General features: G+C 68.6%; 51 protein-coding genes and 1 other RNA gene (2 of these 52 cut by a window edge). 19 read left to right on the top strand and 33 right to left on the bottom strand.

The features are described 5' to 3' along the window. From rfaE1 to gyrA, 9 genes are all read right to left on the bottom strand, one after another. A protein-coding gene (gene rfaE1, locus I5803_RS06420) for a D-glycero-beta-D-manno-heptose-7-phosphate kinase (protein ID WP_196985550.1) crosses the window boundary here: on the bottom strand, positions 1-798 show its 5' portion. Its footprint begins 132 nt before the window's first position; 798 of the gene's 930 nt are visible here — the first part of the coding sequence; the start codon lies at positions 796-798; the stop codon falls past the left edge of the window. After that, positions 795-1,928 (bottom strand): lipopolysaccharide assembly protein LapB, encoded by a 1,134-nt coding sequence (lapB, locus tag I5803_RS06415; protein ID WP_196985549.1) that lies wholly within the window; start codon positions 1,926-1,928, stop codon positions 795-797. Before lapB ends, rfaE1 begins: the two co-directional genes overlap by 4 nt. Next, positions 1,918-2,190: a LapA family protein gene (locus tag I5803_RS06410; protein WP_196985548.1), complete on the bottom strand. Its 273-nt coding sequence runs from the start codon at positions 2,188-2,190 to the stop codon at positions 1,918-1,920. Before I5803_RS06410 ends, lapB begins: the two co-directional genes overlap by 11 nt. Before the next feature lie 55 nt (positions 2,191-2,245). Further along, entirely contained in the window at positions 2,246-2,554 is a 309-nt protein-coding gene (locus I5803_RS06405; protein ID WP_196988481.1) for an integration host factor subunit beta, read from the bottom strand. A gap of 57 nt (positions 2,555-2,611) precedes the next feature. Continuing rightward, on the bottom strand, positions 2,612-4,306 hold the full coding sequence (gene rpsA / locus I5803_RS06400) for a 30S ribosomal protein S1 (protein WP_231402353.1): 1,695 nt from the start codon (positions 4,304-4,306) through the stop codon (positions 2,612-2,614). 170 nt (positions 4,307-4,476) lie between these two features. Further along, complete coding sequence (locus tag I5803_RS06395; protein WP_196985547.1) at positions 4,477-6,465, bottom strand: bifunctional 3-phosphoshikimate 1-carboxyvinyltransferase/cytidylate kinase; 1,989 nt, start codon at positions 6,463-6,465, stop codon at positions 4,477-4,479. Positions 6,466-6,493: 28 nt separating this feature from the next. After that, on the bottom strand, positions 6,494-7,369 hold the full coding sequence (locus I5803_RS06390) for a prephenate dehydrogenase (protein WP_196985546.1): 876 nt from the start codon (positions 7,367-7,369) through the stop codon (positions 6,494-6,496). Positions 7,370-7,391: 22 nt separating this feature from the next. After that, positions 7,392-8,474 carry a prephenate dehydratase gene (pheA, locus tag I5803_RS06385; RefSeq protein ID WP_196985545.1) on the bottom strand — a complete coding sequence of 361 codons (1,083 nt, stop codon included), beginning with the start codon at positions 8,472-8,474 and terminating at the stop codon, positions 7,392-7,394. Next, positions 8,474-11,122, bottom strand: a complete 2,649-nt coding sequence (gyrA, locus tag I5803_RS06380; RefSeq protein ID WP_196985544.1) for a DNA gyrase subunit A — start codon at positions 11,120-11,122, stop codon at positions 8,474-8,476. The genes pheA and gyrA overlap by 1 nt, the downstream gene beginning before the upstream one ends. A gap of 230 nt (positions 11,123-11,352) precedes the next feature. On the opposite strand from gyrA, the gene ompA reads away from it, so the two are divergent. The 4 genes from ompA to ssrA all read left to right on the top strand — a co-directional run bounded on the left by ompA (position 11,353) and on the right by ssrA (position 13,908). Beyond that, positions 11,353-12,042, top strand: coding sequence for an outer membrane protein OmpA (gene ompA / locus I5803_RS06375; RefSeq protein ID WP_196985543.1), 690 nt, complete (start codon positions 11,353-11,355; stop codon positions 12,040-12,042). An 88-nt stretch (positions 12,043-12,130) separates the two neighbouring features. Continuing rightward, the gene (ubiG, locus tag I5803_RS06370; RefSeq protein WP_196985542.1) at positions 12,131-12,844 is read left to right on the top strand and encodes a bifunctional 2-polyprenyl-6-hydroxyphenol methylase/3-demethylubiquinol 3-O-methyltransferase UbiG; all 714 of its coding nucleotides are present in this window, start codon (positions 12,131-12,133) and stop codon (positions 12,842-12,844) included. Next, positions 12,844-13,518, top strand: a complete 675-nt coding sequence (locus I5803_RS06365) for an HAD-IA family hydrolase (protein WP_196985541.1) — start codon at positions 12,844-12,846, stop codon at positions 13,516-13,518. Before ubiG ends, I5803_RS06365 begins: the two co-directional genes overlap by 1 nt. A gap of 14 nt (positions 13,519-13,532) precedes the next feature. Beyond that, positions 13,533-13,908, top strand: a transfer-messenger RNA (tmRNA) gene (ssrA, locus tag I5803_RS06360). Positions 13,909-14,041: 133 nt separating this feature from the next. Here ssrA and I5803_RS06355 read toward each other — a convergent pair. After that, positions 14,042-14,527, bottom strand: a complete 486-nt coding sequence (locus I5803_RS06355) for a hotdog domain-containing protein (protein WP_196985540.1) — start codon at positions 14,525-14,527, stop codon at positions 14,042-14,044. Positions 14,528-14,569: 42 nt separating this feature from the next. After that, positions 14,570-14,977, bottom strand: coding sequence for a tautomerase family protein (locus I5803_RS06350; protein WP_196985539.1), 408 nt, complete (start codon positions 14,975-14,977; stop codon positions 14,570-14,572). A gap of 98 nt (positions 14,978-15,075) precedes the next feature. Between I5803_RS06350 and I5803_RS06345 the strand changes: the two genes are divergently transcribed. Further along, entirely contained in the window at positions 15,076-15,993 is a 918-nt protein-coding gene (locus tag I5803_RS06345; protein WP_196985538.1) for a LysR family transcriptional regulator, read from the top strand. Between the two features lie 199 nt (positions 15,994-16,192). Further along, the gene (locus I5803_RS06340; RefSeq protein WP_196985537.1) at positions 16,193-17,581 is read left to right on the top strand and encodes an MFS transporter; all 1,389 of its coding nucleotides are present in this window, start codon (positions 16,193-16,195) and stop codon (positions 17,579-17,581) included. Between the two features lie 15 nt (positions 17,582-17,596). Here the strand turns inward: I5803_RS06340 and I5803_RS06335 are convergent, their stop codons facing one another. Both I5803_RS06335 and I5803_RS06330 read right to left on the bottom strand, forming a co-directional pair. Beyond that, a complete protein-coding gene (locus I5803_RS06335; RefSeq protein WP_231402352.1) occupies positions 17,597-18,166 on the bottom strand; it encodes a hypothetical protein in 570 nt (189 codons plus the stop codon). 9 nt (positions 18,167-18,175) lie between these two features. Further along, positions 18,176-19,330 (bottom strand): zinc-dependent alcohol dehydrogenase, encoded by a 1,155-nt coding sequence (locus tag I5803_RS06330; protein WP_196985536.1) that lies wholly within the window; start codon positions 19,328-19,330, stop codon positions 18,176-18,178. 145 nt (positions 19,331-19,475) lie between these two features. Here I5803_RS06330 and I5803_RS06325 point away from each other — a divergent pair, with 145 nt between their 5' ends. From I5803_RS06325 to I5803_RS06315, 3 genes are read left to right on the top strand one after another with little or no spacing between them, the layout of a single operon-like run. Further along, complete coding sequence (locus I5803_RS06325; protein WP_196985535.1) at positions 19,476-20,672, top strand: glycosyltransferase; 1,197 nt, start codon at positions 19,476-19,478, stop codon at positions 20,670-20,672. Between the two features lie 11 nt (positions 20,673-20,683). After that, complete coding sequence (gene glf, locus I5803_RS06320) at positions 20,684-21,886, top strand: UDP-galactopyranose mutase (protein ID WP_196985534.1); 1,203 nt, start codon at positions 20,684-20,686, stop codon at positions 21,884-21,886. Further along, on the top strand, positions 21,886-24,045 hold the full coding sequence (locus tag I5803_RS06315) for a family 1 glycosylhydrolase (RefSeq protein WP_196985533.1): 2,160 nt from the start codon (positions 21,886-21,888) through the stop codon (positions 24,043-24,045). The genes glf and I5803_RS06315 overlap by 1 nt, the downstream gene beginning before the upstream one ends. On the opposite strand, the gene galK is transcribed toward I5803_RS06315, so the two are convergent. The 3 genes from galK to I5803_RS06300 are packed head-to-tail and all read right to left on the bottom strand — an operon-like array spanning position 24,015 to position 27,984. Next, the gene (gene galK / locus I5803_RS06310; RefSeq protein ID WP_196985532.1) at positions 24,015-25,088 is read right to left on the bottom strand and encodes a galactokinase; all 1,074 of its coding nucleotides are present in this window, start codon (positions 25,086-25,088) and stop codon (positions 24,015-24,017) included. The genes I5803_RS06315 and galK overlap by 31 nt on opposite strands. Continuing rightward, on the bottom strand, positions 25,085-26,170 hold the full coding sequence (gene galT / locus I5803_RS06305; protein WP_196985531.1) for a galactose-1-phosphate uridylyltransferase: 1,086 nt from the start codon (positions 26,168-26,170) through the stop codon (positions 25,085-25,087). Before galT ends, galK begins: the two co-directional genes overlap by 4 nt. Then, entirely contained in the window at positions 26,170-27,984 is a 1,815-nt protein-coding gene (locus I5803_RS06300; protein WP_231402351.1) for a glycoside hydrolase family 2 protein, read from the bottom strand. Before I5803_RS06300 ends, galT begins: the two co-directional genes overlap by 1 nt. Positions 27,985-28,103: 119 nt before the next feature. Between I5803_RS06300 and I5803_RS06295 the strand changes: the two genes are divergently transcribed. Further along, positions 28,104-28,847: a YoaK family protein gene (locus I5803_RS06295; RefSeq protein WP_196985529.1), complete on the top strand. Its 744-nt coding sequence runs from the start codon at positions 28,104-28,106 to the stop codon at positions 28,845-28,847. On the opposite strand, the gene I5803_RS06290 is transcribed toward I5803_RS06295, so the two are convergent. Genes I5803_RS06290 through I5803_RS06245 form a run of 10 tightly spaced genes read right to left on the bottom strand, consistent with a single transcriptional unit; the run spans position 28,838 to position 38,476 of the window. Continuing rightward, entirely contained in the window at positions 28,838-30,070 is a 1,233-nt protein-coding gene (locus I5803_RS06290) for an Nramp family divalent metal transporter (RefSeq protein ID WP_196985528.1), read from the bottom strand. The genes I5803_RS06295 and I5803_RS06290 overlap by 10 nt on opposite strands. After that, entirely contained in the window at positions 30,067-30,483 is a 417-nt protein-coding gene (locus I5803_RS06285) for a hypothetical protein (RefSeq protein ID WP_196985527.1), read from the bottom strand. The genes I5803_RS06290 and I5803_RS06285 overlap by 4 nt, the downstream gene beginning before the upstream one ends. Continuing rightward, complete coding sequence (locus I5803_RS06280; protein ID WP_196985526.1) at positions 30,480-31,367, bottom strand: cytochrome c oxidase assembly protein; 888 nt, start codon at positions 31,365-31,367, stop codon at positions 30,480-30,482. Before I5803_RS06280 ends, I5803_RS06285 begins: the two co-directional genes overlap by 4 nt. Then, entirely contained in the window at positions 31,355-31,696 is a 342-nt protein-coding gene (locus I5803_RS06275; RefSeq protein ID WP_196985525.1) for a hypothetical protein, read from the bottom strand. Before I5803_RS06275 ends, I5803_RS06280 begins: the two co-directional genes overlap by 13 nt. Then, positions 31,693-32,325: a cytochrome c oxidase subunit 3 gene (locus tag I5803_RS06270; RefSeq protein ID WP_196985524.1), complete on the bottom strand. Its 633-nt coding sequence runs from the start codon at positions 32,323-32,325 to the stop codon at positions 31,693-31,695. Before I5803_RS06270 ends, I5803_RS06275 begins: the two co-directional genes overlap by 4 nt. Beyond that, positions 32,322-34,283, bottom strand: a complete 1,962-nt coding sequence (gene ctaD, locus I5803_RS06265) for a cytochrome c oxidase subunit I (RefSeq protein ID WP_435520845.1) — start codon at positions 34,281-34,283, stop codon at positions 32,322-32,324. The genes I5803_RS06270 and ctaD overlap by 4 nt, the downstream gene beginning before the upstream one ends. Then, positions 34,280-35,347, bottom strand: coding sequence for a cytochrome c oxidase subunit II (locus I5803_RS06260; protein ID WP_231402350.1), 1,068 nt, complete (start codon positions 35,345-35,347; stop codon positions 34,280-34,282). Before I5803_RS06260 ends, ctaD begins: the two co-directional genes overlap by 4 nt. Then, positions 35,344-35,916, bottom strand: coding sequence for a c-type cytochrome (locus I5803_RS06255; RefSeq protein WP_196985523.1), 573 nt, complete (start codon positions 35,914-35,916; stop codon positions 35,344-35,346). The genes I5803_RS06260 and I5803_RS06255 overlap by 4 nt, the downstream gene beginning before the upstream one ends. After that, the gene (locus tag I5803_RS06250) at positions 35,913-36,713 is read right to left on the bottom strand and encodes a quinoprotein dehydrogenase-associated putative ABC transporter substrate-binding protein (protein ID WP_231402349.1); all 801 of its coding nucleotides are present in this window, start codon (positions 36,711-36,713) and stop codon (positions 35,913-35,915) included. The genes I5803_RS06255 and I5803_RS06250 overlap by 4 nt, the downstream gene beginning before the upstream one ends. Then, positions 36,710-38,476 carry a methanol/ethanol family PQQ-dependent dehydrogenase gene (locus I5803_RS06245; RefSeq protein ID WP_196985522.1) on the bottom strand — a complete coding sequence of 589 codons (1,767 nt, stop codon included), beginning with the start codon at positions 38,474-38,476 and terminating at the stop codon, positions 36,710-36,712. Before I5803_RS06245 ends, I5803_RS06250 begins: the two co-directional genes overlap by 4 nt. 94 nt (positions 38,477-38,570) lie before the next feature. Between I5803_RS06245 and I5803_RS06240 the strand changes: the two genes are divergently transcribed. Further along, positions 38,571-39,155: a cytochrome b gene (locus I5803_RS06240; RefSeq protein WP_196985521.1), complete on the top strand. Its 585-nt coding sequence runs from the start codon at positions 38,571-38,573 to the stop codon at positions 39,153-39,155. Then, complete coding sequence (locus I5803_RS06235) at positions 39,152-40,096, top strand: YVTN family beta-propeller repeat protein (RefSeq protein WP_231402347.1); 945 nt, start codon at positions 39,152-39,154, stop codon at positions 40,094-40,096. The genes I5803_RS06240 and I5803_RS06235 overlap by 4 nt, the downstream gene beginning before the upstream one ends. A gap of 3 nt (positions 40,097-40,099) precedes the next feature. Here I5803_RS06235 and I5803_RS06230 read toward each other — a convergent pair whose 3' ends face one another. The 5 genes from I5803_RS06230 to I5803_RS06210 all read right to left on the bottom strand — a co-directional run bounded on the left by I5803_RS06230 (position 40,100) and on the right by I5803_RS06210 (position 46,897). Next, positions 40,100-40,741 carry a response regulator gene (locus I5803_RS06230; RefSeq protein WP_196985520.1) on the bottom strand — a complete coding sequence of 214 codons (642 nt, stop codon included), beginning with the start codon at positions 40,739-40,741 and terminating at the stop codon, positions 40,100-40,102. A 124-nt stretch (positions 40,742-40,865) separates the two neighbouring features. Beyond that, positions 40,866-41,987, bottom strand: a complete 1,122-nt coding sequence (locus I5803_RS06225; RefSeq protein WP_196985519.1) for a sensor histidine kinase — start codon at positions 41,985-41,987, stop codon at positions 40,866-40,868. Between the two features lies 1 nt (position 41,988). After that, a complete protein-coding gene (locus I5803_RS06220) occupies positions 41,989-43,944 on the bottom strand; it encodes a S9 family peptidase (protein WP_196985518.1) in 1,956 nt (651 codons plus the stop codon). 11 nt (positions 43,945-43,955) lie between these two features. Further along, on the bottom strand, positions 43,956-44,438 hold the full coding sequence (locus tag I5803_RS06215; protein WP_196985517.1) for a hemerythrin domain-containing protein: 483 nt from the start codon (positions 44,436-44,438) through the stop codon (positions 43,956-43,958). Positions 44,439-44,470: 32 nt separating this feature from the next. Then, entirely contained in the window at positions 44,471-46,897 is a 2,427-nt protein-coding gene (locus tag I5803_RS06210) for a catalase (RefSeq protein WP_196985516.1), read from the bottom strand. Between the two features lie 204 nt (positions 46,898-47,101). On the opposite strand from I5803_RS06210, the gene I5803_RS06205 reads away from it, so the two are divergent. Genes I5803_RS06205 through xerD form a run of 3 tightly spaced genes read left to right on the top strand, consistent with a single transcriptional unit; the run spans position 47,102 to position 49,110 of the window. Next, positions 47,102-47,632 (top strand): diguanylate cyclase, encoded by a 531-nt coding sequence (locus I5803_RS06205; RefSeq protein WP_196985515.1) that lies wholly within the window; start codon positions 47,102-47,104, stop codon positions 47,630-47,632. Then, the gene (locus tag I5803_RS06200) at positions 47,625-48,200 is read left to right on the top strand and encodes a cysteine hydrolase family protein (protein WP_354001628.1); all 576 of its coding nucleotides are present in this window, start codon (positions 47,625-47,627) and stop codon (positions 48,198-48,200) included. The genes I5803_RS06205 and I5803_RS06200 overlap by 8 nt, the downstream gene beginning before the upstream one ends. Before the next feature lie 19 nt (positions 48,201-48,219). Beyond that, entirely contained in the window at positions 48,220-49,110 is an 891-nt protein-coding gene (gene xerD, locus I5803_RS06195) for a site-specific tyrosine recombinase XerD (protein ID WP_196985513.1), read from the top strand. On the opposite strand, the gene I5803_RS06190 is transcribed toward xerD, so the two are convergent. Together I5803_RS06190 and I5803_RS06185 are read right to left on the bottom strand one after the other, a co-directional pair. After that, positions 49,095-51,086 carry an aconitase family protein gene (locus I5803_RS06190; protein ID WP_196985512.1) on the bottom strand — a complete coding sequence of 664 codons (1,992 nt, stop codon included), beginning with the start codon at positions 51,084-51,086 and terminating at the stop codon, positions 49,095-49,097. The genes xerD and I5803_RS06190 overlap by 16 nt on opposite strands. Beyond that, the gene (locus tag I5803_RS06185; RefSeq protein ID WP_196985511.1) at positions 51,083-51,985 is read right to left on the bottom strand and encodes a LysR family transcriptional regulator; all 903 of its coding nucleotides are present in this window, start codon (positions 51,983-51,985) and stop codon (positions 51,083-51,085) included. Before I5803_RS06185 ends, I5803_RS06190 begins: the two co-directional genes overlap by 4 nt. Before the next feature lie 75 nt (positions 51,986-52,060). Between I5803_RS06185 and I5803_RS06180 the strand changes: the two genes are divergently transcribed. From I5803_RS06180 to I5803_RS06165, 4 genes are all read left to right on the top strand, one after another. Continuing rightward, the gene (locus I5803_RS06180) at positions 52,061-53,011 is read left to right on the top strand and encodes a hydroxymethylglutaryl-CoA lyase (protein WP_196985510.1); all 951 of its coding nucleotides are present in this window, start codon (positions 52,061-52,063) and stop codon (positions 53,009-53,011) included. Next, positions 53,008-54,207 carry a CaiB/BaiF CoA transferase family protein gene (locus tag I5803_RS06175; RefSeq protein ID WP_196985509.1) on the top strand — a complete coding sequence of 400 codons (1,200 nt, stop codon included), beginning with the start codon at positions 53,008-53,010 and terminating at the stop codon, positions 54,205-54,207. Before I5803_RS06180 ends, I5803_RS06175 begins: the two co-directional genes overlap by 4 nt. Positions 54,208-54,244: 37 nt before the next feature. Then, positions 54,245-55,240 (top strand): Bug family tripartite tricarboxylate transporter substrate binding protein, encoded by a 996-nt coding sequence (locus I5803_RS06170; RefSeq protein ID WP_196985508.1) that lies wholly within the window; start codon positions 54,245-54,247, stop codon positions 55,238-55,240. Between the two features lie 106 nt (positions 55,241-55,346). Continuing rightward, positions 55,347-55,545: the 5' end (the start) of a Bug family tripartite tricarboxylate transporter substrate binding protein gene (locus tag I5803_RS06165; protein WP_231402346.1), read on the top strand. Its footprint extends 761 nt past the window's final position; only the first 199 of its 960 coding nucleotides appear in the window; its start codon is at positions 55,347-55,349; its stop codon lies beyond the right edge, outside the window.

Raw genomic sequence — 55,545 nt, 5'->3', positions numbered from 1 at the left:
GATCACGGTGTCGCCCGCGCCCGTCACGTCGAACACTTCGCGCGCCTGCGCCTGCACATGCGAGTCGCCGGTGGCGTCGAACAGGGTCATCCCGTCTTCGCCGAGCGTGACGAGCACGGCGTCCAGCCGCAGCGTGGCGCGCAGGGCCTGCGCCTTCTCGCGCAACTCGTCGTCGCTCCGCCACGAGCCGACGACCTGCTGCAGCTCCAGCCGGTTGGGCGTGATGAGCGAGGCGCCCGCGTAGCGCGAATAGTCGGAGCCCTTCGGGTCGACCAGCACGGACTTTCCCGCGGCGCGCGCGGCGGCGATCATCGAGGGGATGTGGGCGAGGCCGCCCTTGCCGTAGTCGGAGAAGAGCACGGCGTCGTGCACCGGCGCGAGCCGCGCGAACTCCTCCGTCTGCGAGGCGAGGGCTTCGTGGTCGGGTTCGTTCTCGAAGTCCATGCGCAGGAGCTGCTGGTGGCGGCCGATCACGCGAAGCTTCACCGTGGTGCGCAAGCCCGGGTCCCGTTTGAGGTGTGCGGCGATGCCGGTGTCGCGCAGCAGCTGCTCGAGCCGGTGGCCCGGTTCGTCGTCGCCGACCACGCCGAGGAAGCTCGCCTGCGCCCCCAGCGTCGCCACGTTGTACGCGACGTTCGCGGCGGCGCCGATGCGCTCCTCCTCGCGCGTCACCTTCACCACCGGCACGGGCGCCTCGGGCGAGATGCGGTCGACCGCGCCGTGCCAATAGCGGTCGAGCATGGCGTCGCCGACCACGAGCACGCGCGCCTTGGCGAGTTGCTGCTTGCTGGGATTCATAGTTCCTCGACCCGACGCGCGGGATAGCTGTCCCAGGCCTGGCAGCCCGGGCATTGCCAGAAATGTTGCTTCGCCTCGAAGCCGCACGCGGCGCAGCGGTAGCGGGTGAGCGGCTTGACCGCGTGGTCCAGCGCGCCCTGAACCAGCGGGTGGAACTGCTCGTGCTCCAGCTTTTCCTGCGCGAGCCACTTGCTGGCGGCCACGAGCGAAGGTTCGCGCTCCAGGTGCTTCACGTAGAGGGCGCGCGCCGCATCGGTGTCCGGCTCCAGCGCCACGATGGCCTCGAGGACGTCCAGCGAAGGAGAGGCACGGTAGTTCTTCTGCAGGAGCTCCAGGGCCTGCGCCTGGCTGCCGGAGGCGATGGCGGCGTCGGTGAGGGGCTTGGCGATCAGCGGCACGGCCGGCGGGGCTTCCTCGATCGCGCGGGTCAAGGTCTTGAAGGCCGCCTGTGCATCGCCCGCGCGACGCTGCAGGGCCGCGAGGTCGATGGCGGGACGCGGGGAGCCGGGTGCGGCCTGCATGGCCTCGCGCAGCAGCTGTTCGGCCCGTTCCGGCGGCGCGGCCGCAGCCTGCTCGCACAGGTAGTGGGCCTGGCGCCCGCTGAAATTGCCCTGCCCGGATGCGTCGAGCTTGTGGGCGATCTCGGAAGCCTGGGGCCAGTCGCGCGAGCGCTCGTAGATGGCCAGCAGGGCGAGCAGCGCCTGACCCTCGTACGCCGTGCCTTCGAGCTTGCGCAGCGCTTCCTCGGCGCGATCCAGCAGGCCGGCCTTGAGGAAGTCGAGCGCCAGCGCGTGCTGCGCCCGATGACGTTCGGCGCGGCTCAGGTCCGCGCGTGACAACAGGTGTTCGTGAACGCGCACCGCGCGCTCGTACTCGCCGCGCCGGCGAAACAGGTTGCCCAGGGCGAAGTGCAGTTCGGTGGTGTCCGGGTCCTTCTGGACGGCCTCGATGAACGCGTCGATCGCCTGGTCCTGCTGTTCGTTGAGCAGGAAGTTCAGGCCGCGGAAGTACGCCTTGGGCGCCTGGCGGTTCTCGATGCGCAGCTGGCGCAGGTCCAGGCGCGACGCCAGCCAGCCCAGCACGAAAGCGATGGGCAGGCCCCACAAGACCCAGCTCAGGTCAAAGTCCATGTTGCGTGGTGCTGGATTCGAGCATGGAAGGGGTGGCGAGTGCGCGACGCGCCGCGACACGATGCTTCCACCAGCGCGGCACCATGCCCAGGGCGCCGATGGCCAGGCCCAGGGCGAAGGACGCCAGCACCACGAGCACCAGCGGCGCGCGCCACGCCGTGCCGAAGAAGAAGTGGACGGTCGTGTCCTGCTGGTTGTTCAGCGCGAAGGCGAACAGCGTAAAAAAAATGGCTGCCTTGAGCAGCCACATGAGGTATTTCAATCGTGCCCCTCAGTGGAGAAGCCGATTCTAGGGGCTTGCATGGCCCCCGGCGAGCTCAGGTTTTTTTGCCTTCGAGCTGCGCGGTGCGTTCGTCGACCGCTTCGCGAAGGGCCTTTCCCGGCTTGAAGTGGGGGACGCGCTTTTCAGGAATATGCACGCTCTCGCCGCTGCGTGGGTTGCGGCCCATGCGCGGCGGGCGGCGGTTGATCGAGAAGCTGCCGAAGCCCCGGATCTCGATCCGGTGGCCCCGCACCAGCGCTTCGCTCATCGCGTCAAGAATGGTCTTGACGGCATATTCGGCGTCGCGGTGCGTGAGCTGGCCGAAACGGGCGGCCAGTTCTTCGACGAGATCACTTCGGGTCATACGGCGAGGGCGCAACGACGCGAGCAGGACCGAAGTCCCGCCCGCGCATGTGCCGCCTTACTCCTTCGGGTTGTCCAGCTTGGCACGCAGCAGCGCGCCCAGGCTGGTCGTGCCGGCGTTCTCGCGCGAGGACTGCTGGCTCAGGTTGGCCATCGCGCCCTGCTCGTCGGCCATGTCCTTGGACTTGACGGACAGCTGGATGTTGCGCGTCTTGCGATCGATGTTCACGATCACGGCCGACACTTCGTCGCCTTCCTTGAGCACGTTGCGGGCATCTTCCACGCGGTCGCGGGAGATTTCCGAGGCGCGCAGGTAGCCGATGATGTCTTCGCCCAGGTCGATCTCGGCGCCCTTCGGGTCCACCGTCTTGACCTTGCCGCTGACGACCGAGCCCTTGTCGTGCACCGAGGTGAACGTCGCGAACGGGTCGCCGTCCAGCTGCTTGATGCCCAGGGAGATGCGCTCGCGGTCCACGTCCACGGCCAGCACGATCGCGTCGACTTCCTGGCCCTTCTTGTAGTTGCGCACCGCCTGCTCGCCCGGCTCGTTCCACGAGAGGTCGGACAGGTGCACCAGGCCGTCGATACCGGCAGCCAGGCCCACGAACACGCCGAAGTCGGTGATCGACTTGATCGGGCCCTTGACGCGGTCGCCGCGCTTGGTGTTCTGCGCGAATTCCTGCCACGGGTTGGCCTTGCACTGCTTCATGCCCAGGCTGATGCGGCGCTTGTCTTCGTCGATCTCCAGGACCATGACTTCGACTTCGTCGCCCAGGGAGACGATCTTGGAAGGCGCGACGTTCTTGTTGGTCCAGTCCATCTCGGACACGTGCACCAGGCCTTCGATGCCGGGCTCGAGTTCCACGAACGCGCCGTAGTCGGCGATGTTGGTGATCTTGCCGAACATGCGCGTGCCCTGCGGGTAGCGGCGGTTGACGCCCATCCACGGGTCGTCGCCCATCTGCTTGAGGCCCAGCGAGACGCGGTTCTTTTCCGTGTCGAACTTGAGGATCTTGGCGGTGATTTCCTGGCCGGCCTGGACGACTTCGCTCGGGTGGCGGACACGGCGCCAGGCCATGTCGGTGATGTGCAGCAGGCCGTCGATGCCGCCGAGGTCCACGAACGCACCGTATTCGGTGATGTTCTTGACGACGCCGCGCACGACGGAGCCTTCCTTCAGCGTTTCCATCAGCTTGGCGCGCTCTTCGCCCATGGAGGCTTCCACGACGGCGCGGCGGCTCAGCACCACGTTGTTGCGCTTGCGGTCCAGCTTGATGACCTTGAATTCCAGGGTCTTGTTTTCGTAGGGGGACAGGTCCTTGATGGGACGCGTGTCGATCAGCGAGCCGGGCAGGAAGGCACGGATGCCGTTCACGAGCACCGTGAGGCCGCCCTTGACCTTGCCGCTGGTGGTGCCGGTGACGAATTCGCCGGACTCGAGGGCCTTCTCGAGGCTCATCCACGAGGCGAGGCGCTTGGCCTTGTCGCGCGACAGGATGGTGTCGCCGTAGCCGTTTTCGATGGCGTCGATGGCCACCGAGACGAAATCGCCGACCTGGACTTCGATTTCGCCCTTGTCGTTCTTGAATTCGTCGATCGGGACGTAGGCTTCGGACTTGAGGCCGGCGTTCACGACGACGAAGCTGTGCTCGATGCGGATCACTTCCGAGGTGATGACTTCGCCGGTGCGCATTTCGGAGCGCTGCAGCGATTCCTCGAACATCGAGGCAAAAGATTCCATGGATTCAGACATTCGGTTTCCTTGCACGTCGCACAGGTTTCCAGACGCAAAAGCAAAATCGCTTCAACGCGGCTGTTGTTAGGACTGGGACGGCGGTTTTTGCGGCCTGGGGCCGCGGGTTAGGTTGATGAACCGCACGGCCGGTGCGCTGTCGCGCGAGAGGGGCTGTGCGGGCCTGTTGCTTACTGCGTCTGCTGCTTCCTGCTCTCCCACCATCGGAGAACCTGGGCAACCGATTCTTCAACCGATTGATGGGAGTTATCCAGAAGGAGCGCATCCCCGGCAGGTTTCAAAGGGGCGGTGGCGCGATTCATGTCGCGGGCATCGCGCGCCTCCAGGTCCTGGCGAAGACTATCGATTGTAGTGGAAATCCCCTTTGAAATCAACTGCTTATGGCGCCGCTCGGCTCGGTGGGCTGCGCTGGCCGTGAGGTAGACCTTCAGGGGGGCGTCCGGGAAGATGACCGTGCCCATGTCCCGGCCGTCGGCCACCAGCCCCGGCAGGCGCCGGAAGCCGTGCTGCAGGGCGACCAGGGCCGTGCGCACCGAGGGCAGGGCGGACACTTTGGAGGCGTTCATGCCGGCCTCTTCGGTCCGGATGGCGTCCGTGACGTCCAGCTCGGCCAGGAAAACATGTCCGCCGGAAAAGCGCACCGGCAGTGTCTCGGCCATCTTCGCGATGGTGTGTTCGTGCGCGGCGTCCAGCGACAGGCCGGCCCGAATCGCCGCGAAAGCCGCGATCCGGTAGAGCGCGCCGGAATCGAGGTAGTGGTAGCCCAGCGCGTGCGCGACCTGCGAGGCGAGGGTGCCCTTGCCGGAGGCGGTGGGCCCGTCGACGCAGATCACGGGGATGTGCGGCGCCGCTGTCCGGACCACGGAGAAAAGGGCTTCGAAGTAGTCCGGGAAGGTCTTCGCGACGCATTTCGGGTCTTCGATCGTCACCCGGACGCCAGCCGGGTTGAAGGCCGCGAGCGAGAAGCACATCGCGATGCGATGGTCGTCGTAGGTATGGATGGACGCCGCCTGCCATCGCGCGGGCGGGGTGACCTCCAGGAAGTCCGCACCTTCGTTCACCGTGGCGCCCAGCTTGCGCAGTTCGGTGGCCATCGCGGCCAGTCGGTCCGTTTCCTTCACCCGCCAGCTCGCGATGTTGGCGAGGCGGGTCGTGCCGTCCGCGAATAGCGCCATCACCGCGAGCGTCATGGCTGCGTCGGGGATGTGGTTGCAGTCCAGGTCGATCGCCCGCAGGGGCCATGCTCCGCGGCTGACCTCGAGGTGATTGGGCCCGCCCTGGACCTCGGCGCCCATCAGGCGCGCCGCCTCGATGAACCGGATGTCGCCCTGGATCGAGGCTTCGCCGACGCCGTGGATGGTCACGGGCATCGACGCATCCGCCGCGATGGCGCCGAGCGCGATGAAATAGCTCGCCGACGAGGCGTCCGCCTCCACGTGGATGCTGCCAGGCGACTGGTAGCGCGAGCCCGCGGGGATCGTGAAGCGCTGCCAGCCTTCGCGCTCGACCGCGATGCCGAAGCGGGCGAGCAGGTTCAGCGTGATCTCGATGTACGGCCGGGAGATGAGCTCCCCGACGACTTCGATCACGATATCGCGCTGCGCTACCAGGGGCAGTGCCATCAGAAGGGCGGTGAGGAACTGGCTGGAGACGTCCCCACGCACCCGGATCGGCGCGTCGAGCTTCAGCTGTGGACGGCCGATGCGCAGCGGGGGATAGCCGTCCACGCCCAGGTAGGCGATGTCGCAACCGAGCTGGCGCAGCGCATCGACCAGGTCCCCGATGGGCCGCTCGTGCATGCGCGCGACGCCGCTCAATTCGAAATCGCCGCCGATGACGGCCAGCGCCGCGGCGAGGGGGCGCATCGCCGTGCCGGCATTCCCGAGGAAGAGGCGGGCGTGGGCGGCGGGAGGCTTGCCGCCGAAGCCGGTGATCTCGACATCGGCGGCCGAATGCTTCACCCCGCAACCGAGCAGGCGCAGGGCGTCGAGCATCACGCGCGTGTCGTCGGAATCGAGGAGGTCCTGCACGAGGGTCGTGCCGGCGCACAAGGCAGACAGCAGCAGCACCCGGTTGGAGATGCTCTTGGAGCCGGGCAGCGTGACGCTGCCGCCCGCGCTGTCCAGCGGGGGGATATCCAGGAATGCGGTGGCGTACATGGCGGCCCCGGCGCGCGTCAGGGCGCGGTCACTTCTTGACGTTGCTGGCCATGCGCCAGTGCGCGCGGGCCTGGCTCGCCTGCTCGATCAGGTTCTCCAGCGCTTCGCCGTCGCCGCTTTCGATCATGGCCTCCATGGCCTCCAGCGTGTTGCGGAAGATCTTGGACTGCTCGAGCAGTTCGTGCCGGTTGGCGAGCATGATGTCGCGCCACATCTTGGAGTCGCTCGCGGCGATGCGCGTGAAATCGCGGAACCCCGGCCCGGCGAGCGCGAGGAATTCCTTGCCGGCGTCCTGCGCCGTGATGCCGTTGATGAGGGCGAACGCCACGAGGTGGGGCAGGTGGCTCACGGCGGCGAACGCGGCGTCGTGCGCGTCCGGCGCCATCTTCAGCACATTGCAGCCCAGCCGCTCCCACAGCGTCACGGCTTTCTGCACGTGCGCGGGGTTCGTCCGGTCGATCGGGGTCAGGATGATCTGCCGTCCGGCGTAGAGGTCGGGGTCGGCGTGTTCGACGCCCGAGACTTCCTTGCCGGTGATCGGGTGGCAGGGCACGAAGGAGCCGATGTGGTCGCGCAGCACGCGGCGCCCGGCGTCGATCACGTCGCGCTTGGTCGAGCCGACGTCCATGATCAACATGTCCTTGGTCACCAGGTGCTTGATCGCCTTGAGCGTGGCCTCGGTCGCCGCGACGGGCACCGCCAGGAGCACGATGTCCGCGCCGGACACGGCCAGCAGCGCGGAGGGCGCCTCCACGTCGATGACGCCCATGGCGCGCGCGCGTTCGGTGGTCGAGGGCGACTTGCTGTAGCCGACGACGCGCTTGACGAGCCCCGCCCGCTTCATCGCGAGCGCGAAGGACCCACCCATCAGGCCGCAGCCGATCAATCCCAGTTGTTCGAACATCGTCTTGGTCTGGTTTCCGTCCCTAATCGGACACAGGGTAGGTGCCCAGCACCTTGTAGAAGGCACACAGCGATTGCAGGTCCGCCAGTGCCGCCGCGACATGCGGCTGCGACGGGTGGCCCTGCACGTCGATGTAGAAATAATATTCCCATTGGCCCGAGCGCGCGGGGCGCGACTCGAAACGCGTCATGGACACGCCGTGTCGCTTGAGCGGCACGAGGATGTCGTGCACCGCGCCCGGCTTGTTGGGCACGGACACCACCAGGCTCACGCAGTCGCGCCCCGAAGCCTGCGGCGCCTGCAGCACCTGGGGCAGGCACACCACGGCGAAGCGCGTGCGGTTGAAGGCGTCGTCCTGGATCGCGTGGGCCGCGACGTGCAACCCGAATTCGCTGCCGGCGCGCTCGCTCGCGATGCCGGCCCAGGCGGGGTTCGTCGCCGCGAGCCGCGCGCCTTCGGCATTGCTGGAGACTGCGCGGCGCTCCGCCTTGGGCAGGTGCTTGTTGAGCCAGCCCTGGCACTGCGCCAGCGCCTGCGGATGCGCGAGCACGACTTCGATGCCTTCGAGCGAATTCGACGAGCGCAGCAGGTGGTGGCGGATGAGGAGGCTGATTTCCCCGACGATGTGCAGCGGCGAATTGAGCAGCAGGTCGAGCGAGCGGGTGACCACGCCTTCGCTGTTGTTTTCGACCGGGACCACGCCGAACTGCGCCGTGCCCGCGGTTGCCGCATGGAACACCTCGTCGAAGCTCACGCAAGGCACGTGCTCGATGCTGGAGCCGAAGAACTGGACGGCCGCCTGTTCGCTGAAAGTGCCGACCGGCCCGAGGTAGGCCACGCGCTGCGGCGCTTCCAGCGCGCGGCAGGCGGACATGATCTCGCGCCAGATGGTCGCGACGTTTTCCGCCTTCAGGGGCCCCGGATTGGCAGCCTGCAACCCGTTGATGACCTGCGCCTCGCGCTCGGGCCGGAACACGGGCGAGCCTTCGGCGCGCTTGAGCTCGCCCACCTCGTTGGCCAGCGCGGCGCGTCGGTTGAGGATGGCGAGCAGTTCGCGGTCGGCGGCGTCGATCTCGACGCGCAGGCTCGCGAGGTCCCGCGCCATCAGGCGTCGCCCTCCGGCTGCGACGCCCCGCCGGATGCACCGGGCTCGGCTTCGACTTCCGCCGCGGCGTCGTTTTCCACGATGCGCTGCAGGCCGCTCAGCTTGGAGCCTTCGTCGAGGCCGATCAGCGTCACGCCCTGCGTGGCACGGCCCAGCTCGCGGATCTCGCTCACGCGGGTGCGCACCAGCACGCCCTTGTCGGTGATGAGCATGATCTCGTCGTCCGCATGCACGAGCGTCGCCGCGACCACCTTGCCGTTGCGCTCGCTTTGCTGGATCGCGATCATGCCCTTGGTGCCGCGGCCGTGGCGCGTGTATTCGGCGATCGGGGTGCGCTTGCCGTAGCCGTTGACGGTCGCGGTGAGCACGCTCTGCTGCTCGTTCTCCGCCACGAGCATGGCGATCACGCTCTGGCCGGGGTCCAGCGCCATGCCGCGCACGCCGCGGGCCGCGCGGCCCAGCGGTCGCACGTCGTCCTCGTCGAAGCGGACGGCCTTGCCGCCGTCGGAGAACAGCATGACGTCGTGCTTGCCGTCGGTGAGCGCCGCGCCGATGAGGTAGTCGCCCTCGTCGAGGTTGACGGCAATGATGCCGCCCTTGCGCGGGTTATTGAATTCATCGAGCGCCGTCTTCTTCACGGTGCCCATCGAGGTGCCCATGAACACGTAGTGATCGGCGGGGAAGCTGCGGAATTCGCCCGTGAGCGGAAGCACGACGTTGATCTTCTCGCCGTCCTGCAGCGGGAACATGTTGACGATGGGGCGTCCGCGCGAGCCGCGCGAACCCGCCGGCACTTCCCAGACCTTGAGCCAGTACAGGCGGCCGCGGTTGGAGAAGCAGAGGATCCAGTCGTGCGTGTTGGCGATGAAGAGCTGGTCGACCCAGTCGTCTTCCTTCGTGGCGGTGGCCTGCTTGCCGCGGCCGCCGCGCTTCTGCGCGCGGTATTCCGACAGCGGCTGGCTCTTGATGTAGCCGGAGTGCGAGAGCGTCACGACCATATCGGTCGGGGTGATGAGGTCTTCGGTGGCGAGGTCCTGCGCGTTGTGCTCTACCACGCTGCGGCGCGCGCCGAGCTTGGTCTGGCCGAACTCCTGCTTGAGCGCGGTGAGCTCTTCCGAAATGATCGTGGACACGCGTTCCGGACGGGCCAGGATGTCGAGCAGGTCGTCGATCTCCGCCATGACTTCCTTGTACTCGGCGACGATCTTGTCCTGCTCCAGGCCGGTCAGGCGCTGCAGGCGCATCTGCAGGATTTCCTGGGCCTGCGTGTCCGACAGGCGATACAGGCCGTCCTTGCCCATGCCGAACTCGCGGTCCATGCCTTCGGGCCGGTAATCGTCGGCGTTGATGATGCCGCCATCCGCGCGCGTCCGCGTGAGCATCTCGCGCACGAGCTTGCTGTCCCAGGAGCGCGTCATCAGCTCGGCCTTGGCGACCGGCGGCGTGGGGGACTCGCGGATGATGCGGATGAATTCGTCGATGTTCGCCAGCGCGACGGCGAGGCCTTCCAGCACGTGGCCGCGTTCGCGGGCCTTGCGCAGGTTGAACACCGTCCTGCGCGTGACCACCTCGCGGCGGTGCTGCAGGAAAACCTCGATCAGGTCCTTCAGGTTGCAAAGGCGCGGCTGGCCGTCGATCAGCGCGACCATGTTGATGCCGAAGGTGTCCTGCAGCTGGGTCTGCTTGTAGAGGTTGTTGAGCACGACCTCGGGCACTTCGCCGCGCTTGAGCTCGATCACCAGGCGCATGCCGGACTTGTCGCTCTCGTCCTGGATGTGGCTGATGCCCTCGATCTTCTTCTCGTTGACCAGCTCGGCCATGCGCTCCTGCAGCGTCTTCTTGTTGACCTGGTAGGGGAGCTCATCCACGATGATGGACTGGCGCTGGCCCTTGTCAATGTCCTCGAAGTGGCACTTGGCGCGCATCACCACCTTGCCCCGGCCCGTGCGGTAGCCTTCCTTCACGCCGTTGATGCCGTAGATGATGCCGGCCGTGGGGAAGTCGGGCGCGGGGATGATTTCCATCAGCTCGTCGATGGTGGCCCCGGGGTTCTTCAGCAGGTGCAGGCAGGCATCGACGACCTCGTTGAGGTTGTGCGGCGGGATGTTGGTGGCCATGCCCACCGCGATGCCGCCCGAGCCATTGACGAGCAGGTTGGGCAGGCGGCTGGGCAGCACCAGCGGCTCCTGTTCGCTGCCGTCGTAGTTGGGGCCGAAGTTGACGGTTTCCTTGTCGATGTCGCCCAGCATCTCGTGGGCGATCTTGGCCAGGCGGATCTCGGTATACCGCATGGCCGCCGCGTTGTCGCCGTCGACCGAGCCGAAGTTGCCCTGGCCGTCCACCAGCATGTGGCGCATGGAGAAGTCCTGCGCGAGGCGGACGATCGTGTCGTAGACCGACTGGTCGCCGTGCGGGTGGTACTTGCCGATCACGTCGCCGACGATGCGGGCGGACTTCTTGTACGGCCGGTTCCAATCGTTGTTGAGCTCGTGCATCGCATACAGGACCCGGCGATGCACCGGTTTGAGGCCGTCCCGCGCGTCCGGCAAGGCACGCCCGACGATCACGCTCATCGCGTAGTCGAGGTAGCTGCGCCGCATTTCCTCTTCAAGACTGATGGGCAGGGTTTCTTTGGCGAATTGGGTCATGAGGAAGGGGAATGGGGGCCCGCGAAACCTTTGATTTTAGGGCTAAGGCAGCCCTGTCGCGAACCCGCAACAGAAGTGGGTGTTGAGGTTTTGTCCTACGGGGCCCGAACGGGATATCCGTTGCGTGTGTAAGGACGTGTGGCACAATCATTTCACGCTTTTGGTGATGGTCACCTTAATCGTCGTATTCACGCAGCGCGGCTGCGGCTTTTTCCCCCAAGAGGAGAACCATGAAGAAACTGAACAAAGTGGCGATGTTGTTTGCCGTTGCTGCGCTGTCCACCGTTGCCGGCGCGCAAACGCGAGTGACCGCTGCTGATGGCGGAAACCGCATCGACAACTGGCAGAACGGCAACGGCGAGCTGGTCTGGATGAACGGCACCCGTGAACTGTGCTGGCGTGATGCCAACTGGACGCCGGCTACCGCCGCCAAGGGCTGCGATGGCGCCCTGGCACCGGTCGTCGTCCCGGCTCCGGCCCCCGCACCTGCTGCCGCCCCGGCCCCCGCCGCCCCGCGCGCCGCCGCTCCCGCGCCCGCCCCGGCACCCCAGCCGCCCGCAGCCACCAAGGTGACGTACGCCGCTGACGCCTTCTTCGACTTCGACAAGGCTGTCCTGAAGCCCGAAGGCAAGGCCAAGCTCGACGACCTCGTCGGCAAGGTCAAGGACATCAACCTGGAAGTGATCATCGCCGTCGGCCACACCGACTCCGTGGGCACCGACGGTTACAACCAGAAGCTGTCGGTCCGCCGCGCTGAAGCCGTGAAGGCCTATCTCGTGTCCAAGGGCATCGAGAAGAACCGCGTGTACACCGAAGGCAAGGGCGAGAAGCAGCCTGTCGCCGACAACAAGACCTCCGAAGGCCGCGCGAAGAACCGCCGAGTGGAAATCGAAGTGGTCGGCACCCGCGCCAACAAGTAATCCCTTCCCGGATTGCGCAAAAGGCCCCGCTCGCGGGGCCTTTTTCATGGGCCCGCGCTTTGTGGCCATGAAGCACAATCGTCCCCTCATGACCACCGATGCCCCCGTCAACGCCGACCCCGCCGAGCTCGCCAAGTTCTCCGACCTGGCCCACCGCTGGTGGGACCCGGAAAGCGAATTCCGCCCGCTGCACCAGATCAACCCGCTGCGCCTGGCATGGATCGAAGGGCACGTGCCGCTCGCGGGCAAGCGTGTGCTGGACGTGGGGTGCGGCGGCGGCATCCTGGCCGATTCGATGGCGCGCAAGGGTGCGAGCGTCCTCGGCATCGATCTCGCAGGCAAGGCATTGAAGGTCGCGCAGCTGCATGCGCTCGAAGCGCAGACGAAAGGCGTGGAGTACCGGGAAGTGAGCGCCGAAGCCCTCGCGGCCGAGCAGCCCGGAAGCTTCGACGCGATCACCTGCATGGAAATGCTGGAGCACGTGCCCGACCCGTCGTCGATCGTTCGCGCCTGCCATGCGCTGGTCAAACCCGGCGGCTGGGTGTTCTTCTCCACCATCAACCGCAACCCGAAGTCCTTTCTCTTCGCGATCGTCGGCGCCGAGTACGTGCTGAGCCTGCTGCCCAAGGGCACGCACGAATACCTCAAGTTCATCCGGCCGAGCGAGCTGGCCGGCCATTGCCGCGCGGCCGGGCTGCACGTCGCGGATACGCGCGGCATGGAATACAACCCGATCACGCGCCGCTACTGGCTGTCCGCGGACACCAGCGTGAATTACATGATCGCCACACGGAAGACCTGATGTTCGATGACGTGCGCGCCGTGCTGTTCGACCTGGACGGCACCTTGATCGACAGTGCGCCGGACCTTGGCGCCGCCGCGGACCAGATGCGTCTGTCTCGCGGGCTCCCCTCGTTACCGCTGGAGGGCTATCGCCACATGGCGGGCGCCGGTGCGCGTGGAATGCTCGGCATCGCGTTCGGGATGACGCCGGACCATGCCGACTACGCGGCGATGCGGGAGGAGTTCTTCGCCAACTACGAGCGCCGCATGACGCAGCTCACCTACGCGTTCGATGGCGTCCCCGAACTCCTGGCCCAGCTGGAGTCGCGCCCCTTGCCGTGGGGCGTGGTGACGAACAAGTCGATGCGGTTCACCGGCCCGCTCACCCAGCAGATGCCGCTCTTCGCCCGCGCTGCGGCCGTGGTGGGCGGCGACAGCACGCCGCACGCGAAGCCGCATCCCGAACCGCTCTACGAAGCCGCCCGGCGCATGGGCATCGCGCCCGAGCACTGCGTGTACGTGGGCGACGACGAGCGCGACATCATCGCCGGCCGCGCGGCCGGCATGCGCACGGTGGCGGCCACCTACGGCTACCTCGGCAGCAACGCGGACACCTACTTGTGGAACGCGGACGCGCGAATAGATTCGCCGCTGGAGCTGATAGCGCTCTTGCAAACCCGCCGAAGCGCCTAAAATAAGGGTGACCCGGGGCTGCACTGGTTTCGACGTGGGTTCGGACGCGTGGCAGGGCATGCCGAGCTGAATGTGCTCGTAAAACTGATTCAAAAAAGTAACTGCAAACGACTCTACGTTCGCACTCGCCGCTTAATTGCCGGTGAGCTTTGCAACAGCAGGCCTATGGGCTGGGTGAGGTTCCCTTCGGGGGGCCGAGCTGCAAAGAAACCTTCATAGGCTGGTTTCCCGCCGGGTCACTTGGCGGGGAACGAGACAATAGGTGACTGGCGTCCTGTGCAGCGTGCCGCTGCGCGGCACAGGAAGCGAGATCCAAACCAGACGGCTACGCATGTAGAACTGTACGAAGAAGGCTTGCGGACGCGGGTTCAATTCCCGCCAGCTCCACCAACTCTCCCTCCAAAGCCGCCCAACTGAATCCAGTGGGCGGCTTTTTTCTTGGTCCCGACAAGGGGTCCTCTGCGTGGGACCGCTCACGGCCCGCTACTACGCGCAGCGCGCCTCGGCCGGTTTGGTCCATGACTCAAGTATTGCGCACAGCGTGGGGCGCCCGGCCCGAAGATTGTGACGGTGCGATCATCGCCGTGGCGGTCGCGAACGCGGCGCCGGCGGTTCCTTGTGCGATCAGCGCGCCCCGGGCGAATGCAAATCCGCGGGAAGAGCGCAGCACCCCGGCGCGAAAAACGAGCGGCTGGGCCGCGCGCGCCAGGGACAGGAACTGCACGGCCAGTTCCAGCGTCACGACGGTGCCACAGTCGTAGTGACCCAGGCCAGCCAGCACGAAAGCAGCGTCGAAGCCCGCGGCGATCGCGCCGCCATTGATGGCGGCGGTACCGCCGCCCCCGAGTGCACCCGTCTCCACCCGCTCGAATTCGATCTCGGCCCAGGCGGGCTCTGCGAACGAGCCCCTGAAGCCGAACCAGCGAATTTCCGCCCTGTCGTTGAACGATTGCAGCTTGTCCTTGCGCGCATCGGCGCAAAGCCGGAACGGGATAGGAGGCATTTCCATGGCGCTGCGTGTGGGTGACGGCGCAAGTGGTGGCTGGGCGTGTCACGCAGCGACCGGCACGCTCGCCTGGGCGCGGCCCGCCTGGCTGCGCCCGTCGTAACCCCACGCACCGGCCGGCACCTCCTGCACGACGATATAGAACGGGGAGGCGGGGGGAGACAAGTGCTGCGCCAGGAGGCGGTAGGCCTCGGCCAGAAAGCGCGCCTTTTCCCCCTCGGAGTTGGTGCCTGCCGTGACGAACGCGACGAGCCGCCCCGACCATGCGCCGGGCTCCAGCGGCGTGCCGCCCATCGCGATCCCCGAAGGGCTTTCGACGGTGATTGCGACGACCGTGAGGTCCGCGCGCTTGCGCAGCACGTCTGACATCAGTCGGGTGAGGCCTTCGCGGACGGCTTTCAAGCCCTCGCTGGTCGGCTTGGAGTGATGGAGTGTCAGGTCGACGAAGGGCATGTGTGGCTCCTTGTGGGTGAAGGCTCGATGGTCTGGTGTCATGTCCCGAAGCACAATATGCAGGGCGGGATACTTACTGTGTCCGCTGAGGAGACAACATGAGCAAGGACTGGGATTCGGACTTCCTCGGCGCGCTGGTGGCCTTCGGCGCCGTCGCCGACGCGGGCACCTTTAGCGAAGCGGCGCGACGCATGGGCACGTCGAAGTCCGCGCTGAGCAAGCAGGTTCAGCGATTGGAAGAGCGATTGGGCGCGCGCTTGCTGCATCGCACGACTCGCGCGTTGTCGCTGACCGAGCCCGGCCGTCTTGCGCTCGAGCATGCGGAGCAGGTGGCCCGCAGTGCGCAGGCGGCGCGGGCCGCCGTGGCCTCGCTCACCAGCGAGCCGCGGGGCCTGTTGCGCGTGACGACGTCGGTGGCTTACGGAAAGGCGGTTCTGCTCCCACTGGTCTCCGAGTTCGTCCGCAGCTATCCCGAAGTGGAAGTGGACCTGGTGCTCATGGACCGCATGGTCGATTTCACGGAGGAGCGTATCGACGTCGCGATCCGGCTGGTGGATACCCCGCCGGACCTTTCCATCGCGAAGTCGCTGCGGCCGATCCATTACGTGCTCGTGGCGCGTGCCGGCAGCGACCTGGCGCGCCGAATCCTCCATCCCTCCGACCTGCAGGACGTCGAGGTCCTCAGCTACTCGCGCGACATGCGCGACACCCAGTGGACATTCGTGCGGAACGAGGAGGCGGTCGTGTTGCGCATGCGTGGGCGGGTCTCGGTGAACAACAGCGAAAGCCTCGCGACGCTCGTGGCGGATGGCCTGGGGGTGGCCGTCGTGCCGGACTACATTGCGCAGGAATTGATCCGGCGGCGCAAGATCATTTCGCTCCTGCCCGACTGGCGAGTGAAAGGGCGTTTCGGCAGCACGGTGTGGATCGTGCGTCCGCCCGAGCGTGCGGTCCTGCCTGCCGTGCGGGCATTCACGGACTTCCTGGTGGGAAGGCTGGGCCTGGATTCGGCTTGAAGCGGGAACGGAGGCCAGGCCCGCGAACCCGGCAGGAATCGGCCTCAAAGGATCACGGGTTGTCTGGCTATTCCCCTGGCGCTAGGATGCAAGGTCAATGTCGCGAATCCGCTTCCTTCACGCATGGCGTGTCATGTCCCCTGCATGCGGCGTATCCCATCGTGCCGTGATGCCGGTCTGAGGGCGGCGATCGGCGCGAATGTCCGAAGGCCTCCCCACTCCCGAACGCTACTGGGCGATGACGGCGATCTCGCTGGGCATCGCGCTGTCCGTGATGGACGCGAGCATTGCCAACCTCGCGCTGCCGGACATCGCGCGCGACCTGGGCGCGTCCGCATCGGCGTCGGTGTGGGTGGTGACGGCCTACCAGCTCGCGATCCTCGGCTTGCTGCTGCCGTTCGCGAGCCTCGGCGAACGCCTGGGCTACCGGCGCGTGTACCTCTGGGGACTCTCCCTCTTCACCGTGTCCTCGCTGGGTTGCATCGCGGCGGGAAGCCTGCCGATGCTCGCGGGCGCGCGCGTGGTGCAGGGCATTGGTGCGGCGGGGATGATGGCCGTCAATGCGGCGCTGGTGCGCATGACCTATCCGCCGGAGATGCTCGGGCGCGGCATCGCGCTCAATTCGGTCGTGGTCGCGACTTCGTCCGTCGCCGGCCCGACCATCGCCGCAGCGGTGCTCTCCGTCGCCCCGTGGCAATGGATCTTCGCGATCAACCTCCCGTTGGGCGTCGTCGTGCTCTGGCTCGCACGCAAGTCGCTGCCGCACGCCGAGCCGCGCCCGGCCGGGCCGCTGCGCCTCTTCGATACCCTGCTGAACATCCTGATGTTCTCCCTCGTGTTCCTCGGCGCCGATGCGATCGGCGCGCGGGCCGGGCTGGACCGCTCAGGCATGCCCTTGCCCGCGGCCGCCGGTCTGCTCGCCGCCGGTGTCGCGGTGGGCATCGTCTATGTGCGCCGGCAGCTGCACCAGGAGCGGCCGCTGCTGCCCGTGGACCTGCTGCGCATCCGCATCTTCGCGCTGTCGATGTGCACTTCGGTCTCCGCGTTCGCCGCGCAGACGCTCGCCTTCGTCGCGTTGCCCTTCCTGCTGCTGGAAAGCCAGGGCCGCGGCCACATGCAGGCGGGCTTCGTCATCACCATGTGGCCGGTGGCGACGGTGTGCGTCGCGCCGTTCGCGGGACGACTGATCGCGCGTCACCCGGGCGGCCTGCTGGGCGGCATCGGACTGGCCGTGATGGCGCTCGGGCTGGCTGCGCTCGGCCTGTTGCCGGCGCACGCGTCCGCGCTGGACATGGGCTGGCGCCTCGCGCTGTGCGGCGCGGGCTTCGGCCTGTTCCAGTCGCCCAACAACCACACCATCGTGACGAGCGCGCCCATCGCACGCGCGGGCGCGGCGAGCGGCATGCTGGGTTCCGCCCGCCTCACCGGACAGTCGCTGGGCGCGGTGATGGCGGGGGTGATCTTCAGTTTGACGGGGGTGCGCGACGGCACGGGGCCCGCGATCGCCTTCGCACTGGCCGCGGGACTTGCCGCGACCGCCGCCGTGTTCAGCCTGCTCCGGGTCCGCCCCGCGTCATCGCCGGCCTGACGGCCAGGCTTCCCCTCAACCCCGAAGCCCGCGCTTGCGGCGCATCAGGTAGACGGCCGTGCCGACGAGGGCCGAGGCGATCACGGCCTTCTTCACGAAGCCCGCGCGGTTGTACTTCCACTCCGAGGCCGCGCCCATCTCCGCGAAGATGTTGGGGATGTGCCCGTGCGCGAGGTCCGCGAGCAGCCCTTCACCCACGTTGACGCGGTCGGCCGCCAGCAGGATGAGCCAGTGGCGGATGTCGTTCTCGCTGTAGCGGAACGCGAGCTCGCGCATGCCGCCGGACAGGCCGGAAGGCGGCACCGTGGTGCCGTACACCGGCGTGAGGCCGGGCCGCTCGTTGGAATGGAGTACACGTACGCTCGAGTGCTGCTCCTCCAGGTGCGGCACATGCGCAAGGCGCGGTGGCGTGCGCTCCTTCGGCACCGCGGGCCGGTCCTTGTCCGCGAGGTCCACGCCCCAACCGACGATGCCCTCGGGCCGGTGTCTGCCCTGCCGCACGGCGGGATCGGTCTTCTCGATGAAGACGCCGTTCGCATCCGGCGCGAGCGCGCCGTCCGAAATTTCCTTGATGGATGTGTCCATGCCGGCTCCTCATTGATGCGCCGCGGAGGGCAGCAGCACCGGTTTGATGCAGTTGTCCAGCTTGCTGGAGAAGATGTGGTACGCGTCGGCGATGTCTTCGAGGCGGAAGCGGTGCGTGATGATCTCGGAGGGCTTGATGCGCCCCGCCTGGATGTGCTCGATCAGGCGCGGCAGGTGACGCTTCACCGAAGCCTGGTTCATGCGCATCGTGAGGCCCTTGTTGATCGCGTTGCCGATGGGCACGAAGTTGAAGGTGGGGCCGTACACGCCCACGATAGACACCGTGCCGCCCTTGCGCACGGAGTTGATGCACCAGTGCAGCACCGTCGCCGCGCCGGCCTGCAACTTGAGCTTGATGCCCGTGAGGCTCTGCGCGAAATTGCCCGCCGCCTCGCACCCGACGCAGTCGATGCAGATGTCGGGGCCGAGGCCATCCGTCATCGCCTTCAGGTGGATTGCCATGTCGCCGACGGACTTGAAGTCCACCGTCTCGCACTGCGCGAAGCGCTTGGCGAACTCGAGGCGGTATTCGAGCTGGTCCACCACGATCACGCGGCCCGCGCCGAGCAGCCACGCGGACTTCGCGGCGAACAGGCCGACGGGGCCTGCACCGAACACGACGACCGTGTCGCCTTCCTGGATGCCGCCCATCTCCGCGGCCTGGTAGCCGGTGGGGTACGCATCCGTGCACAGCACAGCGTCGTCGAGGTCCATGTCCGAGGGGATCACGGTGGGGCCGACGTCCGCCATCGGGACGCGCACGAATTCCGCCTGCCCGCCGTCGTAGCCGCCCGTGGTGTGCGAGTAACCGTAGATGCCGCCGACGGCCGTGGCCTCGGGGTTGACGTTGTGGCAGTTGCTGTACAGCTCCTTCTGGCAGAAGTAGCAGCTGCCGCAGAAGATGTTGAACGGCACGAGCACCGAGTCGCCGACTTTCAGGTTGCGCACGGACGGGCCCACGGCCTCCACGATGCCCGTGAATTCGTGGCCGAAGGTGGAGCCCACGCGCGTGTCGGGCACGAGGCCGTGGTACAGGTGCAGGTCGGAGCCGCAGATGCACGAGCGCGTGACGCGCACGATCGCGTCGTTGGGGTGTTCGATCTCGGGCTCCTCCTTGTGCACGGGGCGCACGCGGTAGGGCCCGCGGTAGTTCATGGCGAGCATTCGCGGTCCTTTCAATGGAAGGTTCACTGTCCGCGCGCGCGCCGCATGGGCCGTGTAGTGTCCGCTCAGTCGGCGGTGTAGGAAGAGAGCCATTTTGTGCAAGAGGCCTCCTACAGCCGCGCATGTGGTCTGCAGAATGGGTCGCATGAACACGCTTATCGTCTTTTCACACCTTCGCTGGAACTTCGTGTACCAGCGCCCGCAACACCTGCTGTCGCGCCTCGCGATGCGATGGCCCGTCATCTTCATCGAGGAGCCTGTTCCCGGCGCCGACTCGGACCGCATCGAGTTCATCGCCGCCGCCGAAGGGGTCGAGGTGTGGCGCCCGCACGTGCGCGGCACGGAGCAGGGCATGCACCCCGCGCACAAGGCGGTGCTGCAGAAGCTCATCGGCCAGGCCATCCAGAGCCGCAAGGTGCGCGACTACTGGATCTGGTTCTACACGCCGATGGCGATGCCGATCGCCGAGAAGCTAGAGCCGGGGGGCGTCATCCACGATTGCATGGACGAGTTGTCCCTGTTCCGCGGCGCGCCGCCGGAGCTGCTCGAACAGGAGACCGCGCTCTTTCGCGCGGCCGACGTCGTGTTCACCGGGGGCCGCAGCCTCTACAACGCCAAGCGCGACCGCCACGCGAACGTGCACTGCTTCCCGAGCAGCGTCGATGCGCTGCACTTTCGCGCAGGCGTGCAGGACCACCCTCTGCAGGCCGCGCTTCCTCATCCGCGCATCGGCTATTGCGGCGTGATCGACGAGCGCATCGACATCGAGCTCATCGCGGGCATCGCGCGGGCCCGCCCGCATTGGGAGCTCGTGATGGTCGGCCCGACGGCGAAGATCGACCCCGCGTCGCTGCCGCAACTCCCGAACATCCACTGGCTGGGCCAGCAGAGCTACCAGGACCTGCCCGCGTTCATCAACGGCTGGGATGTCTGCCTGCTGCCCTTCGCGATCAACGACGCGACACGCTTCATCAGCCCGACCAAGACGCTGGAATACATGGCCTGCGGCAAGCCGTCGGTGAGCACGGCGATTCGCGACGTGGTCGAGCCCTACGGCCATGTGGTGCCGATCCGCTCCGACGCCGCCGGCTTCGTCGAGGCCTGCGACGCGATCCTCGCGCGCAGCCCGCAGGAGCGCAGGGACCACGACGAGGCCATCGCGCGCATCATCGCCCGGACCTCGTGGGACGCGACGGCGCAGGCCATCGCCGAGCTGATCGTCGAGGCCGAGGCCACGCGGGAGGCCAGCGATCTCGCGAGCCCGGACATCGCCGCCGAACTGCGGCGCGCCGCGGGCTCGATGCGTGCGCGCCCGGCCGCAGCCGGCGTGGCCGCCTCGTGAAGGTGGCGGCCATGGACAGGAACAGCCAAGACTACGTGCGGGACGCCGCGGCCACGCCGGGCGGCGGCGGATTCGACTACCTCATCGTGGGCGCCGGCTTTGCGGGCAGTGTGCTCGCGGAGCGGCTGGCCAACGACATGGGCCAGCGCGTCCTCGTCGTGGACAAACGCCCCCACATCGGCGGCAACGCCTACGACCGCTACGACGACGCGGGTGTACTCATCCACCCGTACGGCCCGCACATCTTCCACACCAACTCCGAGGATGTCTTCGACTACCTGTCGCGCTTCACGCAGTGGCGCCCCTACCAGCACCGGGTGCTGGCGAGCGTGGACGGGCAGCTCGTGCCGATGCCGATCAACCTCGACACGATCAACAAGCTCTACGGCCTGTCGCTGACCTCGTTCGAAGTCGAGAAGTTCTTCGAATCGGTCGCCGAGAAGAAGGACGAGATCAAGACCTCCGAGGACGTCGTGGTGAGCAAGATCGGCCGCGAGCTGTACAACAAGTTCTTTCGCGGCTACACCCGCAAGCAGTGGGCGCTCGACCCGTCGGAGCTCGACTCGAGCGTCACCGCGCGCGTGCCGACGCGCACCAACCGCGACGACCGCTACTTCGCGGACAAGTTCCAGGCGATGCCGCTGCACGGCTACACGCGCATGTTCGAGCGGATGCTGGACCACCCGAACATCAAGGTGATGCTCAATACCGACTACCGCGAGATCGAGGAGATCATGCCCTGGCGGCGCATGGTCTACACCGGCCCCATCGATGCGTTCTTCGACCACAAGTACGGCAAGCTGCCGTATCGCAGCCTGCGCTTCGAGCACACGACGATCCACCAGGAGAAATTCCAGGACGTCGGCACGGTGAACTACCCCAACGACTACGCCTACACCCGCATCAGCGAGTTCAAGCACATCACGGGGCAGACCCACGCCAGCACTTCGGTCGTGCGCGAATACCCGTGCGCCGAAGGCGACCCGTACTACCCGGTGCCACGCCCCGAGAACGCGGCGCTGTACAAGCGCTACGAAGCGGAGGCCGAGGCCACGCCGCACGTCGTCTTCGTCGGCCGTCTCGCCACCTACCGGTACTACAACATGGACCAGGTCGTCGGCCAGTCGCTCGCGGCGTACCGCAAGTTGAGGACCGCGCACGACGCGCAGTCCGCCACTTCGTCCGCGGTGCTGACATCGCCGCAGCCCCTCTGATGGCGCTGGAGCTCTGGGCCGGGCCGGAATGCACGGTCAACCGTGTCGGCGACACCTTCCATTCGCAGCTCGCCTTCAGCGGGTTCGGGCGGCGCCTGCAGGATTTCGACCGGCTCGCGAGCGTGGGCATCACGCGCATGCGCTTCCCGCTCGTGTGGGAGCTCACCGAAACCGGACCCGGCCGCTACGACTGGCAATGGGCGGACGCGGGACTCGCGCGGCTGGCGGAATTGAAGGTGGCGCCCATCGCCGGGCTGCTGCATCACGGCAGCGGGCCGCGCTGGACGGACCTGCTCGACGCCTCCTTCCCGGAGAAGTTCGCCGCGTACGCGCTGGCCGTCGCGCGGCGCTATCCGCAGGTCGACGACTGGACGCCCATCAACGAGCCCCTGACCACTGCGCGCTTTTCGGCGCTGTACGGGCATTGGTATCCGCACCAGCGCAGCGACCCGGCGTTCGTGCGTGCGTTGCTGAACCAGGTGCGCGCCACCAAGCTGGCCATGCGCGCCATCCGCACCTGCAACCCCGCGGCGCGGCTGGTGCAGACCGACGACCTCGGCTTCACGACGACGAGCTCTCCCCGGCTGCAGTACCAGGTGGAGCACGAGAACCTGCGCCGCTGGCTCGGCTTCGACCTGCTCGCCGGCAACCTCGCGCCCAGCGACCGCATGTGGAAGTACCTGCGCAAGTACGGGGCGTCGCAGGAGGAACTCCAGTCGATGCGGGACGACCCGCTGCCGCCGGACATCATCGGCATCAACAGCTACCTCACGAGCGAGCGGCACCTGGACGAGCGCGTGGAGCACTACCCGCCGCACCTTGCAGGAGGCAATGGACAGCATGTCTATGCGGACGTGGACGCGATCCGCGTACATGGCGCGGGCACGGGCGGCTTCGAGACGCGCCTGCGCGAGACCTGGGCGCGCTACGGCCTGCCGGTCGCCATCACCGAAGTGCACCTGGGCTGCACGCGCGAAGAGCAGTTGCGCTGGCTGCGCAACGCGTGGCGCGCGGCGGAAACGGTGCAGGCCGAAGGCGCGGACGTGCGCGCCGTGACGGTCTGGGCCGCATTCGGCACCTTCGACTGGGACAGCCTGGTGACCCAGCGCGCCGGCCACTACGAGCCCGGCCTGTGGGACGTGCGGTCCTGCCCGCCGCGGCCGACCGCGCTCGTGACGCTCGCGCGCCAGCTCGCGCGTGAAGGCGCGATGGGCGAGCCGCACCACACGGTGCTGGAGGGCCCGGGCTGGTGGCAGCGCGCCGACCGCCTGCACTATCCGGCCTTCGGCGAGATGCAGGCCCTGCCCGCTGCGGGACGGCCGCTGCTCATCACCGGCGCCACCGGTACGCTGGGCCGCGCCTTCGGCCGCATCTGCGAATCGCGCGGGTTGCCTTATCGCCTGCTGCGCCGCACGGACATGGACATCGCCGACCCGGCGTCGGTGGACGCGGCCTTGCTGCGCTTCCATCCCTGGGGCGTGATCAACACCGCGGGCTTCGTGCGCGTGGACGACGCGGAGCAGGAAGGCGAGGCGCAGTGGCGCGAGAACGCCGTCGGCCCGGAAGTGCTGGCGGCCGCGTGCGCCCGGCTGGGCGTGCGCCTGCTGGGCTTTTCGAGCGACCTGGTGTTCGACGGCGCGAAGGACCAGCCCTATGTGGAGTTCGACACGCCGCTGCCCCTCAACGCCTACGGCCGCGCCAAGCACGAGGCGGAGCGCACCATGCTGGCCGCCGACCCCGGCGCGCTCGTCGTGCGCAGTGCCGCGTTCTTCGGCCCGTGGGACGCGCACAACTTCATCACGGCCGGGCTCGGCGCGCTGCGGCGCGGCGAACCCTGGCGTGCCGCGAACGACCAGTGCGTATCGCCCACCTACGTTCCCGATCTCGTGCATGCCGCGCTCGACCTGTTGATCGATGGCGAGCACGGCATCTGGCACCTGGCGAACCGCGGCCGCGCGACGTGGTCGGAGCTGGCGTGCAAGGCGGCGGAAGCCGCGCGGCTGGACACCGGCCTCGTGTTGCCGGTGCCGGCCGCCACATTGGGGCAGCGCGCACCGCGGCCGCGCTTTTCCGCGTTGGCGAGCGAGCGCGGGCTGGTCATGCCGACGCTGGACGAAGGACTGGTGCGCTATCTCGCCGAGGTCGAAGAGGCGGCCTGAGCAGGCACGAGCTGCCGGCCCGAGAGCCCGGCGGCCGCGTAGTGCGCGAGTACGGACGCCGAGATGTCCGCCATGCGGTCGCTGCGGCACAGCGCGACGCAGGCGCCGCCGAATCCACCGCCCGTGAGCCGCGCGCCGTACACGCCCGGCTCGTCTTGCAGCAGCCGGACGAGCATGTCGACTTCCGGCGTCGACACTTCGTAGTCGTCGCGCTGGCTCGCGTGCGACGCATTCATCAATTCGCCGAAAAGAACGGGGTCCCTTGTTCGCGCGGCCTGCATCACGCGGGCGTTCTCCGTCACGACGTGGTGCACGCGGCGGCACAAGGGATCGGGCAGCGCGGCGGCATCGCTCACGGAGCGCACGTCGCGAAGCGATGCAACGCCCAGTTGCGCCGCCGCGGCTTCGCATTCGGCGCGCCGCTGGTTGTAGCCGCTGGCCGCCAACTTGCGCGCCACGCCGCTATCGAGCACCAGCACCGACGCGCCGGCGGGCAGGGGCACGTCGCGCCGCTCCAGCGAGCGCGTGTCGATGAGCACGGCGCGATCGGTGGCGGCCAGGCTGGACGCCATCTGGTCCATGATGCCGCAGCGCACGTGCGCGAATTCGATCTCCACGCGCTGCGCGAGCTGCGCGATCTCGACGTCGTCCAGGGAGAGTCCCAGCAGTTCGCGCAGGCACCGCAGGGTGGCGACTTCGAGCGCGGCACTGGAGGACAGGCCCACGCCCATCGGCACCTGCGAACTCACTTCGATGTCGAGGCCGGGCACTTCGCCCCCCGGGGCGGCCGCGAGCATGACACAGCCATACACGTAGCTCGCGAAATGCTCCGCCGGCGCTTCGCCCAGCGTGAACGCCGCACGCGCGCCGAGCTCCGCGGAATGCAGGTGGAAGCGCGACGTGCCGTTGCGGCGCATCCGCACGTGCGTGGCCTGCGAGATCGCGATGGGCAGCACGAAGCCGTCGTTGTAGTCGGTGTGCTCGCCCAGCAGGTTCACACGCCCGGGCGCCTGTGCCGCCGCCTCCATGGGGTGCGCGCTCATGCCAGCACCACGTCCACCTGCTGCAATTCGCGCGCCTTGTCTTCCGGCAACGCATCCATGGCGTAAAAGCCCGCGGCGAGTTCCGTGCCCGCGAGGTACTTGAGCCGGTCGCGCGTCCGGTACGGCGGCCAGAGCTCGGCGTGCAGGTGAGATTCCGGATGCGCCGCGCCGTCGGTGGGCGCCTGGTACCACGCCATGAGGTAGGGAAGGGGCCGCTCCCACAGCCCGTCGTACTTGAGCAGCACGGTTTTGAGGGCCCGTGCGAGGTCGCGCCGCTCGGCGTCGCCGAGATCGTTGAAACTCGCGCACGCACGGATGGGCGCCACCCAGGCTTCGTAGGGATAGCGCGCGCAGATGGGCACGAACGCCACCGCGTGCTCGCCCTCGTACAACATGCGCCGGCCGTCGCGGCGTTCGGCTTCGATGTGCTGTTCGAGCGGTCCACACCCTTCGCGTGCGAAGTGCTGCGCAGCCAGGGCGAGCATGCGCGCGGGCACCGGGGGCACCACAGGATAGGCGTAGATCTGGCCGTGCGGATGATGCAGCGTCACGCCCACTTCCGCGCCGCGGTTCTCGAACGGCAGCACATAGCGGATGTCCTCGCGCGCCCCGAGGCGCGCGGTGCGATCGCCCCAGACCTGCAGCAGCAACTCCACGTGCGACAGCGGCAGGGACCCCAGCGATGCGTTCGCATCCTGAGTGAACACGACGACTTCGCAGTGCCCGTCGGCCCGCGCCGTCGGCACGATGAGCGCCGGCGGCTCTCCGGCGTCGCCGCCCAGCGACGGAAACCGGTTGTCGAACACCGCGACGTCCCAGGCGCCTTGCGGCACTTCGCTCGGCGGCTGGCCGGGCGAAGTCGGCCGCAACGGGTTGTATTCGGGCGGGGGCAGGAAGGTGCGGTTCTGCCGGTGCGCGGCGTAGGTGATCCATTCGCCGCGCAGCGGATGCCAGCGCAGGTGCGACGTGCCGGCCGGCGCGTCCCCCGCCGGGCTGGGCGCGACCAGCGACGGATCGATCGGCGCGCGCGAGTACAGGGACATCCTGCGGCCGTCGGGCTTGGTGAGTTCGAGCGTGTACATCACACGCCGCCGGGAATCCAGTTGCGCGAGCGCGACGTGGCGGCCTTGATCCGCTGCAGGGGGATCTTGGGCGTGCGGTCGGCATAGAGCAGGCCGTTGGCCTCCTGGAAGGTGTCGGCGAACTGCGTGTAGCAAAAGCCGCTGAAGAGAGCGGTGTCGATGATGGCCCGCAGCAGCTGCTCGTAGAGCTGGGCGAAGGTTTCGTCGTCGGTCACCTGGGTGTAGCCCCAGATCTTCGCGTCGCCGGGCTGCGGCTCCTTCTGGAAGGCGATGCCGCCGAATTCGGTGAGGATGATCGGCTGGCCGCGGTGCGGATGGCCGTCCAGCGTCAGCACCCGCCCCCCCGGGCGGCGGCGGTCGAAGAGCTTCTCGGGGTCCACGCCCGCGCCGTAGCGCTCGCGGATGTGCTCCAGGTTCGAGTCGTAATCGTGAATGCCGATGATGTCGGTGGCGGACGATTCCCACCCGTCGTTGCCGATCACCGCGCGGGTCTGGTCGAGCGTCTTGGTGAGGTGGTAGAGCGCCTCGACGGCGTGGCGGTGCGCCTGCACGACGGGCAGCTCGGGCACGCCCCAGGACTCGTTGAAGGGAACCCACACGATGATGCAGGGGTGGCTGTAGTCGCGGTCGATCGCCTCGGTCCACTCGCGCACGGTGCGCTTGATCGCGGTGCGCGTGAAGCGATAGGCGGAGGGCATTTCCTCCCACACCATGAGCCCCAGTTTGTCGGCCCAGTAGAGGTAGCGGGGGTCTTCGATCTTCTGGTGCTTGCGCACGCCGTTGAAGCCCATCGCCTTGGCCAGCTCGACGTCGCGCCTGAGCGCCTCGTCGCTCGGCGCGGCGAGTAGGGTGTCGGGCCAGTAGCCCTGGTCGAGCACCATGCGCAGCACGTAGGGGCGCCCGTTGAGCATGAAGCGGTCGCGCAGCACCGCGGCCGAGCGCAGCGCGGTGTACGACTTCGCCCGGTCCACCACCTTCCCGTCGCGCAGCAGCTTCAGCTCCACGTCCAGCAGCGTCGGACGCTCCGGGCTCCACAGGAGCTCGTTGCGGAAGTCGTCGATGCCGGGGTCGGACAGCGCGATGGAGCGGTCGACTTCGCCGTCGACCACCTGGTAGCGGTCGCGCGCGAGCAGGCGCTCCCCGTGCCGCAGTTCGAGCTCCAGCGACAGGTCGCCGCCCAAGTCGCCGCGCAGGCGCGCTTCCAGCCCGATGGCGAAGCCCTCGAGCTTCGGCGTCCAGCGGATCTTGTCGATGTAGGTGTGCCCGACGCGCTCTATCCAGACGGTCTGCCAGATGCCGCTCGTGCGCGGATACCAGATGAGGTGCGGCTCCAGCTGCCAGTCCTGCTTGCCGCGCGGCTTGTTCAGCTCGTGCGGGTCGTCATCGGCGCGCACGGTGACGGTCTGCCGGCCCGAGGGGTCGAGCACGTCCGTGATGTCCGCCCAGAACGGCGTGTGCCCGCCTTCGTGGGCGGCGACGAGATGCCCGTTGACCCACACGTGCGCCGCATAGTCCACCGCGCCGAAGCGCAGGATCACGCGGTCGTCCGCCGGCATCAGCTCGAAGTCGCGCTGGTACCAGCATCGAGGATGGAATCCGGTGTCGCCGATGCCGCTGGCCGCCGATTCGGGCGGGAACGGCACGGTGATGTCCAACGGCCACTCGTGCGGCTCTGCGGCAGACGTGAATTCGCACGCGTCGTCGAAATGGAAGCGCCACGAACCATTGAGCGACTGCCAGTGTTCGCGCTCCAGTTGCGGCCGGGGGTAGGCGTGCGCAGCGGACGCGTCGCGCTGCTCGGGGGGGATTTGCAAATTGGTTCCGGGATGTGGAGTGGGTGCTCGGACCATCGTATGCAGCATGGCCGGGTGGACGTGTAGGCCGTGGTCCTGTCCTGCGGCGCGCGCCGCAGGGGGAGCACAATAAGCCTTCCATGCCCCATGTGTTCCTCGCCAACCTCACCGGCCGGCAGCGCACCCAGCGCACCAACCGGCAACTGGGGGGCCTGCTGGCATTCGTGGCCGGCGCGATCAACGCGGGCGGGTTCCTCGCCGTCCAGCGCTACACCTCCCACATGACGGGCATCGTCTCGGCCATGGCCGACGACCTCGTGCTGGGCCGCATCGGGCTGGTGCTCGCGGGCGTCGCCTTTCTCGCCGCCTTCATCGCCGGCGCGGCCACCACGGCCCTGCTGGTCAACTGGGCCCGGCGGCGCGGCATGCACGGCGAGTTCGCGCTGCCGGTGTTCGTCGAGGCCCTGCTGCTGCTCGCCTTCGGGGTGCTGGGCGCGCACCTCGACACGCTCGTCGAACTGTTCGTCCCGAGCACCGTGCTCCTGCTCTGCTTCACCATGGGCTTGCAGAACGCGATCGTCACCAAGATCTCGCGGGCGGAGATCCGCACCACGCACATGACCGGTGTCGTCACCGACCTCGGCATCGAGCTGGGCAGGTTGCTGTATGTGAACCGCGGTCATGCCGTGGCGGGGCCGGTGCGCGCCGATCGCGAGCGCCTGGCCGTGCTCGCCATCATCCTCGGCCTCTTCCTGGGTGGCGCGGTGGCCGGCGCGCTGGCGTTCAAGTCCATCGGCTATGCCGCCGTGCTCCCGGTTGTCCTCGTGCTGCTGGCGATTTCCGCGATGCCGCTGCTGGCCGACCTGCGCAAGCTTCAGGCCTGACCCATGTGCGTCGCGATGAGCAGCGGGATGGCCGCGAGCGCGACCGCGCAGATGAGCGCGAAGTAGGCCCAGCCCAGCACGCGGATCACGGGCGAGTTGACGTGCCGGCCCATGACGTCCCGGTCGTCCGCGAGCTTGAGGATCGGGTAGTAGGTGAACGGCAGCACCACGACGGCGAAGATCACCGAATATTCGACGACCTGGATGGGATTCGCGCCGCCCATCGCGATGGCCGTTCCCAGCACGATCGCGGCCATCCAGCAGACGGTGAAGAGCGGCACTTCGCGCGCCTGGTGGCTCTTGCCCCAGGGCAAGCCGAAGAACTGCGCGACGTTGTAGCCGGCGGAGAGCGCCGTCTCCACCGCCGCGCCGCCCACCGCGAAGAAGATGCCGGCCAGGGCGAAGAGAAACCCGACGTGGCCGAGCGGGACCGATGCGCCCATCACCACCGAACTGAGGCGCTGCGGATCGACCTGCTGCGGCAGGAATACGGCGGCGCCGACGACGATGAGCGCCATCGTGAGCAGGCCGCCCAGCGTGAAGCCGACGCCCGCCGTGAGCTTGTTGACGGGCAGGTCCTTCGGCGTCCACTTGTCCTCGATTCCGCCGGAGGAATAGAAGTAGATCTCGTAGGGCATGAGGATCGAGCTGAGCAGGCCCACGATGTAGTAGGCGTAGACCGGCAGGCCCGGCATCCCGGGTGCGGGCAGCTGCGGCACGAGCCCCCGCGCCACGTCGCCCCAGTCGGGCCCCGCTTTCACCGCCGCGACCGCGTAGACCAGCAAGGTGAGGCCCGCCAGGCCGAAGACGCGCTCGATCCAGCGGAAGGGCAGCAGGAACACGGTGAGCAGCAGGAGGCCCGCGGCCGCGAGCAGCATGAGCCGGTAGTTGGCGCCGAAGACGAGCTGCAGGATGATCGCGAGGCCGCCCACCTCCGCAGCGCAGGTGAGGATGTTGACGAGGTTGGACGCGACCAGCACGCCCAGCGACGGGCCGAAACCGAAGCGGTCGCGCACGGCCTCGAAGGCGGGCTTTTTCAGGACGGCCGCGATGCGGCCCGACATCTCCCCGAAGATCGCGATGCCCACCGTCCCGAGCACGACGACCCACAGCAGCGCGAAGCCGAACTTCGCGCCCGCCTCGATCGCGAACACCAGCTCGCCGATGTCCACGAAGCCGCCGAGCGCGGTCATGATGCCCAGCGCGAGCTCGCCGATGTTCACTTGTCCCCCCGCAGTGCGGCGGCCTGCGCACCGGCCTGCGCGAAAACCTGCGCGAGCCGCGCGAGTTCGTCCGGGCCCGCAGTGGCCAGCGGCGTGTGCTCCAGCCCGGCCGACAGGCGGGCGCTCGCGGCCTCCACCTGCTGCTGGAGCCCGCGCAGCGCGTCCGGCGCCGCGCGGTGCAAAGGCTCGGCCGCGCGCCGGGCGTCCTCCTGCAGGGCCTGCTGATGGACCCATACGTAGTCGGCGCCGACATGGCCGCGCTGGACCTGGTCGACAAGGAGCGCGCTTTCGCGGGCGATGCTCGCGGTGTCGCGGGCGGCGCGGTGCAGATCGTCGGCCCCGGCCAGTTTCTTCGGCGAATGGCAGCCCGCGAGCGCGAGCGCCAGGGCGAGGCCGACGCCAGCGGTTTTCATGCCATCGCCTTCGCGCGGCGCCCGAGGAGGTTCGCGATCACCTGCAGGCCCACCACGAGGTACGCCACGCTGCCGGGCACCCACATCACGAGGCCGCCGAGCTGCTGGTCCTGCACCGGGTCGATGCCCAGCGCCACCGCGGCGTCCACGTAGGGCGGATACCACGGAGTCGGTGCAAGCGCGAGTAGCGCACCCAGCGCGCCGGTGTGCATCATGGTCGTGAACAGCAGCACCATCGCGAGGCCCGCGCGGCGGGACCGCGCATCGGGTCCCAGCACCGCCCACCAGAAGAGCAGGGCCGTGACGAAGAAGGACGCGTGCTGCAGCACGTGCAGCCCTTCGCTGCGCAAGGCGGCCTCGAACAGCTGCGGGGCGTGCCACGCCCACAGTGCGATCGCGTGCAGCGCCCAGGCGGAGACGGGCTGCGTGATCGCGTCCCACGCCCAGGCGAGCGAGCGCGAGCGAACGAGGGCCGGCAGCCGCATCCGGTACACCGCGGGCAGCGCCCAGGTCCACGCGGCGAGCGGCCGGCCGAGCACAAGCAGCGGCGCGGCAACGATCATGAGCATCTCGTGCTGCACCATGTGCGCGGAAAAGAGCAGCGAGCCCATCGCGTCGAGCGGCGACACGAGCGCGGCGACGAGCGCGAGCCAGCCGGCCGCGAACGAGGCGGCCTGCCGAACGGGGATGCCATGGCCCGCGCCCGCGTGGCGCCACAGGCGAAGCAAACCGGCGGCGTAGAAGAGCAGCGAGACGGCCAGGAGGAACAGCAGCCAGGGCTGCGTATTCCATGCCGTCCACGAGGGGCCGGCGGCGGGCGATTCCGGCGCATGCGCCCAGGCGCCCACCGGCGCGAGCAGGCATGCGGCCGCTATTGCGCGCACGGCGAGAGGACTCCGACGACGGCCCACATGGCGAGCACGGTGAAGGCGGAGATGGCGGCGACCGCCGTGGCGGCCGCGGCGAGGAACGCCCGGACCGTGCCGCCGTCGGCATGGTCGACCTCGGCCTGGGTCATGCCCCCGCCGTGCGAGGCCCAGCCGCCGCGCGCGATGACGGTGAAGGCGAGGGTGAGCGCGAGGCTTGCCGCGGCGACGGCGTGCAGCTCGACGCGCGACTGGCTGCTGCACGCGGGCGTCGCCAGCGCGAACAGGATCGCCTGGCACGCGAGCGCGACGCTTGGCGCCGCGAGGAGGCCGAGCCAGATCCTCATGACGGCCAGGGGCGCGCGCCCCAGTAGATGACGAGGTAGATGGGCAGCCAGGAGCCCACGACGAAGTACCAGTAGAAGCAGTTCTCGCTCACGTCCACGAAGCGGCGCCCGTCCAGCGGTCCGGTGAAGAACAGGACGTCGAGCACCGTCGTGTCGATCGTGTCGGTGATGAGGTGCGTGGTGTGCAGGCCGAGCAGGGTCCAGACGATGGAGCCGTACGCGTTGCTGTCCCAGCGCACGTTCAGGGAGGCGAACTCCATCACGCGCACGCCGAGGAAGAGGAAAGCGAAGACGAGGGCCACCGACAGCCAGAGCCGCACGGCCGGCAGGTCGAGCCGTTCGCTCGCGCTCTTGGCGAGCTGGTTGGGAACAAGGCTGCCCAGCATCACGGCGGTGTTGAGCGTGCCCCAGAAGAGATCGGGCGGCAGCGCGAACATCGGCCACGTGTTCGAGTGCATGCGCAGGTAGAAGTAGCTCGCGATCGCGAGCGCGAAGACGGTTCCTTCGATCGCGATCATGCCCAGCGTGCCCCACCACATCGGGCTGTGGTGCGAGAAGCGGAAGCTGGGCAGCCCCGAGACGTCCAGCGTGGCGTCGCTGCGGGAGGCGGGCGTGGCGGCGGTCGTCATGGCGCCTTCTCCAGTGCGAGGTCCTCGGAGTTGTCCTTGTGCTTGGGCCAGAACCAGAGGATGGTGGCGATCGTCGCGGGAATCGCGGCCCACACCACGGCCCAGGGCGTGAAGATCGAGCCGATGAACAGCACGGTGGTCGCCAAGGCGGTGAGGAAGGGCCACGGCGACGGATTGGGCGATGTCATGCGGTGGTCGGGCAGCGCATCGATGACGCTGGTGACCAGCACTTCGCGCACGTTCACGGCCAGCCCGCTCACGCGCGCAGGCGCGCCCCCGGGCGCGGGCTGCCAGAGCGGGTCCCGCCCGTGCACGGTGGGGATCGCGTGGAAGTTGCAGGGCGGGGGCGGCGACGCGATCGACCATTCCAGCGTGCCGGCGCCCCAGGGGTCGGCGCCCGCGACCGCGCCGCGCCGCGCGCTGGCGACCGCGTTCACCAGCGAGAGGAACACGCCGGCGGCGAAGGTGAAGGCGCCGAGGGTGGACAGCAGGTTCATCCCGTCCCAGCCCATGCCGGCCTGGTAGGTGTACACGCGGCGCGGCATGCCGTGCAGCCCGAGCCAGTGCATGGGGAAGAACGCGGCGTTGAAGCCGATGAACATCAGCCAGAACGAGGCCTTGCCCAGCGCCTCGCCCATCATCCGGCCCTTGATCTTCGGGTACCAGTAGTAGAAGGCGCCGAACAGCGGAAACACTGCGCCGCCGATCAGCACGTAGTGCAGGTGGGCGACGACGAAGTAGGTGTCGTGCACCTGCAGGTCCAGCGGCACCGCCCCGAGCATGAGGCCGGTGAGGCCGCCCAGGACGAGGATGAAGAAGAAGGCCAGCACGAAGAGCATGGGCGTCTTCAGGTTCAGGCGCCCCGTCCACATCGTCGCGATCCAGCAGAAGATCTGCAGCGCGCTCGGGATGGCGATCAGCATGCTCATCGCGGTGAAGAAGGCCTTGCCCAGTTCCGGCAGGTTGGTGGCGAACATGTGGTGCACCCACAGGCCGAAGGCGAGGAAGCCGGTGGCCACCAGCGACAGCACCATCGCGGTGTAGCCGTAGATCGGGCGGCGCGAGAAGGTCGGGATGACCGAGGAGAGGAAGCCCAGGCCGGGAATGAAGATCAGGTACACCTCCGGGTGGCCGAAGAACCAGAAGAGGTGCTGCCACAGCAGCGGGTCGCCGCCTTCGGCCGGGTTGTAGAAATGCGTGCCCACCAGCCGGTCGAGGATGAGCGCCGTGCTCGCGAGCATCACGGCGGGCATCGCGAACAGCACCATGAACGAGGTGACCAGGTTGGACCACACCAGCAGCGGCATGCGGTTGAGCGTCATGCCCGGCGCGCGCATCTTGAAGACGGTGGCGATGATCACGATCGCCTCGATGAGCCCCGAGAGCTCGGTGAAGGTGATCATCTGCGCCCAGAAATCGACCCGCTTGCCCGGCGAGTAGTCGGGCCCCGCGAGCGGCACGTAGGCGAACCACCCCGCATCGGGGCCGGAGTTGACGAAGAAGGCCGCGTACAGCATCAGCCCGCCGAACAGGAAGATCCAGTAGGCGAAGGCGTTCATCCGCGGGAAGGCGACGGTGCGCGAACCCACCATGAGCGGCACGAGGTAGATCGCCACGGCCTGCATCACCGGCACGGCGAAGAGGAACATCATCGTCGTGCCGTGCATCGTGAAGAGCTGGTTGTACATGTCCGGCCCGACCAGCGTGTTCTCCGGCCGGGACAGCTGCATGCGCATCACCGCGGCGATCAGCCCGCCCGCCGCGAAAAACCCGAGCGTGGTGACGATGAATCGCTTGGCGATCGTCTTGTGGTTGATGGCGCAGAACCACCCGAGCAGGCCCGGCGGGTCGTCCCAGGTCACGTCCAGCGCGCGCGCCTCGCGCGACCCGGCGGGCGGGCCGTCCTTCATGCGGACGCGATCGGCCGCCATCGACGCTTCGAGCGTGGCGTGCGTCATTTCAGGGTCTCCAGGTAGGCAACGAGCGCATCCAGGTCGTCCCTGGAGATCGGCGTGGACGGCATGTTCACGCCGGGCTTGTGCTTTTGCGGGTCCGCGATCCAGGCGGCCAGCTGCGCCGGCGTGTTCGCGAGCGTCCCCGCGGCAAGGGTCGAGCGGCTCGCGAGATGCGTGAGGTCCGGCGCATGCTGGGCGCTCGCGATCGTGCCGCCGATGGCATGGCACATCGCGCAGCTCGTCGACTGGAACAACTGCTGCCCGCGGATCGCCTTCGCGCCGGTCGGCGGCGCGGGCGGCGTGCGCTGCGCCTGCACCCACGCCTCGTATTGCGCGGGGGGGTCCGCGACCACGAGCAGGCCCATCAGCGCGTGCTGGAATCCGCAGAATTCCGCGCACTGGCCGCGGTAGGGGCCGGGCGTGTCCGCGCGGAACTGCATCGAGGCGCTGCGGCCGGGGATGAGGTCCTTCTTGCCCGCGAGGCTGGGCACCCACAGGCTGTGGATCACGTCGTCGGCCTTGAGCTGGAGGTTGACGGGGCGGCCGACCGGGATGTGGATCTCGTTGGCCGTCACGAAGGTGTCCGCGTGGCCGCCGTCCAGGTAGCGCGCCGACCACCACCACTGGTGGGCGGTGACTTCGATGTTCACCGCGCCGGCGAGCGACAGGCGCGCCAGCGCGCGGTCGGTGAAGACGCTCGCGAGCGCCAGCGCGAACAGCAGCAGCGCGGACGCGACCGCCGCGCTCGCCACGCTGCGCCGCACGCGCGGCTCGGCCCGGTCGACGGCCGACAGGTCGGGCGCGGCGGTGGCGTCCGCGCGCGGCGCGCGAAGGATCGCGAAGAGCAGCGCCGCGAGGATGGCGCCGAACACCAGCGAGCAGGTCCAGAGCATGACGCGCCAGAGGTCGACGATGTGGCCCGCCTGCGGGCCCATGGCGTGGAGCGCATCGTGCGGCGCCTGCGGGATCGGCGTCGCGGCCATCGCATACTGCGCGAGCGAGGTGACGCACAACACCGCGAGCGCGAGCGCGGCGATGTAGAGCGCGCGCTCCAGCATGCGCGTCATGAGGGCGCTCCCGGCGGCCGGGACGGCTGCGACTTGTCGGGCTGCGGCGTTTCCTTCGGCCGCGCGTTCTCCGGGTTGCCGGGGTACAGCGAATCGCCCCGGCTGGGCGCGACGTCCTTGCGCAGCTGGCCGCTCATCGAGCGCACGTAGGCCACGATCTGCCACACCTGGTCGTCCGGGATGTGGCCGCCGAAAGAGGGCATGCCTTGCGGACGTCCCTGCGTGATGGTCGCGAAGATCGAGGCCGGGTCGCTGCCGTATTTCCACTGGCTGTCCATGAGCGCCGGGCCGATGCCGCCGCCACCGTTGCCATGGCAGCCGTTGCAGTTGTACCAGCGGTACAGGCGCTTGCCCTGGTTCACGGAGAACGCGTTCTCCTCGTAGGGGCTCACGTTCGCCTTGGCCTGCCTGACGCCGCCGGCAAGCGGCACGGCGGGCTGCAGCGTTCCCAGGCGCTGCGCCGATTCGGCCGCCGTCTCGTTGTTCGCGGGCGTGGTGAAGCGCCGCGCCTCGCGCTCGCAGCCCGATGCCAGCAGCACGAGCAGGCAGGCCAGCACGATGCGTTTCATCGCGCGGCCCCTGCGACCTGCGGCACGGCGTAGTCCGCGAGGATGCGCGCGATGTCCGCCTGGCGGCGCTCGATCACACCGTCGAGCGCGGCCTGCAGCTCGCGGTCGCCTCGGCGCACGCCCATCGCGATGTCGTACGCGAAGGGCTGGCTTCCCGGGCCTGCCGGCGCGGCGATGGCGTGGACGCGCAGCGGCACGCGCGAGTGCGCGGCGAAGAAGCCCGCCTGCGGCCCCCAGACGATCGCGCCGTCGAGCTCGCCCGACTCGATCGCGTGCACGATGCGCGCCGCCGCCGGCTCCTCGCCGGGCACGGCGAAGCCGCGCACGTTGTCCGTCTGCCCGTGGCGCGCGAGCGCCTGGCCGGGCGGCGAGGCCGCGAGGTCGTTGCCGATCAGCTGGACGCCCAGGCGCATGCGCGCGAGGCGCGGGTCGTCGAAGGATGCGATGGGGGCACCGCCCGCATGGTCCACCACCACGTAGCTGGAGCGGTAGTAGGGCCGCGTGGTCATCGCGCGTTCGAAGCCCGCGGGCACGCCCATGATCACGTCGCACAGCCGTGCGCCCAGTGTCTTGCGCACGAAGCCGCGGCGGTCTGGCAGCCACTCGTACTCCAGCGGCAGCTTCAGGTCGTCGGCCACGAGCTGCGCGATCCGGTTCTCGAAGCCGCTGCCGTTCGCATGGGAGTAGGGCAGGTTGTCGGGGTCGGCGCAGACGCGCAAGGTGGCCGGCAGTTCCCCGGCCGCGGCCCCCGATGCGAGCGCCGCCATGCATGCGGCGGCCAGCAGCCGTCGCATCATCGCGTGCCCTCCGGCAGCGCGAACACGTACAGCTTGCTGCCCGCCTTCGTCGCGGCCTGCAGGTCGCGCATGGCATTGGCGAAGCCGCTGGCGCCCGTCGCGTCGCGCGTGTCCATGCTGCCCGAGACCACGGCGCCGGCCCAGCCGCCCACGCCCGCCATCACCGCGATGTACTGCCTGCCGTCCGGGCCGCGATAGGACATCGGCTGGCCGATGATCCCGGAGTCGGTCTTGAAGCGCCAGAGCAGCTTGCCGCTGCGCGCGTCGAGCGCCTTGAACCAGCCGTCCATGGTGCCGTAGAAGACGAGGTCGCCGGCCGTCGCGAGCGCACCGCTCCACACCGGGAAGTGCTCCTCGACCTGCCAGGCCTTCTTGCCGGCCACCGGGTCCCAGGCGGTGAAGAGGCCGCGGTGGCCGCCCGGGCCCGCGTAGATCTTCTGCTCGAGGCCCACGTAGGGCGTGCCCGCGATGTAGCTCGCCGTGCCCGTCACCGTGTCCTGGCAGAGGTTCTGGTGCGGGACGTAGAGCAGCTTCGTGCGCGGCGACCAGGCCGAAGGCTGCCAGTCCTTCGCGCCCGGCGATGCGGGGCAGATGCTGCGCACGGTCTCGCCGGCGCGCGGGTCCTTCTGCGGGTTGTAGCGCAGCGCGCCGGTGGAAAGGTCCACGCCGCTGGAGGTCGTCACGTGCACGAAGGGGTTGGCCGACAGCACCTGCCCGGTGGCGCGGTCGATCACATACATGTAGCCGTTGCGGTCCGGGTGGAGCAGGACCTTGCGGTTCGCGCCCGCGATGGGCGTGTCGACGAGCACGTTCTCGTTGACCCCGTCGTAGTCGTGCAGGTCGTGCGGGCTGAACTGGTAGAACCACACCGCTTCGCCGGTGTCGGGCTTGCGCGCGAAGATGCCGGACGTCCACTTGTTGTCCCCGGGGCGCTGCTCCGGGTTCCAGGGGCCGGGGTTGGCGGTGCCGTAGTACAGGAGGTCCAGCACGGGGTCGTAGGTGAGCCAGCCCCACACCGTCCCGCCGCCGATCTTCCATGCGTCCGGCGGCCAGGTCTTCACGCCCAGGTCGGCGCCGCGGTCGGAGGCGTAGTAGGGCTTGAAGTTCGGGCCGATGAGCACGTCCTTGTCCGGGCCGGTGCTGTACGCGCGCCACAGCACCTTGCCGGTGGCCGCGTCCAATGCCGCGAGCCAGCCGCGCACGCCGAATTCGCCGCCGCTGTTGCCCACCAGCACCTTGTTCTTCACCACCAGCGGCGCCATCGTCATGCTCTCGCCGAGCTTGATGTCCCCCAGCTTCGCGCGCCACAGCTCCGCCCCGGTTTTCGCATCCACCGCCAGCGTCTGGTTGTCCAGCGTGTTGAAGAAGACGCGGCCGTCGGCGTAGGCGGCGCCGCGGTTTACCAAATCGCAGCAGGCGACGCCCTGCGAACTCGCGTCGGGCTTGGGGTCGAACTTCCATTTGAGCGGCGCACCCGGCTTCGTGAGGTCGAGCGCGAACAGCACGTTCGGAAACGGGCCCACGATGAACATCGTGTTGTCCGCGACGAGGGTGATCGACTCCTGCCCCTTGGGCACGCCGGTGTCGAAGGTGAAGGCGACCTTCAGCTGCGCCACGTTGCCCGGCGTCACCTGGTCCAGGCCGCTGAAGCGGTGCCCCTCGAAGTTGCGCGCCGCCATCGTCCACGTGCCGTCGTCCGGCGTCTGAGCGTGGCAGACCGATGCGAGCAGCGCGACGGCGACGCCCCACAGAAGACGAATCATTAGAGTAAGCCCTCTGTCAAAACGGAGATTTCAGTTTAGCCACCGCTGCCCGCTTTTGGGGCATCATCCGTCAGGCTGCCCGCAAATATCAACTGTGTCCTACAAGACCCATTCCATCCAAACCCCGGAGACTTATTCGAAAGTTGCCGTCGCGCTGCATTGGCTCGTGGCCGCTGCGCTGCTCGCGCAATTCCTGCTCGGCTGGTGGATGCTCGACATTCCGAAAGACCCGCCCGGCGTGCGCGCATGGTGGTTCAACCTGCACAAGTCCATCGGGCTGTGCATTGCGCTGGCCGTGGCGCTGCGGCTCGCATGGCGCGCCAGCCATCCTGTCGGGCAGCACCCCGGGCTGCCGGTCTGGCAGCGGCGCGTCGCGCGCGTGAGCCACTGGCTGCTCTACCTGTGCACCGCCGCGTTACCGGTCACGGGCCTGCTCGGGTCCATGTTCACGAAGTACCCGGTGCTGTTCTTCGGCATCCGGTTACTGCCGCGCAATCACGACTGGCCCGCCGCCAAGCAGTGGATGTCGCAGCTGCACTACTGCCTCGTCTGGATGCTGATGGCGCTCGTGCTGCTGCACATCGCCGCGGCGGCCCGGCACTGGTGGCGCAACGACGGGGTGGCGCAGCGCATGGGTTTGCATGCGTGGCGCACCCACTCCCACGCGAGATCCTCATGAAACCCTGCGCCTGGATGTTTCTTGCCGCCTTGTTGCTGCCGGCCGCGGCGGGCGCCCAAACCGTTTATGTCCCGAACGAGAAGTCCGGTACGGTGAGCGTGATCGACGCCGCCACCGATGCCGTCGTGGGGACCTTCGCCGCCGGCGGAAGGCCGCGCGGCATCGCGCTGAGCCCGGACGGCGCGACGCTTTACGTCAGCGACCAGTCAGCCAACGCGCTGCTCGTGATCGACGCCCGCACCCGGCGCGTGATGGCAAGCATTGCGCTGGGCAAGTCGCCGGAGGGGATCGACCTGTCGCGCGACGGCCGCTGGATCGCCGCGGCGGTCGAGGAAGATAACGCCGTGCTGCTCGTGGACACGTCTGCAATGAAAGTGGTCGCGAGCATGCCCGTGGCGGGCATGAACCCCGAGCATGCCGTGTTCTCGCCCGATGGGCGCTGGCTGTACGTCAGCGCGGAGGACGGCGCGCAGGTGGACGTGATCGACGTCGCATCGCGGTCGCAGGCGGGGAGCGTCGCGGTGGGCAGGCGGCCGCGCGGCATTGCCTTCGTGCCCGACGGCAGCGTCGCCTACGTCGCCTGCGAACTGGAGGGCAAGGTCTACGCGATCGACGTCGCAACGCGCGGGGTCACCGCGAGCATCGCGGCGGGTGAATTCTCCAACGGCGTCGTCGCCGGCGCGGGGCGCGTGTTCGTGAGCAACGGCCGCAGCGCGAGCGTGACGGTGCTGGAGACCGGCACGCACCGCCTGCTCGCCACCATTCCCGTCGGCCAGCGACCCTGGAACATGGCGATGACGCCCGATGGCCGCAAGCTCTATGTCGCCAACGGGCGGTCCAATTCCGTGTCGGTGATCGATCCCCTCACGCTCGCCGTCACGCGCGAGGTCGCCGTGGGCGAGGCGCCGTGGGGCGTCGCGGCGGGACGCGCGGTCCCCTGAGGCTCAATCCAGCAAGCCGTGCACGAGCGCGTAGTGCGTGAGCTCGCTCGCCGTCTTTACTTCCATCTTCTTGAGCAGCGTGCTGCGATAGGTGCTGACGGAATTCGGACTGAGCGAGAGCTTGCGCGCGATCTCGGCCGAGCTTTCGCCCCTGGCGAAGTGCAGCATCAGCTGGAACTCGCGCCGCGTCAGCATTTCGTGCGGGGGGCGCAGGGCCGTGCCGGCGGCCTGCGTGGCGAGCAGCTCCGCCACCTCGCCCCGGACGTAGCGCCGCCCCTGCGCCAGGGTGCGGATGGCGAGCGTGATCTCGTCCGGCTGGCATTGCTTGCTCAGGAAGCCGCTGGCCCCCAGGCGCAGCACGTTGAGCGCGTAGCGCTCGCCCGGGAAATTCGTGAACACGAGCAGGGCCAGGCGCGGCGCGCGCGCGAGGATCGTGCGCACCACGTCGAGCGCGCCGGTGCCGGGCATCATCAGGTCCAGCACGAGCACATCCATCTCGACGGATCGCGCGAGCTGCACCGCTTCGGCGCCGTTGCCCGCCTCGCCGGCGACGACCATGTCGTCCTGCATCCCGATATGGCGGACCAGCGCGTAGCGTGTGATGGCATGGTCTTCCGCAATTCCCACCCGGATAGGTGCGCGCATTCTTTTTACTTCCCTTGCTCGACGGGCGGCCGGTCCGGCGCATGGGCCTGCGACCCGGAGCCCGATTTTCGGGCGCCATCGTAGAGCAGGTTCCCGGCCACTGTCTGTAGGACGCTTAAGGTATTCAGGGCGGCAGCCCGTTGCTCGGAAGGCGCAACGTGAACTCCGCGCCCTTGCCCGTGCCCGCGCTCCTCGCCTGCGCCACGCCGCCGTGCAGCGCGGCGATCTGGCTCACCACCGCCAGGCCGATGCCCAAGCCGCCGGGCGCGAAGTCCCTCGCCCCCGGCTCCTGGGTGAACAGCTCGAAGATCCGCGGCAGCACATCCGCCGCGATCCCGATGCCCGTGTCCTCCACGCGGATGACGGTCTCCTGCGCTTCCTGCGTGGCCTTCAGCCAGACCCTGCCCCCGGCGGGCGTGTACTTGAGCGCGTTGGACAGCAGGTTGGCCAGCGCCTGCTGCACGCGGACGGCATCGGCGGCGAGCAGCAGGGGCTCGTCGGGCAGGATGGTGTCGAGCTGCAGGCCCTTGGCCCGGAATGCCTCCGCATGGGCCCCGGCCTCGCGCTCGAGCAGCTCCCGCACGTCGAACTGCGACACGCGCATCTCGAGCTTGCGATGCTCCAGCCGTGTCACGTCGGCGAGGTCGTTGGCGATCCGCTCCATCACCTTGATCTGGCTTTCGATGATGCGCGAGGCTTCCACCACCTTCGGCTCGGCCGTCGCCTGCCGCGCGATATGGGAGGCGATGCGCATGGGCGTGAGCGGTGTCAGCAGCTCATGGCCCAGCGTATGCGTGAACGTGCGTGTCCGCTCCAGCGTGTCCTGCACGAGCACGAGCTGGTTGGCGCCTGCTTCCGATTGCATGCGCAGGTCCGTCCTGTCGCGCATGATCTTGATGAACCCGTGCAGGCCCGCCGCGTCCTGCAGGGCGTTCACGGTGCCCGAGACCCAGACGTGGGCGCCGTCCTTGCGGGCGTGCCAGCGATCGTCCTCTGACGTGCTGTCGCGGCGCGCGACGGCCAGTTCGAGTTCCGGCAGGCCCCGCGCAATGTCCTCCGCCACGAAGAGCAGCGAGAAGTGCCTGCCCCGGACTTCCGGCGCGCCGTAGCCGAAGATCTTCTCGGCCCCGCACAGCCAGTCGAGGATGACGCCTTGCGGATCCAGCAGCAGGACCGCGTGGTCCTGGACCGCTTCGAGCGCAAGCCCCAGGAGGAAGCGGGAATCCCGCGGTTCGTCCGTTGCCACGTCAGTCCTTGCCGATGCGGGGCCCGCGGGCCGGCTCGTGTCCGGTCACCCACTCCACGATCCGCCGCGCCGCATCCGCGCGGCAGTTGGGGCGGCCCTCGCCGAGGAAGTGGTGGTCCTCGCCGGGGTACAGCACCAGTTCGGCCTGCGTGTCGCTCGCCCGCATGAAGCTCACGAACAATTCTTCGGACTGGCATTTCGGGCAGCGTTCGTCCTCCTTGCCCTGCATGAAGAGGGTGGGGGTGCGTGCGGCCTCGATCGACTGCAGCGGCGAGAGGGCGCGCGCCTTCTTCCTGTCGAATTGCGGCGCCGTGCCGATGTAGAGCGGATCCGCATAGTAGCCACCGTCGGACGTGCCGTAGTGCGTCTCGATATTGCCAACCGGGGCCATCACGACGGCGCTGTCGAATTCCTCGCAGTGCCCGATCGCCCAGGCGGCGAAGTAGCCACCGTACGACTTGCCCGAGAGGGCGATGCGTTCGTCGCAGATACCCTCGGCCCTGAGCTGGCGCAGCGCGGCGAGGTGCTGGGGCAGGTCCATCTCGCCCCAGTGGCCCGACAGCCTGCTGCAGAACTCGGAGCCGAAGCTGCTCGAGCCGACGGTGTTGAGCAGCAGGACCGCCCATCCGTTCGAGCACAGCACCTGCCAGAAGATGTTGGTGTCGTAGTCGAGCAGGGCGTAGGCCGCGGGCCCTCCGTGCGCATCGTCGAGCAGGGGCATCGGGCCCTTGGCGCCCTGGGCATGCAGCAGCCAGCCCTGGATCGATTCCGTTCCCCCCTTGCCGTCGGGCACCCGGAAGGACTTCGAATGCAACTCCAGGGGTGTGCGCTCGCGGAACCAGGGGTTGAAGTCCGAGACCGCGGTCTCTTGTCCCGACGATGCGTCCACCGCCACCACCTCGCTGCCCGAGACCGGGGTGTCGATGGAGAAGAACACGCGTTCCCCGTCCACGGCGAAGGCGCCGAACTGGCGGTCACCGCCGGCGATCACATGCGCCTCCTCGTCGTCGATGCGGATGCGGACGGCCTCGTGCCGCCCGCGGTGCGCCCGTGCGGCGATCACCGAGCGGCTGTCCGCGCTCCAGCGCAGCGCATCGGGGTGCGCCAGTTCCATCTCCTTCGGCCCGAATGCCTGCGTCCTGCCCGTGGCGGGCTCGAGCAGCCACAGCCGCGTCTCGCCGTCGCCCTCCTTGATCGCGCCGCCGAATGCGATCCAGCGGCCATCGGGGGACACATGCGGCTGCAGCACGGTGGCGAAGTCGCGCGTGAGCTGGCGGGCGTTGCCTCCGTCCGCATCGCACATCCACAAATCGGTGCGGTGCGCGAAGCGGCCCTCGCGCGAGCGCGAGTACGCGATGGTCCCGCCGGGCGACGCATCGAAGCCGTGCACGTCGAAGGGCCCGTCGGTGAGTTGCACCTGCGGCGACCCGTCCAGGGGCACCCGGTACAAATGCATCTCGCGCGCGAGCAGGTAGCCCACGCCGTCGGTCTTGTAGGGAAGCCGCCACGCGACTTCCGCGGCCTCTTCGGCGCGCGCCTCCGGCGCCTTGCCGCGCTTGCCGCGCAGATCCGGGTCGACGCGGCGCGCGGCGATGACGAGCAGGGCGCTGCCGTCCGCGCTCCAGCCGAAGTCGCTCACCCCGAGTTCGAACTGCCCGAGCTGCCGCGCCTCGCCCCCGTCGCCCATCAGGTACAGCTGCGCGCTGCCGCCGCGGTCCGCCATGAACGCCCAGCGCTTTCCGTCCGGCGACCACCTCGGGCTCGTGTCCTTGCCCGGGCCGAACGTCAGCTGGCGCGGCGAGCCGCCTTCGATGTCCAGGCGCCAGATGCGCGACGTGTAGGCGTTGCCGGCCCGATCGACCGATCGCACCGCCGCCAGCGCGCCGCGCCCGTGCGCCGCATCGAGCGCCATCACCTTCCGGTGAAGAAAGAGATCGTCGGGTGAAAACTTCTTCATCGGCGCTCAGGTCATGCGGCGTCCGCGGTCTGCAGGGCCTGCTGCCGCTCGCGCATCTGCTGCGCCAGGTCGGCAAGATCCAGTCCCGCGCCCTTGGCCTTGGGAAAGATCTCGTCGCGCTCTTCCTTCACGTGGTGCTCGATGGCGCGGTTCAGCTCGGCGACGAGGTCATCCATCTCGGGACCGGCCTCGCCCATCGCCTGGATTTGCGCGATCATGTCCTTGGCTTCCTGGTGCTCCTCGCGCGCTTCCTCCATCAGGTCCGAGGTTTCGGGCAGCGCGTCCTCCAGGGCGGGGTAGAAGATTTCCTCCTCGATGGCCGCATGCACGGTGAGCTCCTCGCAGATCTTCATCGCGAGGGCCGTGCGCTCGGCGGCATCGGCCTGCAGCATCGCCAGGCGCGCGTATTCCACGAAGAGGTGCTTCACGGCGATGTGGTCGGCATCGAGCAGTTCGCAGGCGTCCTGGTCGGTGGGTGGGTTCGTGGGGGTCATGGTGTGGTCCATAGCGGTTGTCTTTCGGGGGTTCAAAGCAGCGGCGGATCCATCTCGCGGCCGAAGTGGCGGTGGCGCGACATGGCCAGGATGAAGGCGACGGCAGCCGAGGCGGCGTCGTCCGCTTCCGCGAGCAGCACGCCGGTGCCGCCCTGCGCGAGGCTCTTGTCCATGCTCGTGGGAAAGCCCGCCTTCGCGAGCAGCTCGCGCGATTGGCCCAGGGCAAGGATCGTCTTGCAGTGGCGGAAGTGGTCCTTGATGAACTCCATGGTGTGGCCGTCCTTCGCCAGCGCGGCGACCGCGTCCGCGCCATCGGGCAGCACCAGGCTGTCGAACAGGAAGCCGGGCTCGTTCTCGAGCGACGCGTCCGCGTCCAGCGCGTCGCTGTCCACGGAAGGCATGGGTCCGATGCGCGGGCCGACGAGGCGGGCGACGGCGCCTTGCTTGACCAGTTCCGACTGGATTTCCGTCACGGACTTTCCCTTCACGCCGGGTGCCACCAGGATCGCGACCTTGCGGCCCTTGATCGAGCCGTCGCCCGGGCGCGCGAGCAGCGAGAGGGCGGGGGACTTCATCACTTCGGGCGCCGCGGGCTCGGCGAGCGCCAGCGGCAAGGGTTCGGGCATCGGGTCCATGCCCAGGCCCATCGCGACCTTCTTCGCGAGCGGTTCGGAGGCGTTGCGCAGCATCGCGACCACGCGCTCGCGGATGGCGGGCACCGTGAGCTTGGACAGCTCGAAGCGGAAAGCGTTGGCGATGTGGTCCTGCTCGACGGGTGTCTGGCTGTCGAAGAAGAGCCTGGCCTGCGTGTAGTGGTCGGCGAACTTCTCGGGCTTCGCGCGTACCTTGCCCTGTTCGTCCTGCGCGTTGATGCGTGCGGGGACGGACACGAAGCCTTGCGCCGCGCCGGCCTGGAACGGGCAACCGCCGGCGAGCGAGTTGGGCTCATAGGACACGCGGCCGCGCGGGATCGCCTGGCGATGCGCGCCGTCGCGCTGGTTGTTGTGCACCGGCGCGATCGGGGAGTTGATGGGGATCTCGTGGAAGTTCGGTCCGCCCAGGCGCGTGATCTGCGTGTCGACGTACGAGTGGATGCGCCCCGCGAGCAGCGGGTCGTTGGAGAAGTCGATGCCCGGGATGACGTGCGCCGTGCAGAACGCGACCTGCTCGGTCTCGGCGAAGAAGTTGTCGGGGTTGCGGTTCAGGACCATCCGGCCGATCGGCCGCACCGGGACGAGTTCCTCGGGGATGAGCTTGGTGGCGTCGAGGATGTCGAAGCTGAACTGGTCCGCCTGCTCCTCGGTGAACACCTGCACGCCCAGTTCCCACTCGGGGAAGGCGCCGGATTCGATGCGCTCCCACAGGTCGCGGCGGTGGAAGTCCGGGTCGGCGCCGGAGATCTTCACCGCCTCGTCCCACACCAGCGAGTGCGTGCCGGCGATCGGGTTCCAGTGGAACTTCACGAACACCGATTCGCCCGCGTCGTTGACGAAGCGGAATGTGTGCACGCCGAAGCCCTGCATGGTCGCGTAGCTGCGCGGGATCGCGCGGTCGGACATCACCCACATCAGCATGTGCGTGGACTCGGGCATGAGCGAGACGAAGTCCCAGAAGGTGTCGTGCGCGCTCGCCGCCTGCGGCATCTGGTGGTGCGGCTCGGGCTTGACCGCGTGCACGAGGTCGGGGAACTTCATCGCGTCCTGGATGAAGAAGACGGGCATGTTGTTGCCCACGAGGTCCCAGTTGCCTTCGTCGGTGTAGAACTTGACGGCGAAGCCGCGCACGTCGCGCGCCGTGTCCTTGGAGCCGCGCTCGCCCTGCACGGTGGAAAAACGCACGAACACCGGCGTGATCTTGCCGGCCTCGCGGAAAGGCGCCGCCCTGGTGAGCTGCGTCTGCGGCTCGTAGCACTCGAAGAAGCCGTGCGCGCCCGAGCCGCGCGCGTGCACGATGCGCTCGGGAATGCGCTCGTGGTCGAAGTGGGTGATCTTCTCGCGCAGGATGAAGTCCTCGAGCAGCGCGGGCCCGCGCGTGCCGTACTTCAGCGAATTCTGGTTGTCCGCGACGCGCACGCCCTGGTTGGTCGTGAGCATCTGGCCGGAGGAGTCCACGCGCACGCGGTCGAGCGGCTCGATGGTGGAGTTGCGCCCTTCGGTCGCGATGCTGCCCGTCTTTTCCGAGCCGTTCTCTTCCGACAGCGTGCTGCCGGTGGGCAGGCGTGACGGGGGGCCAGCTTTCGCGCCCTGTTGCGGCTGCACGCCGTTGGCGAATCCGTGCTCGAAGGGCTTCGTCGCATTGAAGGGCATGGAAGCGGCGAGCTGCTCGGTCTGCGCGGCCTTCTCGGAAGGGGCGTCGCCGGTGGCGACGGCGCCCTTGGCGGGGCCGCTGTCGGTGTTGCGGGCGGCGGACTTGGCGGCCTGGCGGGTCGGCGCGGGGGAAGCTTTGGTGGATTTGGGCATGGGGATCCGTGTAGGTAGAGTCCCACAACCTACGCAATCCCGGGCCGTCGCTCCGTAGGACTGAACCTTGTCGTGCGTGGGCGCTATTCAAGACAGCGGGGCGCCACCGTCCGGGTCGCTCAGCCGTACGGGGCGCAGGGTCCGACGCCCGGTTCTGGAGCCCGTCCTACCTGCCGCGCTTGCGACGTCGTTTCCAATATGGCGATGCACGACCCCGCGCTGTCCCTGCTCATGTATGTCGCGTTTCCGCTCTGGGTCGCCGCGGGCTTCGCCGACTGGACCTGCCACCGCCGCACGGACATCGCGCGCACCAGCGGCTGGAAGGAAAGCGCGCTGCACCTGCTCATGTTCACGGAGATCGGCGTGGGCATGCTCGTGGTGGCGCTGTGCGAGATCACCACGGCCGTGCTGGGCATCGTCGCGCTCGTGTTCGTCGTGCATGAGCTCACCGTCTATGCGGATCTGCGCTACACCGTGCCCTTGCGGCCGGTGGGCCCGTTCGAGCAGATGGTGCACAGCTTCCTCGAGTTGCTGCCGCTGGCGTCGCTCGCGCTGCTCGCCGTTTCCGCCTGGGACCAGCCGCCCGACTGGTCCCTGCACGCGAAGCGGCAGCCCTGGCCCGCCGCCTACCTCTGGGGCGCGGCCGTCACGGCCGCGCTGATCAATGGCTTGCCGTACGCCCAGGAAATGGTGTCCTGCCTGCGTGCGCGTTCGAAAGGAAACCGACGTGGATGACAAGGCCCTGCCGAAGAGCCGGCGCGTGCTGCTGCTGGTGGATTTCATCAACCCGCTCGACTTTCCCGGCTCGGAACTGCTGGCGGCGCCCGCCGTGGAAGCAGCGAAGGCGGCCGCGCGGCTCGCCCGCCACATGCGCGCAGCCGGCGAGGCGGTGATCTACGCCAACGACAACTTCGGCAGCTGGACGTCGGACTTCAACTCGATGGTGACCACGCTCGCGAAGGGCGGCGGGCCGAGCGCGGCCATCATCCGCCTGCTCAGGCCGAAGCGGGGCGATCTCACCGTGCTCAAGCCCATGCACTCGGCGTTCTACGGCTCCCCGCTGGACATCCTGCTGCAGAAAATGGGCGCGCGGTCGCTGGTGATCGCGGGCCTGGCCACGGACATCTGCGTGCAGCTCACCGCGGCCGACGGCTTCCTGCGCCAGATGAAGATGCACGTGCCCGAGGACTGCACCGCGGCCGAGGGCGAGGACAAGAAGCAGGCGGCGCTCGCGTACATGCGCGAGATCCTCAAGTGCGACACCGCCCCCTTCCTGAAGGCGCACCGGCGAAAGGCACAATGAGCGGCGAGACCCATCGCCGATGCCCGACGCTTCACCCCACATCGACGCCTTCATCGACGCCCTCTGGCTGGAAGACGGGCTGTCGCGCAACACGCTCGCGGCGTACCGGCGCGATCTCACGCTCTATTCGGAATGGCTCGGCGCCAAGGGGCGCGGCATCGACAGTTCGGCGGAGTCCGACCTGAACGGATATTTCGCGGCGCGCCACGGCGCGAGCAAGGCCACCACCGCGAACCGCCGCCTCACGGTGCTCAAGCGCTATTTCCGCTGGGCGCTGCGCGAGCGCCTCATCACCGCCGACCCGACGCTCCGCCTCGAATCGGCGAAGCAGGCCCTGCGCGTTCCCAAGACCCTGACCGAGGCGCAGGTGGAATCGCTGCTGGATGCGCCGGACGTGGACACGCCCCTCGGCTTGCGCGACCGCACGATGCTGGAGCTCATGTATGCGAGCGGGCTGCGCGTGAGCGAGCTTGTCGGGCTGAAAACCTTCAACGTCGGCATGAACGAAGGCGTGCTGCGCGTGCTGGGCAAGGGCAGCAAGGAGCGGCTCGTTCCCTTCGGCCAGGTCGCGCGCGACTGGATCACGCGTTACTTGGCGGAAGCCCGGCCCGTGATCCTGGGCGGCCAGCAGAGCGACGATCTCTTCGTGACGGCGCGCGGGCAGGGCATGACGCGCGTCATGTTCTGGGTGATCGTGAAGAAGGCCGCGGCCACGGCGGGCATCACGTCGCCGCTGTCACCGCACACGCTGCGGCACGCATTCGCCACGCACCTGCTCAATCACGGTGCCGACCTGCGCGCGGTGCAGATGCTGCTCGGGCACGCGGACATCTCCACCACGACGATCTACACGCACGTCGCGCGGGAGCGGCTGAAGCAGCTGCACGCGCAGCATCATCCGCGCGGATAGCGCTGCTTCAATTCCTCGAAGGAGACGATCTGCCCGGCGATCGCGCTCGCGGCGACAGTGGGCGGGCTGCCTAGCCACACCTGGCCCGGCCCGGAGCGCCCGGGGAAATTGCGGTTGATGGCGCTGATCGTCACTTGCTGCGGGGACGTCGACGACCCCGGTCCGCAATTCGCGCACGCGCCGCACGACGGCTGCAGCATGCGCGCGCCCACCTGTTCGAAGGCGGCCATGTAGCCCTTGGCGATGCAGTAGTCGCGCACGGCGGTCGTGCCGAACTGCAGGTAGAGCGTCACCTCGTCCGGCACGCGCAGGCCGCGCGCTGCGGCCCAGGAGAGCACCTCGTGGTAGTGGTCGAAGTCCTCGCGCTTGCCGGCGGTGCACGAGCCGCCGTAGGCGATCTGGATGCGTTCGCGCGGGGCCACTTCGCCCAGAGGCACGCCGTTGCCGGGGTCGCCGGGCCGCGCGACCATGGGCGTGAGCGCGCTGCAATCGAGCGCGATGGTTTGCGCGTAGGCCGCGCCCGCATCGCTGTGCATCCATGCTTCGAGGACGACATCCACGCCGCGCCGCTCCCTGATGAAGCGCACGGTCTCCTCGTCCGGCTCGACGATGCCGGTGAACCCGCCGAGTTCCGCCGTCATGTTGGTGAGCGTCGCGCGCTCGTCGGTCGTCATCGCGCGGATCGCCGGGCCCGCGAACTCGAACACCTTGCCGACGCCTGCGCCCGCGCGGATGTCCGGCAGCGCCAGCAGGTGCAGCACCACGTCCTTGGCGGTGACGCCGCGCGGCAGCACGCCCTCGAGCTCGATGCGAAGCGACTGCGGCAGGGTGAGCCGCACGGCACCCGTGACGAAGGCGTTCGCCATGTCGGTGGTGCCCACACCGAACGCGAGGCAGCCCAGCGCGCCGCTGTGCGGCGTGTGCGAATCCGTCCCGACGACCACCTGCCCCGGCAGCGCGTAGTGCTCCGCCATCATCGCGTGCGAAATGCCGGCGACGTTGCTGCCGTCGTCCAGGGCGGCCTCGGCCTCGGTGAGCGTGCGGTGATGGCGCAGGCCGTGCCGCGCGATGAAGTCGCGCTGCGCTCGGCACATCGCCTGCATGTTCACGACCATTTCGCCCTGGTGCGCGGGGCTCTCCCCGACATAGGACGTGTGGTCTTCGAACACGATGATGGAGGCCGGGTCGTGCAGCGCATACGACGAGCCCAGCGCCTCGTCCAGCATCACGGAGGCCATGCCGGTGTAGTACTCGTGGATGAACCGATGGTCCGCGCGCACGAAGGCGCCTTCGCCCGGCGCGGGGGAAGGCGGCGTCACGGGCGTGCGCAGCAGGTGGCGCGCGATGATCTTTTCGGCGAGCGTTCGCGGCCCGACGGCTGGTGCCGTGTCCGGCCGCGTGGAAGTGCCGCCGGCCAGGAAGCGTTGCCCGAAGCGCAGGAGGCCGCCGCTGCGCACGATGGACTGCGCGAGTTCGTCGCGCCCCGCGAGCAGTTCCTCGATGGCGATGTCCTCGCCCGCCTGGATGCGCGCGACCAGGCCCATGTCGGTGGAGGTGAGGAGGCCGATGTTGTCCGCGTTCTGGCGGTAGATCCGCTCGAAGCTTTCCGCGATCACGAGCCGGATGCCGGCATGGCGCTCCGCCGCCGGGCTGTGTTCGCGCGACGACCCCTTGCCGTAGCGGCGCCCCCCGACGGTGACCTGGAAGCCCTGCGCATGAACAGCGCCGATGCCGATCGGCCACTGCGCGCCCGCCTCGAAGCCGGTGTACACGAAGCGGGCGAGCTGCCTGTCGTAGTGCGACATGATCTTCACGGGCGTGATCTCGTCGGTGGAGATGTCGTCGCGCAGGCGTCCGGCGGATGCGGGGGCGAGCTGCGTGCCCTGCAACTGCGCCTGCACGAGCGCCGGGTCTTCGCAGAGGAACAGGAGGCGCGGCGCGGGGCCGAGCGAGAGCGTGGGTGTGGATTCGGTCATGCGTGCTGCCGCGAGGCGAGGTGGTCGACGAGCAGTTGCGCCGATGGCGAGAGCGCTTTCGCGTCGCGAAAGCAGATGATGAAGCGCCGCTGCGCCCAGGGCTCGGCCAGCGGCACGATACGCAGGCCGTAGGACGCGGCGTAGACCTCGGCCACTTCGCGCGGCACGAGGCTCACGGCCAGGCCCGCGCGCACCACGCGCAGCGCGGCCTCGAAGTTGGTGACGATCACGCGGTGGATGAGGCTGCGGCAGAGCCGCGCGGCCTCGCGCTGCAGCATGACCTGCACCGCGCTGTTGACGGGCAGGCTCACGTGCTCCCAGTCCAGCGTTTCCTCGAACCGCAAGGTCTTGCGCCTGCCGAGCGGGTGGCCCGCCGGCAGCACCATGCACAGGTGGTCGCTGCGGTAGGGGCGCGATTGCAGCTCGCCGATCTCGGCCGCGTCCCAGCACACGCCGAGCGACGCCGTGCCGTCGCGCACGCCCCGCACGATCTCCGGGCTGACGCGTTCCTCCATGTCCACCTGGATCTTCCCGTGCGCGGGGAGTTGCAGGAAGGACGCGACGTCGTCCGCGAGCGATTCGGCCATGGCGGACACGGAGGCGAGGATGCGCACCTGCCCGCGCAGGCCGGCGGCATAGCCGAGCATGTCGTGCTCGATGCGCGCGGCGCCGTCGAGCATGGCGCGGGCGTGCTCCAGCAGCGTCTGGCCCGCGGCGGTGGGCTGCACCCCGTGGCGCTTGCGCGCGAGCAGCGGCGTGCCGACCGTGTCCTCGAGTTGCGCGAGCCGCTTGCTGATCGCGGAGCCGACGATGTTGGCGCGTTCGCCGGCGCGGGCGATGTTGCCCGTTTCGCAGACGCTCACGAAGAGCCGCAGGGTGGTGAGGTCGAGGTCGCGCAAGATATTCCGGATTGGAACGTTATGCGTTCCGATATTTCCATAAAGTTTCCAGTTGGAAATTCTAAACTCCGGGGCATGCAAGAACAATCCCTTCGGCCCCGGTCCCTCCCGCGCGTGGGGATCATCCGCGAGATGGGCCTGCGCGATGGCCTGCAGAGCATTGCCGCCGTGATGCCCACGGCCCACAAGATCGAGTGGATCCGGGCGGCCTACGAGGCCGGGCAACGCGAGATCGAGGTGGGCTCCTTCGTGCCCGCCCGCCTGCTGCCGCAACTCGCGGACACCGCCGAGGTGCTCGCCTTCGCGAAGACGCTGCCCGGGCTGCAGGCCTCCGTGCTCGTGCCCAACCTCAAGGGCGCGGAGCGGGCGATCGCGGAGAGTGCCTGCCTGATGCTCGTGCCGCTGTCCGCAAGCCACGCGCACAGCCTCGCGAACCTGCGCAAGGCGCCGGACGAGGTGGTGGCGGACATCGCGCGCATCCGCGCGGCGCGGGACGCCGCGGGGTCCGGCACGCTCATCGAAGTCGGGATCAGCACCGCGTTCGGCTGCACGATCCAGGGCCGGGTCGAGCCGTCCGAAGTCGTCCGCCTGGTGAAGGCGGTGCTGGACACGGGCGTGGACCGCGTGAGCCTCGCCGACACGGTGGGCTACGCCGACCCGGCGATGGTGCGGGAGATGTTCGAGCTCACGCTGCCCATCGCGGGCGACAGGCTCAACTGCGGGCACTTCCACGACACGCGGGGCCTGGGCCTGGCCAACGTCTACGCCGCGCTCGAGCTGGGCGTGAGCCGCTTCGACGCCTGCCTGGGCGGGATCGGCGGCTGCCCGCATGCGCCCGGCGCGAGCGGGAATGTCGCGACCGAAGACCTCGCCTACATGCTCGCGAGCATGGGCATCGCGACGGGCCAGGACTTCGACGCGCTGCTCGCGCTGCGCGCACGGCTGGCGGGCTGGCTCGCCGGGGAAACACTGCACGGCTCGCTGTGGCGCGCCGGGCTCCCGAAGACGATGAAGGAATTCGCATGACCGGCACCACCGCACCCCAACCCCTGGCCGGCCTGCGCGTCGTCGAGTTCACGCACATGGTGATGGGGCCGACCTGCGGCATGGTGCTCGCGGACATGGGCGCGGAAGTGATCAAGGTCGAGCCGATCGACGGCGACCGCACGCGCCGCCTGCTTGGCGCGGGCTCCGGCTTCTTCCCCATGTTCAACCGCAACAAGAAGAGCATCGGCATCGACCTGCACGACCCGCGCGGTGCCGAGGCGGCGCGCAAGCTGTGCGCCACTGCCGATGTCGTCGCCGAGAACTTCAAGCCGGACACGATGGCGAAGTACGGGCTCGACTACGCATCGCTCAGCAAGGCGAACCCGCGCATCATCTACGCGAGCCACAAGGGCTTCCTGCCCGGTCCGTACGACCACCGCACGGCGCTCGACGAGGTGGTGCAGATGATGGGCGGGCTCGCGTACATGACAGGCCGCCCCGGCGACCCCTTGCGCGCCGGCACGAGCGTGAACGACATCATGGGCGGGCTCTTCGGGGCGATCGGCGTGCTGGGCGCGCTGATCCAGCGCGGCATCACCGGCCAAGGTATGGAAGTGCAGTCGGCCCTGTTCGAGAACAACGTGTTCCTCATGGGGCAGCACATGCTGCAGTTCGCGATGACGGGCAAGCACCCGGCGCCCATGCCCGCGCGCGACAACCCCTGGGCGGTGTACGACGTCTTCACCGTCAAGGATGGCGAACAGATCTTCCTCGCGGCGGTGAGCGATGCGCAGTGGCTCACCTTCTGCGACGCGCTGGGGTTCGCCGACCTGAAGGCGGAGCCTTCGCTCGCCACCAACAACCTGCGCGTCGTGGAGCGGCCGCGCCTCTTGAAGGCGATCGCGGAGCGCATCGCGCATCGCAGCGCGGCCGAGCTGGCATCGTCGATGGAGAAGGCGGGATTGCCCTTCGCGCCGATCCGCAAGCCCGAAGACCTGTACGATGACGAGCACCTGCTCGCGACCGGCGGCCTGGCCGACGTGACGCTGCCCGACGGCCCCAAAGCGGGCGAGAAGGTGAAGACGACGCTCTTTCCGATCACGATGGCCGGGCAGCGCCTGGGCGTGCGGATGGACCCGCCGCGGATGGGCCAGCACAGCCGGGAACTGCTGGCGACGGCGGGCTTCGCCGCCAGCGAGATCGACGAACTCATCGCCCAGGGCGTCGCCGCCTGACGGGCCGCATGCACAACTGGTTTTAGGAGACAAGACAATGCAACGCAAGACATCATCTGACGAGCTAAATTTCACCAGGCGCCAGGCCCTGGGCGCACTCGCCGCCGCCGGGCTCGCCAGTGCGATGCCTGCCTTCGCGCAATCGGGCACCGTGCGCTTCATCCTGCCGAACGCCACCGGCTCGGGCGTCGACGCCATCACGCGCGCCGCGCAACCCGCATTGCAGAAGGCGCTGGGCGCCACCGTCATCGTGGACAACCAGCCGGGCGCGGGCGGCATCGTGGGGCTGCAGCAGCTCGCGCGCTCCGCACCGGACGGCAACACCTTGTCCGTGGTGTCGAACAACGTCGTCATCTTCCCGAGCGTGATCAAGACGCTGCCCTTCGACATGCCCGGCGACTTCACGCCGATCGCGGTGGTCGGCGCGACGCCGATGGTGATGGTGGTGAACCCGGCCAAGGTGCCGGCGACGAACGCGAAAGAATTCATCGCGCTGCTCAAGAGCAAGCCGGGCCAGCTCAACTTTGCCTCCGGCGGCACGGGCACGATCCTGCACCTCGCCTCGGAAATGTTCCTGGAAGAGGCGGGCGTCACGGCCAAGCACATCCCGTACAAGGGCGTGGGCCCGATGGTCACCGACCTCATCGGCGGCCAGGTGGAATTCGGCGTGGCCGCGCTGCCCAGCGTGCAGAGCCAGATCAAGGCCGGCCAGCTGCGCGCCATCGGCGTGTGCGCCGGCCAGCGCACGCCGGCCGCGCCGGACATCCCGACCTTCGTGGAGCAGGGCCTGCCCAACTACACGATGGAAGCGTGGTTCGCGGTGATCGGCCCCAAGGGCATGAGCGCCGCCGCGGTGAAGAAGGCGCACGACGCCATCACTGCCGCCTTCGCCGACCCGGCCGTCAAGGAAACGATGGCCAAGCAGGGCAACACCATCAACATCGGCACCCCCGAGCAGGCGCAGGTGGCCTTCAGGCGCGAACTCACGAAGTATGCGGCGCTGGTGAAGAAGGCCGGCATCGAGCCCCAGTAAGCTTTCGCGCAGTAAGTCGAAAGCGCAGGGGTAGAGCCCCCGATTGACGCCGCGGCAGCCTTGCCTGTAGCTTGCGTGCTTCTTCAACCAGGAGCGTGCGATGCGAATGCCGGCTAGATTCATCGGGGCTTTGCTGCTGCTCGGCAGCGTGTTCGGCGCGCAGGCGCAGGGCGACTATCCGACCAAGCCCATCCGCTTCATCGTGCCGTACACGCCGGCCGGCACCACGGACATCCTGGCGCGGCTGGTGGGCCAGTACCTCGGGACGAAACTCGGCCAGACGGTGGTGATCGAGAACCGTCCCG

This window comes from Caenimonas aquaedulcis (assembly GCF_015831345.1).
In the GTDB taxonomy this organism is placed as follows: Bacteria; Pseudomonadota; Gammaproteobacteria; order Burkholderiales; family Burkholderiaceae_C; genus Ramlibacter; species Ramlibacter aquaedulcis.
This window is presented reverse-complemented; position numbering and strand designations above follow the sequence as displayed.

What these genes read in the sequence shown, in the direction of transcription:
- galT (WP_196985531.1), bottom strand. Translation starts at nt 26,170, where the DNA reads ATGTACACGCTCGAACTCACCAAGCCCGACGGCCGCAGGATGTCCCTG.
- I5803_RS06270 (WP_196985524.1), bottom strand. Translation starts at nt 32,325, where the DNA reads ATGACGACCGCCGCCACGCCCGCCTCCCGCAGCGACGCCACGCTGGAC.
- I5803_RS06230 (WP_196985520.1), bottom strand. Translation starts at nt 40,741, where the DNA reads ATGCGCGCACCTATCCGGGTGGGAATTGCGGAAGACCATGCCATCACA.
- I5803_RS06260 (WP_231402350.1), bottom strand. Translation starts at nt 35,347, where the DNA reads ATGACGCGCATGCTGGAGCGCGCGCTCTACATCGCCGCGCTCGCGCTC.
- I5803_RS06350 (WP_196985539.1), bottom strand. Translation starts at nt 14,977, where the DNA reads ATGCCCTTCGTCGACCTGACACTCCATCACTCCAAGCCGACCAGCGAG.
- I5803_RS06340 (WP_196985537.1), top strand. Translation starts at nt 16,193, where the DNA reads ATGTCCGAAGGCCTCCCCACTCCCGAACGCTACTGGGCGATGACGGCG.
- I5803_RS06285 (WP_196985527.1), bottom strand. Translation starts at nt 30,483, where the DNA reads ATGAAAACCGCTGGCGTCGGCCTCGCCCTGGCGCTCGCGCTCGCGGGC.
- I5803_RS06405 (WP_196988481.1), bottom strand. Translation starts at nt 2,554, where the DNA reads ATGACCCGAAGTGATCTCGTCGAAGAACTGGCCGCCCGTTTCGGCCAG.
- I5803_RS06190 (WP_196985512.1), bottom strand. Translation starts at nt 51,086, where the DNA reads ATGACCGAATCCACACCCACGCTCTCGCTCGGCCCCGCGCCGCGCCTC.
- I5803_RS06220 (WP_196985518.1), bottom strand. Translation starts at nt 43,944, where the DNA reads ATGAAGAAGTTTTCACCCGACGATCTCTTTCTTCACCGGAAGGTGATG.
- I5803_RS06295 (WP_196985529.1), top strand. Translation starts at nt 28,104, where the DNA reads ATGCCCCATGTGTTCCTCGCCAACCTCACCGGCCGGCAGCGCACCCAG.
- I5803_RS06355 (WP_196985540.1), bottom strand. Translation starts at nt 14,527, where the DNA reads ATGGAAATGCCTCCTATCCCGTTCCGGCTTTGCGCCGATGCGCGCAAG.
- I5803_RS06180 (WP_196985510.1), top strand. Translation starts at nt 52,061, where the DNA reads ATGCAAGAACAATCCCTTCGGCCCCGGTCCCTCCCGCGCGTGGGGATC.
- ubiG (WP_196985542.1), top strand. Translation starts at nt 12,131, where the DNA reads ATGACCACCGATGCCCCCGTCAACGCCGACCCCGCCGAGCTCGCCAAG.
- I5803_RS06275 (WP_196985525.1), bottom strand. Translation starts at nt 31,696, where the DNA reads ATGAGGATCTGGCTCGGCCTCCTCGCGGCGCCAAGCGTCGCGCTCGCG.
- I5803_RS06325 (WP_196985535.1), top strand. Translation starts at nt 19,476, where the DNA reads ATGAACACGCTTATCGTCTTTTCACACCTTCGCTGGAACTTCGTGTAC.
- xerD (WP_196985513.1), top strand. Translation starts at nt 48,220, where the DNA reads ATGCCCGACGCTTCACCCCACATCGACGCCTTCATCGACGCCCTCTGG.
- I5803_RS06235 (WP_231402347.1), top strand. Translation starts at nt 39,152, where the DNA reads ATGAAACCCTGCGCCTGGATGTTTCTTGCCGCCTTGTTGCTGCCGGCC.
- I5803_RS06335 (WP_231402352.1), bottom strand. Translation starts at nt 18,166, where the DNA reads ATGGACACATCCATCAAGGAAATTTCGGACGGCGCGCTCGCGCCGGAT.
- lapB (WP_196985549.1), bottom strand. Translation starts at nt 1,928, where the DNA reads ATGGACTTTGACCTGAGCTGGGTCTTGTGGGGCCTGCCCATCGCTTTC.
- I5803_RS06210 (WP_196985516.1), bottom strand. Translation starts at nt 46,897, where the DNA reads ATGCCCAAATCCACCAAAGCTTCCCCCGCGCCGACCCGCCAGGCCGCC.
- glf (WP_196985534.1), top strand. Translation starts at nt 20,684, where the DNA reads ATGGACAGGAACAGCCAAGACTACGTGCGGGACGCCGCGGCCACGCCG.
- I5803_RS06395 (WP_196985547.1), bottom strand. Translation starts at nt 6,465, where the DNA reads ATGTACGCCACCGCATTCCTGGATATCCCCCCGCTGGACAGCGCGGGC.
- I5803_RS06345 (WP_196985538.1), top strand. Translation starts at nt 15,076, where the DNA reads ATGAGCAAGGACTGGGATTCGGACTTCCTCGGCGCGCTGGTGGCCTTC.
- I5803_RS06175 (WP_196985509.1), top strand. Translation starts at nt 53,008, where the DNA reads ATGACCGGCACCACCGCACCCCAACCCCTGGCCGGCCTGCGCGTCGTC.
- pheA (WP_196985545.1), bottom strand. Translation starts at nt 8,474, where the DNA reads ATGGCGCGGGACCTCGCGAGCCTGCGCGTCGAGATCGACGCCGCCGAC.
- rpsA (WP_231402353.1), bottom strand. Translation starts at nt 4,306, where the DNA reads ATGTCTGAATCCATGGAATCTTTTGCCTCGATGTTCGAGGAATCGCTG.
- I5803_RS06390 (WP_196985546.1), bottom strand. Translation starts at nt 7,369, where the DNA reads ATGTTCGAACAACTGGGATTGATCGGCTGCGGCCTGATGGGTGGGTCC.
- I5803_RS06250 (WP_231402349.1), bottom strand. Translation starts at nt 36,713, where the DNA reads ATGATGCGACGGCTGCTGGCCGCCGCATGCATGGCGGCGCTCGCATCG.
- I5803_RS06215 (WP_196985517.1), bottom strand. Translation starts at nt 44,438, where the DNA reads ATGACCCCCACGAACCCACCCACCGACCAGGACGCCTGCGAACTGCTC.
- gyrA (WP_196985544.1), bottom strand. Translation starts at nt 11,122, where the DNA reads ATGACCCAATTCGCCAAAGAAACCCTGCCCATCAGTCTTGAAGAGGAA.
- I5803_RS06365 (WP_196985541.1), top strand. Translation starts at nt 12,844, where the DNA reads ATGTTCGATGACGTGCGCGCCGTGCTGTTCGACCTGGACGGCACCTTG.
- I5803_RS06315 (WP_196985533.1), top strand. Translation starts at nt 21,886, where the DNA reads ATGGCGCTGGAGCTCTGGGCCGGGCCGGAATGCACGGTCAACCGTGTC.
- ompA (WP_196985543.1), top strand. Translation starts at nt 11,353, where the DNA reads ATGAAGAAACTGAACAAAGTGGCGATGTTGTTTGCCGTTGCTGCGCTG.
- I5803_RS06255 (WP_196985523.1), bottom strand. Translation starts at nt 35,916, where the DNA reads ATGAAACGCATCGTGCTGGCCTGCCTGCTCGTGCTGCTGGCATCGGGC.
- I5803_RS06170 (WP_196985508.1), top strand. Translation starts at nt 54,245, where the DNA reads ATGCAACGCAAGACATCATCTGACGAGCTAAATTTCACCAGGCGCCAG.
- ctaD (WP_435520845.1), bottom strand. Translation starts at nt 34,283, where the DNA reads ATGACGCACGCCACGCTCGAAGCGTCGATGGCGGCCGATCGCGTCCGC.
- I5803_RS06330 (WP_196985536.1), bottom strand. Translation starts at nt 19,330, where the DNA reads ATGCTCGCCATGAACTACCGCGGGCCCTACCGCGTGCGCCCCGTGCAC.
- I5803_RS06245 (WP_196985522.1), bottom strand. Translation starts at nt 38,476, where the DNA reads ATGATTCGTCTTCTGTGGGGCGTCGCCGTCGCGCTGCTCGCATCGGTC.
- galK (WP_196985532.1), bottom strand. Translation starts at nt 25,088, where the DNA reads ATGAGCGCGCACCCCATGGAGGCGGCGGCACAGGCGCCCGGGCGTGTG.
- I5803_RS06205 (WP_196985515.1), top strand. Translation starts at nt 47,102, where the DNA reads ATGCACGACCCCGCGCTGTCCCTGCTCATGTATGTCGCGTTTCCGCTC.